This window comes from Hyphomicrobiales bacterium (assembly GCA_016125495.1).
Taxonomy (GTDB): domain Bacteria; phylum Pseudomonadota; class Alphaproteobacteria; order Rhizobiales; family RI-29; genus RI-29.
The window spans coordinates 1-57,671 of the sequence record WGLQ01000002.1 but is presented as its reverse complement, the minus strand read 5'-3'; the positions used below and the strand labels follow the sequence as shown (position 1 = coordinate 57,671).

Below are 57,671 nucleotides of genomic sequence, written 5' to 3'. Positions count from 1 at the left end.
AGCGGCGCGGCGATCTTCAAGGATGATCCTGCCTCCCAGAGTGCGGCGGCGTAACCCGGAACGCCGCCACCGAATTCGCGCATCCTCGCCCGGGCGAGCGAGAATGCGTCGCGCGTGACGATGTGCGATGGCCCGATCCACCATTCGAGCGCGCCATGGGTCAGCGCGAGGCGACCCTGGCCCGTATAGCGCGCAATCTTTGGAACCTGTTGGAGGCCTGGTGTCGCACCCAACCCATCGTCCAGCGCGCACCCACCGAACACGGCACCAGCCACGTCGAGAAGACCCAGCACGATCGCGAGGCTATCGGCGACCGGTTCCTCGTCGGGTCCGATCAACCACAGCAGCGTCCACGGTCGCGCCTCGGCCACCTCGAGCGCGCGCTCGATCCAGGTAGCACCGTCTTCCGCCACGCCATTGTTCGCCGACGTCGACAATTCGATCCGAGGCGGGGCGAGACCGGCGCCGAGGCAAGTTTCGGCGATGGCATCCAGCGCCACGTCCGCTGGCTCCTCTGCGCAGAGGACGAGAAGCCCGCCCGCTGTCCCCGTCGCGCCCGCTGACGATCGCCATTTCGGCATCGACTTGCCCCATCTGGATCGGCGGCGCCCCGTCATGAGGCCTCGGTCGCCTCGTACGCACGCACCATGTGCCCGCCGCCGAGATCGAGAAGGCTCGGCTGGCTGCCCCCCTCGCCGCCGAACGGATAGGGCCAGTTCTCCGGCTCGGTCAGCCCGGTATCCCTGATCGCTTCGAAATCGAGCAGACGGCCGAGGTCGGGCGTCGGCACCGATCCGAGCAGCGCTCGCGTGTAAGGATGGCGCGGTCTATTGAAGATGGCCTCGCGCGGGCCGACTTCCACGAGTTTGCCGCGGCTCATCACCGCGATGCGGTCCGCGATGTAATTGACCACCGCGAGGTCGTGCGAGATGAACAAGAAGGTGAGCGCAAGCCGTTCCTGCAAATCCTTGAGAAGATTGAGGACTTGCGCCTGCGTCGAGACATCGAGGGCGGACACGGGTTCGTCGCAGATGACCAGTTCCGGCCGCAGCATCAAGGCCCGCGCGATGCCGATGCGCTGGCGCTGACCGCCCGAAAAGCTGTGCGGGTAGCGGTTGAGGTATCGCGGATCGAGCCCGACCAGCCGCATGGCTTCCTGCACCATCTCGCGCCGCCACGCTTTGTCGCCGATCCCATGGATCTGCAGCGGCTCGCTGAGGATGTCGAAGGTCGTCATGCGCGGATTGAGCGAGCCGAACGGATCCTGGAACACGTACTGGATGCGCTTGCGGTAAGGCCGCATGGCGGAATCGTCGAGCCGCGCCATGTCGACTTGCCCGCCATCCTCGGCACGAAAGAGGATCTCCCCTTCGTCCGAACTGATGCCACCGAGGATCATCTTCGAGACGGTCGTTTTGCCGCAGCCGCTCTCGCCGACGAGGCCGAGGCACTCCCCGCGCTCGATGCTGAACGAGACCCGATCGACCGCCGTGTGTTGCTCGTCGGTGTTGCGCAGCAGGCCGCGCCGAGCGTTGCGGATCGTATAGCGCTTGACGAGCCCGCGCACCTCGAGGAGCGGCCCGGCGCCCGCGTGCTGGCCCGCTGTCTCGGCCTCTGTCCGCGCGCCGAGCATCTTGCCGATCTCGGGATTGATCTCCCTCAAGGGCTGGAGGCGCATCGTGCCACCCCCCTCGATGCGCGGCACCGCCCGCAGCAGCGCCTTGAGATAATCGTGCTGCGGGTCGCCGAGGATGTCGCCGATCGTGCCGGCCTCCATGACCTCGCCCTTGTAGACGACGACCACCTCTTCGGCGATGTTCGCCACCACGCCCATGTCGTGCGTGATGAGCAGGACCGCCATGCCGAGATCCCGCTGCAAATCTTTGATAAGTCCGAGTATTTGCGCCTGAACCGTGACGTCGAGCGCGGTCGTCGGCTCGTCGGCGATGAGGAGAGCCGGTCCGCAAACGAGCGCCATCGCGATCATCGCCCGCTGGCGCAAGCCGCCCGAGAGTTCGAACGGGTAGCTCCTGAAGGCCCGATCGGGATCGGGAAAGCGCACCAGCCGCAGCATCTCGAGGCACCGCGCCTCCACCTCACCGGATTTCAGATCCTGATGCAGCTCGAGCGCCTCAGCGATCTGATTGCCGACCGTGTGCAGCGGTGAAAGCGAGGTCATCGGCTCTTGGAAGATCATGGAGATGCGTCCGCCGCGCACCGCCCGATAGGCCTCCGAGTCCGGTGCCAGGGCCGCGAGATCACGCGCCGTCGCATAGCCCTTGTCGGCGAACAGGATGCGCCCGCCGACGATCCGTGCCGACCTTGGCAGGATGCCGAGGATCGCGCGCGCCGTCACGCTCTTGCCCGAACCGCTCTCGCCGACAATGGCCACGCACGAGCCGGGCCGCACGCGGAACGAGACGTCGCGCACCGCCTGCACCTCACCGGTAGGGCCCGCGAAGGTCACCGCGAGGTTCTCGACCTTGAGGAGTTCGCTCGCCATTGCCCGTTGCATCACGCCCCACTTCCCGTTTGCCCGAGCTTGCGAGCACCGAAGAGGTCCTGCGCCGAGCGCCAGACTACGGCCTCGTGCCCCGCCGTCAATTCGAGAAAGCGCTCGAGGAATGCCCAGCAACCTGCATCGTGGGCCAGATGATGGCTCATGATGCCCGTCGCCTCCTCCGCGTCGAGCGCCCCGGTGCGTCGTGCCGCCAGGTGCTCCACGACCGTTCCCAGCACCCGCCCCTCACCACGAAACACCCTGCCCGCGCGCCAGTCGATGATGTCGGCGTGCACGTTGGCGAGCTTGACGCCCGGCGCCGCCTCGGGCGCGGCCCGGGGGCCCGCCATCGACAATCCGATATAGTCCGCCCGCGCCAGCACGCCCGCGAGGCGATCATCGGCCCGGTTCCAAGGTGGCACGAAGACAGCGAGCGCATCCTGCAAGCGGTCGGCGATCAATCGGCCGCCCGCAACCAGGTCGTCGCGCAGGGCCTCCTCGCTCCGCGAGCCCCCGAATTCCGCGCCTCTGGTTCCTTGAGGCTCATGATTGACGTGGGCGAGACCATGCTGAACGTAGGTGACCATCGGCTCCGGCCGGAGTGGAACCGTGCCCCGTTCGCCATCCGACCGCGCCAGCCAGACCGGAACGACCGCGCACATCAGCGCCACCCGGTGCTGCGCCGCTAGCGCCGCCAGCCGAATGAATGCATCGTTCCTCTGATGTGCATCGTCGTCGCGCCACCAGAGGCTGGCGCGTCGCCCTGCCCGCCGCCAATGGTCGAGTTCCCGTTCGAGATCGGCCCAGCTCGTCCCCGAAGCCGCCATCAGCCGTCTCCCATGGCTTCGCCCCGGCGCTTTCGCCCGAGCAGTCGCGTGACGATCCGCACGCTCTCGTCGGCCCCTTCGAGCCGGATTGCGGCAACCCGCTCCGAGAGGCACACGCGATCCAGCCGCACGATCGCCTCGAGCGCCGCCACCGCCAGCCGCCGGCCATCGAGTTCGCTTTCGGGCAGCACCGCAAGCAGCCCGCGACGAGCGAACAGCTCGGCACGCTCGCGCTGTTCGCTCTCGGCGCCCGCCTCGAACGGCACCACCACGGCCGGGACGCCCGCGATCAGAATGTCCATCAACGTATTGTAGCCCGCCTGCGAGATCGAGAGCGAGGCCCGCGAGAGCAGCGCCCGGAAGTCCGGTCGCGCCCACTCGACGACGACCCCGTCGGGTGCCGATGCCCGCAATTGGGCGAACGCCGCCCCGCCGAGGTTCCGCCCGACCAGGAGACGCCATCGCCGGTCGTCCAGCAAGCCGCCGCGCCGTGCCTCGAGTGCGGCCCCGAGGAGTCCGAGGCCGACCGCTCCCCCACCGACCGAGACGACGACCTCCCCAGGGCCCTTGCAGCCGGTGTGAGCACCTTGCGTGTCCGCCGGGAAAACCTCCCCCGGCGCTTCCTCGACCACGTAGCCGGTGTAATGGAGACGATCGGCGATCCCATCGGCCGCCGGGAACGAATCCGTGAGCGCGATGATGCCGGGATCACCATGCACGAGAACGCCATCGTAACGCTTCCTGATGAGATCGACGATCCGCGCGGCCTTCTCGCCGTGCCCGGCGCTGCGCACCAGGACGTCGCGCACCGAGGAGAGCACGAGGGCACCGCGCGGCGCGGCATCGAACAGCGCGGTGATCTCGCCGCGAAAGCGCCGCCGCCCGAACGGATAATGCTCCGTGACGACCACGTCCGGCGCGAACCGTAGCGTCTCGGCCACCACCACCTCGCGCCGTCGTCTCTCGAACGCCTCGTCGATCGGCTTGCCGTCGTCATCGAGCACGGCGCTGAATGACACATCCGCCGCGTGCGCCGGCGCGAGTTGCACGAGGCGCCCGCCCCCGACATCCGTTCCCGCAACCAGCCGCCCACCCGAAAGCACGACCACTTCATAACCACTCCGGGCGAATGCCCGCGAGAGCGCCGCCGCCCGGCGCAGGTGCCCGACCCCGAGCAGGTGCTGCACATGGATGAGAATTCGGTTCGTCACCGTTTCTCTCCCCGCCGGTCCGGAACGACCTCCCGCAGCCAGCCATCGAGCTGCCGGCCGGCCGCCTCCAGGGAGTGCACCCTGAGCGCCCGCTCGCGGGCCGCCTCCCCGTCTCCCACCAATACGCCCGGTGCATCGAGATAGTCACGCACCGCCCGCGCGAATGCTCGGGCGTCGCGAATCGGGACCACGCGCGCCGTCACGCCGTCCTCGCAGACAGACCGCACATCGCCCGCATCCCCGACCACGGCGGCGAGGCCGGCCGCCTGCGCCTCGAGGATCGCCATGCCGATCGCCTCGTTGATGGCGGGCCATACGAAGAGATCGGCCGCGGAAAGATATTCGGCCAGTGCCTCGCGCCCGAGCGCGCCGAGGAACACCACCCTGCGCCCGTGCCGCACGAACATATCCTCCATTTCCCCTCGGGCGGCCCCGTCCCCGGCAACGAGGAGACGCCACGCCCGCTCCCCGAGCAGGTCGAGCGCCTCGGCAAGCAGCTGGTACGATGCCACCTTGTCGCCGGCGCGCATCATGGCGGCGGTGATCAGACGGGGTTCCTCTGCCGCGAGGCCGTGGCGGGCGGCGATGACGGCGCGATGCCGGGCCCGCTCGTCGGCCGCCCGTGCAAACGCATTGAGATCCGCCGGCACGGCCAGCAGCCGCATGCGTCCCGCATCGACACCCAAAGCCGCGATCGCGGGCGGGTCCCGCCGATTGAGCGAAACGACGAGCGCCGCCTGCAGAAGGGCCGCCGCCACCAGCCCATTGCCCTCGCGCCAAGGCCCCTCGCTCTGGCGCGGCGAGTGGGACGCTTCGATCACCACGTAGGGCAGCCCCAGTTCCCGGCAGACCAGGGGGCCGACATGATCGGGAGCCTTGTGGTAGAGGTGATAGGTCAGCCAGAGATCGGGCCGGCGAACTCCCGGTCCGCGATACCGCTCCACGAGGCCGCGCGCGAGCCGCTCACCCCGCTCGCGCAACGCCTCCTGCCGGGCGCGATCCCCCTTGCCATCGAAGGTCCGCAGTCGGCATGCCACGATCACCTCGTGGCCCACCGCCTGGAGGCTCGCAACGATCGCCCTCGCGATCGTCCGATCCCCCGAAGGAACGGGCCAGTCCGGAGCTTTGAGCGGGGCATGAAAGGCGATGCGCATCACCCGACCGCTGCCCCGACCTCGCGGGACTCCACCCCTTCGCGATCGCAAATGTGCGCCCGCAACCTGCGCGCCACCCGTTCGATCCCGGCCTCGTGCGTGAAATCCCGGCGCACCCGCCGGTGGCCTGCGGCCGCCAGTCGCTTCCTCTGGTCCTCATCGCGGATGAGTTCCCCGAGAGCCGCCGCGATCGCCTCGACGTCGCCGGGATCGACAAGCCTGCCGGTGACGCCATCCTCGATGAGCTCCGGGATCGCCGAGACACGGGTCGAGAGGCAGGCAACCCCCTGGCTCTGGGCCTCCATCAGCACGTTGGGCAGCCCGTCGCGATCGCCGTCGTCCGCGATCCGGCTCGTCAGGACGAAAATATCGGAGCGCCGATAAGCCTCCAGCACCTCTGCTTGCGCCTGCGCCCCGCGCCAGGTGATCCGCCCGTCGAGCCCGAGCGCGCTCGCTCGTGCCTCGAGCCGCTTGCGCAGATCTCCTCCTCCGATGTGCGTGAACCGCCAGTCGAGCCCGGCCGGCAGCCGCGCCAGCGCTTCGAGGAGGTCGTCATAGCCCTTCTTCGGCACCGCCCGGCCGACCGAGAGGATTTCGACGGTCCTTGGTCGCCTCGTCTCCGCCGCTTCCTCGGGACCTGCGCGCAGCCCGCCCCGATCGTCATTCATGGCTCTGTTTTCCTCCCCGTCGAGGCGCGCCAGGTCGATGCCGTGGTAGACGAGTTCGATCTTGTTCGCCGCCGCCGGTGCGAGCGATTTCAGATGCCCGACGTTCGCCGCCGTGCACGTCACGAGCCATTCGAGATCGTCGAGCTTCTCACTGATTTCCCAAGCCGGCGTCGTGTAGATGTCCTTGGCATGGGCCGAACAGCTCCATCCGATCCCGAGCGCGTCCGCCGCGTATCGCGCCACCGAGGCAGGCGTGTGGAGAAAATGAACATGGATGTGGCGGACATCCGCCGGCATCTCCGCCGCGAGCACCATGGCCTGGCCGAAGCGCCGGAACCGGTTTCGCGTCGGCTGCCGCCACAGATCGGCGAGCCATTTGGCACGGGCCCTGCGATAGCCCGGCCGCCGGCGCACCGCGAGCCAGGCGCGCAGCACCCGGAGCGGCTCGTCATGAATGTATTCCGGAAGATAATGAACCGGTGCGGTGATTTCACCGTGGATCGGATGCACCTTGCCGTCGTGCGGCCGGCGCAAGGCATGGATCGAAAAGTCGATCCCCCGATCCTCGAGCCCTTTGAGCTCTTGCGCGATGAACGTCTCCGAGAGCCTCGGATATCCCTTGAGGACGATCGCGAGACTCACCTTGCGGCCTCACTCGGCAGAGCCGCTGACGACGGCCAGTTGTGGCCCCATGTTGCCTCCCATCGCGGCCCACCGATCGACGATCGAGCGGATCATCGAAAAGCCATCGAGGAGGCCCGACCGCCCCGCGCTCGAAGGGCGTGGCTGATGGGGAAGCTGACGAATTCGCGCCGCCATGAGCATGGGATCGTAGGCATCGTATTCGCTCAGCATGCCGAGCAGACCGAGATCCTGCATCCGCTCCGCCCGTATCGTCTGCTCGAGGCGTGGCACCGAGCGCGGCACGATGAGGGCCGGCTTGTCGAAAGAAAGGATCTCGCAGACCGTGTTGTATCCGCCCATCGCCACGACGCCGATGGAACGGATCATGAGGTCCTCCATGTTGGGGACGAAATCGATGGCCTGAACCATCTCGAGCCGCCCGATGCGTGCAAGGAAATTCGCCTGCGCATCGCGATCCATGAACGGGCCCATCACGACGAGCGCGCGATGCGGCAGTGTCCGGTCGTGTTCGTAGGCCCTGAGCACGCTGTCGACCAGCGCCGTGCCATCGCCCCCGCCACCGGTCGTGACGAGGATGTAGGGTTCCTCGATCTCGACGCCATCGAAGTTGAGTGCCTCGCCCATGCCGCTGGCGGTACGCCGCAGATAGCCCGTGAACGTCATCCGCCGACGCACACTGTCCGGCACATCGATTCCCTCGAGCGGATCGGCAACGAGCTTCGAGCCGTAGACCCAGATATCGTCGTAATAGTCCCTGAGCGCCTGCATGGAGCCTTTTCGTTCCCACTCCTCGCGCAGCATCTCCTGGTCGTCGAGAATGTCACGCAGTCCGAGAACGAGGCGCGCCCCGCGCGACTTGAGCAGCGCCAGCGTCGGCATCACCTCCCCGCGCAGTCCCATCGGCTCCTTGTCGACGAGGAAGATATGTGGGTCGAACTCCTCGGCGGAACACCGAATGATGGTCTGGCGGATGGCGATGGCCGCCTCGATCGAGATGTCGAGGCCGTGCGACGTGTAGCCGCCGTTGCGCAATTTGACGACGCCAGGGAACCGCACGAAGTCGACGCGCGAGCGGAAATTGTAGCTGCCGATGATCGGCGAGCCCGTGAGAATCAGCACCGACAGATCGCGCCTGTGCTCGACCAGCGAGTGCGCGATCGCCCGGCAGCGCCGGAGGTGCCCGAGCCCGAAGGAATCGTGGCTGTAAATAAGAAGGCGCAACGACTCGTGCGAACCCATTTCGGCCCCCCACACAGCCGGAACGCCCTCGGGGTTCGGCTTGCCCCTCGAGATCGGAGCGACACCACGCTGCCGCCTACACCAGCATCACCCAAATCAAATAGTCGCTACGCCCGAGTGACCAGCGTATCGCTCGAGCCCGGCAATTCGTGCGAACGGCCGGCATCAACCGATCGTCCGGCAACCTCCGAACCACTATGAATCAACCACCATCGGGTTCAAGCATTTTTTCATAACACTTTTTTTACCGTGGACGGAACGCTTCGGTCGTCCGGCGCGGGCCGGCGCTAACGATTTGATTTAATTAAAATTTACTGCAATCGACATGGGCCGGGAACAACCATCGAAGCCGCGGGTGTCGCTGCCTCGCCGCCGCGCGCTCCTCACGGTGCGGCGAGTTCGGGTTGTCCTGCCGGCTCCTCGGGCACGGTCTCGAAATGCACGGTCGTGCGCTCGCCTTCGATGAGGACGATGCCGTACATGGGCCTGCCCGTCGGATAAGCGAGCCCATGCGTGCGCCGCTTCATGGCCATGATGTGGCTCGTTCCCGGCAGGCACGTGGCCGGAATGCCGTGCCAGATCGTCTGCACGGCGCGATGCACATGGCCCGTGAAGATGTGGCGGATGTTGTCGTGCGCCGAAAGCAGCTGGCCGAGCGCTAGCGCGTCCGTTTCGTCCAACCGGATCCGATCCATGAAGGTGTGGCCGATCGGAAATGGCGGGTGGTGCATGAAGATCCAGACCGGACGGCCGCGGACACTCTCGAGGCGCTCGGCGAGCCAGGCCCGGCGCAGCTCACAAAATGCCCCTTCCGAGGTCGGCCCCTTGTACGTATCGAGAAACAGCAGCACCCCCTCTTCGGTCTCACGCATACTCTGGAGGAAGCCGTTCGCGTCGCGCTCGACCTGCGGCAATGCAGCCGCCATCGCTTCTCGGTCGTCGTGGTTGCCCATCATCAATTGCACCGGCAGGGTGAACGCCGTGAGCCGGTCCGCCAGCCAGCGATAGGCATCGACCTCGCCGCGATCCGTGAGGTCACCCGCGATCACGCAGAGCGCCGCATCACCATGCCAGCGCTGCATATCGGCAAGGCAGAGTTCGACCCCGACGCGCGGATCGACGCCAGCCATCTCCGCACCCGGCGCAACGAGGTGCAGATCGGTCATCATCAGCAGCTTCATTCGCCCTCCCGCGATCGCCCGGCAGGAACGACGCGACGACCGCCGCCCGGGGCCCCGGTTCTTGCCACCAGACGTGCCGCCGCGCCAGCCCCGGCGGGATCGTTCCGATCCGGCCGGGCAAGCCTCACGGCTCGATGCGCCAGTCGAGCGGACGTTGACCCGATCCGAGAAAACGCATGCCTGTCGCGGACTTCTCAACGGCGACGCATGCCGTGCGCCCGCCGCCGGTGAACGAGAACGTCACACAAAGCTGATCGTTGCGCAGGGTCCAGCGACCGTTGTCGACCAATTGCGATCCGAAACTGTCTTGATGCATGAACCGCCCCTGCACGGCACCACCGGCAGCCAACCGCATCTCGAACCGGCGTGTCCCGAAGAACCCGCCACCGGAGATCATGCGCCCGCTGACCGCCTGGCGAAGGTCTTCGCCCGTGAGGGGCCCTGTAGGCACCTCCGGCTCGCTCGGCTGCGGCTGCGGCTGCGGCTGCGGCTCGGTCGTCGCCGCTCCCGGCACCGTCGGCGTAACAGGAGCGGCCGCTTCACCGCCGGGCTCGGTGGCGGTCGACGTGGCCGGCGTGGCCGCCGTCTGGCTCGGTGCGGCCGGAGGCGTCGATCCGCCAGCCGGTGTCGGAACCGGCGCGGGTATCGCTGGAACGGCTGGCAATGCCGAGGCGCCATCGGCGGCCGGCGCGGTGTCGGCAACTGGGCCGATCGGCTCGGCCTGCGGTGCCTCGACCTCGACGCCACGGCCCGGTGCCGGCGTGGACGCCGGCTCAGTCCGAGGCGACTGCTCGACGATCGCAACGGGCGTTGCTCCGGTCGGCGCACCTTCCGGAGCACGCACGTCCTGCGTCGGCGTCGCATCGGCCACCTCGGTCACGGTGGCCGCGGGCTGTGCCGGCTCCTTCGCCCGGTCCGGCCGTGGCGCGACGGTGGTGCTGTCGATCTGGCCGCCGGCTGCCCCGCCGACCCCATGTTTGGAGCCGCGTGCCGTGAACGCCTCCTCCATCGCGGACATCATCCGCTCGATTCGCATTTCGTTTGGAACCATGCCGACCCAGACCGCCGCGCCCGCCGTCACCATCGCCCCGACGAGCATGGCGATGCCCCAGCCGAGCGGTCCCGAGAGGGCTGGCCGTCGCTCCTCGACCCGGGTCGTGGACTGTGGCGCGTCGTCCTCGCTCTCGACGATCTCGCTCTGGCCGGCCAGCGCCTGCCAGTTCCCCCGCCTCAATTCCCCGAGCACGCCGGTAATGTCGCGCTCGCTGAGGATCGCATCCGCCACACCGAGGGCGGTACCGGGCGGACCGACGAACACCGCCCCGATGATGCGTCCGTTTTCCACCAGCAGGAGGCGCCGGGCATGTCCGGGTTCGTCGTCGTCGACGATCAACTCCTGTCCGAGTCGGGTGAGTTCGTGCTCGCCATAGGCGACCACATCGACACCATCCATCTTGAGCTGCATGACCGTGCGCGGCACATGGCTGCCCTCCCGCCGCTTGAGGAGGTCATCGGCTGCCAGCTGCGCATGCTGGGTCGCAACCGTCCACAGGCCGGACGGTCCGTCGCCGAATTCGGCGACGTCGCCGATTGCGTAGATGTCGGGATCGCTCGTGCGCATGGCGGTGTCGACGATCACGCCGCGCCCGGTCTGCAATCCCGCCGCCTCCGCGAGCGCGGTCTCCCCGCGCACGCCGATGCAGAACAGCACGATCTGTGCCTCGACGTGCCGACCGTCCGCGAGCGTCACGCCCTCGACGTTCTCTTCTCCGTCGATGCTCGCAACCTGCGAGCGCGTCAGGACATCGACGCCGAGGCCGCGCAGATAATGTTCGAGAAGAAGGCTACCCTCCGCATCGAGGTTGCGGTCCATGAGATGGACCGAGCGGTGCACGATGCTGACACCGAGCCCGAGCTGACGGAGCGCATCGGCCGCCTCGATGCCGAGCACGCCGCCACCGACGACCACGGCATGGCGGCAGGCGTGCGCCTGGCTCCAGGCGCGGATTTCGAACGCATCACGCGCCTCGCGCAGCACGAAGCAGCCGCCGAGGTCGACGCCCGGTGCCGGCGGCACCGCCGGCCTTCCGCCCGTGGCCAGGATGAGTTTGTCGTAAGCGAGCCGCTCACCCGTTCCGAGAACCACTTCCTTCGACTGGCGATCGATCGAGCGCGCGATGGTGTTGAGCCAGACGGTGACGTCGTTCTTTTTATCCCAACTCTCGGGCAGGAGGCCGAGGCCGTCGAGGCCGCCGCGCCCGTAGATCGCGCGCCCGATCGCCATCCGGTTGTAGAAATGATGGTTCTCGCGCGTGACGAGGTCGATGCGGCAGCTCGGGCTCGCCCGGCGAATCCGGTCGGCCGCGGTCACTCCCGCCACACCGTTGCCGATGATGACGACCCGCCCGACGCCCGCCATCGCCGCGAGGTCGACCGTGCGCGGCACCGGACCTGCCGCTGCAAGGCTCATCGGGTCCTTGGCGAGATCGATGGTGACGCTGCCCCGCGCCCGGCAGACGCAGGCGAGCCGCGCCCGCCCTTCGAGGCCCATCCGCCGCAACGTCTCGAGTTCGATGGCCGACGGCGGCGAAAGATTCTCCTCCCCTGCCTCGACGACGATCGGATCGGCGCCGCACATGCCGGTCCGGCAGCCGAAGTCTATTCTTATCCCGGACGATTCGAGGAGATCGAGGATGGGCCGGTTCGGATCGAGCGGAATGCGCTTGCCACTCGCCTTCTCGAGGATCGAGGGACCCGTCGGGGCACCCGCCGCTTGCCCCGAGACCCCGAGCCGCGGCTCCTCGCCCGCCTCCCGCGCCCAGTAGAGGCGCTCGAGGCGGTATCCGGCGAAGAGATTGCGCGCCGCGACCAGCACCACGAGCCCGATGACGCCATAGGCGAGCGCATCCGGCAGCGCGACATCGAACAATTCGCGCATGGATTCGAGCACCACCGGCGCCGCGAACCAATAGTAGAGGAAAATCGCAACGACGCCGTAGGCCGCGGCCACCTTGTAGACGCTCGTGCGCAGGACACTGGTCATCACGAAGAAGCTGCCGGCCGAGAGCAGCAGCCAGAACAACAGCTCCTGCACATAGCGGACGTAGCCGATTTCTTCCGGATTGCGCCCGAGCCAGAACGAGATGATCAGCCCCGGCAGCACACCGACGAAGAAGCGGCGGTGGCCCGCGTACCACGGGTCCTTGTCGTAGAGATCCTGGAAGAACGCCGAGCGCGGACTGAAATCGTAGCAGTTCTTCTGGCAGCCGACACAGGTCGGGCAATACCCGTTCTTCACCACGACGACAGGCGTGTGGCCGTAGACCTTCTGCAACGGTCCGAGCGGGCAGAACGTGCCGCACCAGCCGCTTCGCCCCTTGTAGACGAGGCCGCCGAGGAACGCGAGAACGAGCGCCCCGAGCACCATCGCAAGCAACGGTCCGGGCGAGTTGTAGAGCGTCACGTGCTTGAGGGCGACCAGCACGATGAACGCCAGGATGGCGTAGAGATAGGAGGATTCCTTCAGCCAGATCGGCAGTGTCCTGTTCGCCGACCAGCCGAGCTGCACAGGGATCTGGTTGGCGAACGCCATCGGACAGATCTGGCGCCAGAGACCCGGCACGACCGCGAGCACGATCGGCAGCGACGGGATGACGATCTTCCAGAATACGGTGACACCGATCTCCGGCGCGACCACGAGCGTGACCGCGAGCGCCAGGGCCGCCATGAGCGTCAGAACGCGCAGCATCAACCAGAAGGCTTTGGGCAGCCAGGACCGCATCTCGGTATAGGGCTTGAAGGGATCGTCCCCACCGATCAGCCGTGCCGTGCCGCCCCCCATGCGATTGTCCGATCCGTCCGCCACGATCGTCACTCCTCGCATTCCTCGGGTGCGGACTAGCGCCGCACCGTTGATTGGCTCTGGACCCAGCGCAGTCGAAGCGCAAGAATCCGCCCGAGTTCGAGAAGGATGCGACGACCGAGGTGCGGCTCCCAGGCCGCAAGCCGCTCGAACCCGTCCCGCGTCAGGCGCAGCATCCGGCCCGCCGAGGTCGCCCGAACCGTTGCGCTGCGTGGCATTCGGTCGAAAAACGCGATTTCACCGAACACTGTTCCAGTGGGCAATTGCGCGATCACCCGCCCGCCGCGCCGTTGCCCGGCCATGGACCATCCGCCGGCATCGCCATCGTCGACGAGGCCGAGCACCACTTCCGCGCTCCCCGCCTCGATGATGAAGATCGCCTCGTCGCGCTCGCCCTCACCGACCAACACTTCACCAGGTGCGAACACCTGCGCCTCGCCGTGCCGGCGGATGAGACGCCAGCCGGCCTCGTCGAGTCCCTCGAGGAAAATGTGCACGCCATCCTCGCTTCCCGTGCCGTGGCCCTTGGGCGTCGATCCGCCATTTTGCGTCTGGCTCATCGCTCAAACCTTCCGTCGTGATGCCCGCGCCGCCAGTTCACACCCGCCGCGCCAAGTCCGCGGTCATGGTGGCTCCAATCCTGATCCCACAGCCTGGCGAAGGCCTCACGACACCGTGATTGGATTTGCCAGGGCCGGATTTGCACCCGGCTGCGGATCACTTCTGCGCTCCGGTGCCGTGGCGAACGCGCAAACGACTTGGCGAGGTGGCAGTCGCGTGCTTCCCTTGCGTCGAACCCCGGAGCGGGCTCGACCTCACGCAGCAGCGCACGAGAGACCTCGGCCATGAACGCGCCCCATGCCAAAGCTGGCGTCGTCACATACAACCATTACATCGACGGCGCGTACGTCGCGCCCGCCGCAGGCGCCTGGTTCGACAGCCTGGACCCCTATTCGGGCGCCATCTGGGCCCGGATCGCACGCGGCACGGCCGAGGACGTCGAACGCGCCGCCAAGGTCGCCAAACGTGCCCTCGAAAGCGGCCCCTGGCCTTCCATGACGCCGAGCGCGCGCGGAAAGCTCATGCGCCGGCTCGGCGACCTCGTGGCCGCAAACGCCGAACGGCTCGCCGAAATCGAGGTCCGCGACAACGGAAAGCTGATGTCCGAGATGCTGGCCCAACTTCGCTACCATCCCGAGTGGTGGTACTACTATGGCGGTCTCGCCGACAAGATCGAGGGTACGGTCGTCCCGCTGGACAAGGCCGACCACTTCGCCTTCACCACCAACGAGCCCGTTGGCGTCGTCGGCGCTATCACGGCATGGAACTCGCCGCTGTTGTTCATTGCATGGAAGTGCGCCCCGGCGCTTGCCGCCGGCTGCACCGTCGTCGTCAAGCCCTCCGAGTTCACGTCCGCATCGACCCTGGAGTTCGCTGCCCTGACCAAGGAGGCCGGATTTCCGGACGGCGTCTTCAATGTCGTTGCCGGCTTCGGCCACGAGGCTGGAAAGGCGCTCGTCGAGCATCCCGACGTCGCCAAGATATCGTTCACCGGCTCCGACCGGACTGGCGCTGCCATCTACGAAGCGGCGGCCCGGTCGCTGAAGCGCGTCTCCCTCGAGCTCGGTGGCAAGTCGCCGAACATCGTCTTTGCCGACGCCGACCTCGATGCCGCCGCCGCCGGGGCGGTCTCCGGCATCTTTGCCGCCACCGGCCAGACTTGCGTCGCCGGCTCCCGGCTGCTCGTCCAGAACTCCGTGCGCGAAGCATTCACCGAAAAACTCCTCACCATCGCCCGCTCGGCCCGCATCGGCGACCCGCGTGATCCCGCGACCAACATCGGCCCGGTCACCACGCCGCCGCAGTACGCCAAGGTCCTCGAATACATTTCCATCGCCGAGGCGGAAGGCGCGCGCCGCCTGCTCGGTGGCCGCCCCGCAACGGGGCCCGGCATCACCGGCGGACAGTTCGTCGAGCCGACGATCTTCACCGACGTTCGCAACGACATGCGCATCGCCCAGGAAGAGGTTTTCGGACCGGTCCTTTCGATCATCGGCTTTTCCGACGAGGCCGATGCGGTGCGCATCGGCAACGACGTGGTCTACGGTCTCGCGGCCGGCGTATGGACCAAGGACATCGCCCGCGCGCACCGCATGGCCAAGGCCTTGAAGGCCGGCGTCGTCTGGATCAACACCTACCGCGCCATCAGCTACATGATGCCGTTCGGCGGCATCAAGCGCTCCGGGCTCGGGCGCGAGAACGGCATGGAGGCGATCCGCGAATTTCTTTCCACAAAATCCGTCTGGATCAACACCTCGGACGCTCCTGCCGCCAATCCATTCGTGATGCGCTGAGCAAGAAGCGAAAACGACACGATGAACATCTCCCAAGCCGCCGCGCGTTCCGGTCTGCCCGCCAAGACCATCCGCTACTACGAGCAGATCGGGCTCGTCGTGCCGCAGCGCCGCGCCAACGGCTACCGCGCCTATGGCAGCCGCGAGGTCGACCTTCTGGCATTCATCCACCGCGCCCGGGGCCTCGGCTTCGACATCGGCACCTGCCGCAAGCTCCTGGCCCTCTACGAGGACGGCGGGCGCGCGAGCGCGGACGTGAAATCCCTGGCCCGGGAGCATTTGTCCGACATCGAACGCAAGATGACGGAATTGCGCGCCATGGCGGACGCACTGACGCACCTCATCGAGAATTGTCACGGCGACGAGCGGCCCGACTGCCCGATCATCGCCGGCCTTGCAGGGGCCGAACCTATCGGCTGCATTTCCAAGGAGCACGACCCATGCGACTCATAGAGCGCGCGACGCTGATCGCCATGCTGATTCTCGCCGGCCAGTTTTTCGGTCTCTCCGCCACGGCGGGCGAGCGGATCGAAGTCTGGCGCCAGCCCGGGTGCGGCTGCTGCCTGAAGTGGGTCGACCATCTTCGCGCGGCCGGCTTCGAGGTCGTGGTCGACGAAGCGAGATCGATGTCCGCGGTCACCCTGCGCAAGAGCGTGCCGGAGCCGCTCCGCTCCTGCCACACCGCCAAGGTTGCCGGCTATCTCGTCGAGGGTCACGTCCCCGCACAGGACATCGCGCGCCTACTCGCCGAGCGCCCGCCAGTCGCCGGACTTGCGGTCCCGGGCATGCCGATCGGCTCCCCTGGAATGGAGGTGCCCGGCCAATCCGCGGAACCGTATGACGTGATCGCCTTCGGCGCCGATGGCCAGACGACGGTTTATTCTTCCCACACCGGTCAGTGAGTTCGGGATCGAAGGGTTGCTAGTCGTTGTCGATGTCGCCCGCCCCTGCGCCCCGCTGGCGTGAGTTCTCGTCCGCGGGCACCAAGGTGCGGGCGGCCAGCAGCGCCAGCCGTGCCCAGACCGCCTCCGCGACCTCGGCGCCGCCCCCCCGAACGGCCATCCCGGCGATCGCCTCGCTCATGGGACCATGGTGGCGCGACAGCGTCAGGCTCGCCCGCCCCGCCTCTTCGCCGTCGAGCAGCCGTGCAAGGGCCTCCCCCTTCGCGGGGCCGGCGGGTCCGACCACGATCCGCCCGAGCCCGGCCATCTCCACGGCCAGTGCAACGCCACTCTCCTCGGCCGCCACGCCGGCGAGACCCAGAACCAGCAGCGGCTCGTCGATCGGCGCCAGCACGACGCTCTCGGCCCGCGACCCGGCAAGGAGGAGATCGACGGCACTCGGCCCGTCGTGAGCGGCCCGCGCCCCGCGAAACGCCACCATCCTGCAGTGATCGGTGAACCTCCCCGGGCCCTGCACCTCGCCGATCGCCCGCGCCGCCGCACCGACCCCGTCGAGCCCGCTCCGCGTCAGCCACACCCCGGCCCGCGCCACATCCTCCGCCAGCCCGAGCGCGAGACCGGCCCCGCCCGCTGCCTTCGTCAAAACTCCTGCGATCTCGTTCAGCGATCGTCTCATTCCACTCCCTCATGAACGGGGAGCCACCAGTCGTCGGCCCGCTCGTCATCCACCTCGTCGGCGAGCGGCGCCCCCTGGAAGAGGGTGATGCGCGTCCACCGGTCCGACTTTGGATCGAATTTCGCCGCCCCGAAGAAGGCCAGCTTGCAGCGCAGGAGATCGATGGCCTCGCAGTCCTCCCCGATCAGGTTGTCGTGGATCTCGGCGTAAGGGTGCGTCGCGCTCGCTTGCACCCGGCGCGCCGCGTGGCGATGCTCGGGATGCTCCATGAGGAAAACCGCCAGAGTTGTGCCTGCGGGCGCGCCGTCGAGATCACGGGCGAGGGACTGAACCTGCCGCGCGATGTCGAGCCGCAACTCCCGTTCCGCCCCCGGTTCCTCGTGGCGGCGGCCGAGTCGGGGCTCGAGTTTCTCCTCCGACACGTACCAGAACCGTGCCGTCTCGCGGGCATCGCTGAAATCCGTCGTGAGCGCCCACGCGAATTGCTCGCCGATGAGGTCACGCAATGCTCCCAAACGCATCGCCGGATCGAGCCGCGGTCCCGCCCCACTCGCCATGCAATCCGCGAGATCGTCGACGAGGTCCCCGTTCGGCTCGAGCACGAGCGCGGCAACGAGCTCCTGCGTCTCCAGCGAACACCCCTCGGCCAGTCCGAGCAGCCGGTCGAATGCGAATGGCGCGGAAAAGAACGCTGCATCGACCCGCCGCGTGATGGTGGCGATCTCCTCGCGCGCAATTTCGATCCGTCGCATCTGGCGCGCATCCCCGACATTCCACTCCTCGAGATGTGCCCCGGCTCGTGCCAGGAGACCGCGGGTCGCCCGTGCCCGCTCCGTGTCGCAGGTCCGCACCCCGCGCACGCGCGAAAGCGCCGTTTCGCGCGCCATCATCCAATTGTTGATGAGTATGGGATGATTGACGAGAAATGGCGCCATGCCAAGACCGGTGGCATTCCCGATCCCGAGATGACGTTTGAGTCGGCGATCGAGCGTTACGGCGCGTTCCGGGCTGCGCATCCGCGCCACGTGCTCGACGAGGTCATGGGAAAAGCCACGGATCAGCCAGACCGTCAGCATCTCCCCCTGGAAGGGACCGGAAAGCTCCGGTCGCTCCACGATCCGCTCACGGTCCGCTATCCCGAACTTGCCATTGCCATAGACGGCTGTCGTGCGCATGAGATAGCCGGTGGACACGACCGCTTCCCTGTCCGGTTGCGTACCTTCAGCGAGCCTCGAGGCGACGTGCTCGAAGAGGCGGACGGATTTGTTCGCCCGGCTGAGGACGAGGTCACCCGCCTGGTAGCGCCCTGCTTCCTGGCGCGGCACCTGCGCTTCGAGCCGATCGAGATCGGCGCGCGCCGGTTCGCCGTCGACGAGCGCATAGCTCGTATCCCAGGCCTCCGCGATCACCCTGTCCGTCCGGCGCTCCGGCTCCAACGCCTGCGAGAATGCAACGAGGCTGTAGGTCCGCCCTCCGAGATCGAGCGAATAAACCGCCCTCCCATGGCCATCGCGATCGATCTCCCAGACCGGTCTGCGCACCCGCGCCCTGTCGCGCACCAGACGCCGCACCAGCGTACGCCCGAAGCTGAGGCGCGTTGGATAGGACGCCCCCATGCGCGCCAGACGCATCACCTCCCCGGGTGGGCGCAACCCCGCCGCCGGGCCGGGCATCGCCGGTGCGCGCGTCATGACCCGGTCCCTGCGAACGAAGCCTCGAAGAACCGCAGCCAGTTTCCTCCCATGATCGCCGCGACCTCCTCGACCGAGAAGCCGGCTCGCCTGAGCCCGTCGCCGATCCCTGCCAGATCGCGATTGTCGCCGAACCAGGCAGGCTGCGCCGGAAACACAGCCGGCGGGGCCGCTTCCCGTCCACTGTCGATCTGCCGCAGCCAGCGCCCGTTGCGCATCCAGGCAACGACCGAATCCGGCTGACCCTGACAGAGATCCGAACCGATCCCGAGGCGCTCGGTGCCGTAGCGCTCCGCCGCACGCGCAACCATGGAGCAAAATTCAGCCATCGTGCAGTCGGACCCGCGCGCCAAGTGATGTGGATAGAGCGAGAACCCGAGCATGCCGCCCGATTCCGCGAGCGCCCTCAAGACCGTATCGGACTTGTTCCGCACCGCCCCGTGCCACCAGTGCGGGTTCGCGTGCGTGATGGCGATCGGGCGCAAGGAAATCTCGATCGCCTCCAGCGTCGAGCGCTCTCCCGAATGGCTCATGTCGATGACCATCCCGACCCGGTTCATCTCCGCGATCACTTCACGCCCGAAGCGCGTCACTCCGGCGTCCGCGGCTTCGTAGCAGCCCGTCGCGAGCAGCGATTGGTTGTTGTAGGTGAGCTGCATGAAGCGCACGCCGAGCTGGTGCCAGATCTCCACCAGCCCTATATCTTCCTCGATCGGTGCTGGTGTCTGGAATCCGAAGAAGATGGCGGTCTTGCCCTCCGCCATGGCCCGCCGGACATCTCCACCCGTCCGCCCGTGAAAGATCAGGTCTTCGTAGCGCCTGAACCGGTCGTTCCAGGCTTCGACGTTCGCGACCGCCTCGCGGAACGTCTCGTGGTAGGCGATCGTTGCGTGCACGGCATGTACGCCGCCCTCGCGCATCTCGTGGAACACCGCCTCCGACCAGTTCGCGTACTGGAGGCAATCGATCAGCGGGCTGGTCATGTCGGGCACTCCTGCGCCGGCCCCGGGGAGGCAACTCCCCACCGCACTTCACTTGCGGGCCGCCTCGACCGCCTCGGCGATCACGCAGACCAGTTCGAACATGAGATTGGCCGCCGTCACCGACGTCACGCCAGTCGGATCGTAGCACGGGGCGACCTCGCAGATATCCGCCCCGATGACGTCGATACCGGAAAGCGCCCGCAGAATGACCTGGACGTCACGCGGCGTCAGACCACCGATTTCCGGAACCGCCGTGCCGGGACAGAACGAGGGATCGAGCCCGTCGATGTCTATGGTCACGTAGGTCGGCCCGCCTGCGAGCGTCCTTTTCATCCTCTCGATGAAAGCCGCCCGCCCCATCGCCTCGTAGTCGTCGATGGTGACGACCGTGAAGCCCGCATCGATGCCGAACTGGATGTCGTCCGGGCGAAACCGCGAGCCACGGAGCCCGACCTGCACGACCCGCGAGGGATCGATCAGTCCCTCTTCGAGACCGCGCCGCATGAAGGTCGCGTGGTTGATTTTCGTTCCGCACATCTCATCGAGCGTATCGGCGTGACTGTCGACTTGCAGTATGCCGACGGGTCCGCCCGCCGCGAGCGCCCGCAGGATCGGCGTCGGGATGGTGTGATCGCCGCCGATCGCCACTGGACGGATGTCGAGCGATTTCAACTCGGCAAAGAAGGCCTGGATCGCCTCGATCGAGCGATCCTTGTCGAGCGGGTTGACCGGCGCATCGCCGAGATCGGCGATGTTGCAGAGTTCATAGGGTTCCGTCCCACTGGTCGGATGCGCCATGCGGATCAGCCGGCTGGCGTGCCGAACCGCCCCCGGCGCCTCACGCGGCCCGCCGCGATAGTTGAGTCCGATGTCGAACGGCACGCCGACCAGTCCGATATCGATCTCCGAATTCATCTCGACGCGCCGCGTCCTGAGGAACGTCGCGACATCCGAGAATCGCGGCACGATGGACGCATCGACCGGACGGTACTTGGGATCGGCCATAATTTCTCCTCCGGCAGATGATCACGCGGCTCTGCGCGCCATGTAGGGCGCCGCCCGGGTCTCGAAATCGGTGAGCGTCAGATCGAGACGGCGCACCATTTCGTCGCACTCTTCCTCGGTGATGGTAAGGGGTGGTGCAACGATGAACCAGTCCCCGTTGCGCCCGTTCGCCGTGCGTCGCGTATAGATGATGAGCCCGTGCTCTAGTCCCGAAATGCGCACTTCCTCGGTGGGAGAGAATTCGACCGGAAATCTGCCTTTGCTCTCCTTGTCGGTCACGAGTTCGACGGCGAGCAGGAGCCCGGCACCACGCACGTCACCGACCGAAGGGTGACGCTCCGCGAGCGCTTCGAGACGCCGCTTGAGCGTGCGGCCACGCTCGCCCGCCGCCGAAACGAGATCCCCCCGCTCGTATTCGTCCAGCACCGCGAGCCCCGTCGCGCAGGCGATCGGGTTGGCGCAGTACGTGTGCGAGAGGTTGAACCCGGTCAACCCGGCGAGTTCGTCCACCATCTTCGCCGGCGCGAGCGTCGCGGACAGCGGTGCATAGCCCGAGCCCAGCCCCTTGGCGAGCACGACGATGTCGGCATGCCCCTTCGGCCAGGCATGGCTGGCCAGGAAATGCCCGGTCCGCCCCGTGCCGCAGAGAATTTCGTCGTAGACGAGGTAGATGTCGTGGCGCGAGCAAATCTCCCTGACCTTGTTGACGTAGTCCTCCATCAGCGGTTGTGCGCCCGTCGCCAGACCACCGACCGGCTCGGCGACGAAACACAGGACGTTGTCCGCCCCGAGTTCCTTGATCTTTTCCTCCAACGCGTTCGCACACGCCATCCGGTACGTTTCTTGCGTGTGGTTGGCGGGCACCCGGTACTGGAACGGCGCCGGAACATGCTCCGCCTTGATGCCGAAACCGTCCAGGAACGGGTCCATGGCCTCGTCGCCGCTGACCCCGAGAAGGGCCACCGTTCCGCCGTGGTAGGACGGTGAGAGGGAGATGATCTTGCGCTTTTGGGGCCGGCCTGTCGCGACCACGTACTGGCGCAGGAATTTTATCGCGATCTCCATCGATTCCGAGCCGCCCGAAGCGAGACAGACGCGCTCGTAGCCGGGCCCCGCGAGCTTTGCGATGCGCTCGGCGAGATCGATGTTCGGCTGGTGGCGGGCAACCCGTGTATAGGCGAAATCCATGGTCCGTGCCTGCCGCGCCATCGCTTCGGCGACGCGCGCGTTGCCGTGTCCGATGTTGCTGACGACCGGACCCGAGGAGACGTCGATGTACTCGCGGCCGCCGTCGTCCCACATGCGCACACCCTCGGCCTTGACGATGAGCGGCAGCGGCACACGGTTCGAACGGGATGAAAAGAGATCCTGCGGCCCGCCGATCGGATAGTCGGTCATGCATGCTCCCCGAAGTCGATTTCGCCTTGCGCTGCCGCGAGCAGCGCGTTCGCCAGCACTTCAGCCCCGGCCGCCACGTGCTCCGGCTCGGCGTGCTCGGCCTCGTTGTGGCTGATCCCGTCGCGGCAGGGAATGAAGATCATCGCCGTCGGCAGGAAGCGCGCGACGTTGCAGGCATCGTGTCCGGCCCCGGTATACATCCGCCTGTAGGGCTTGGCGGTGGCGCGCGCCGCAGCCTCGACCGCATCCGCGAGCGACCGGGAGAAGTCGAGGGGAGGAATGTAAATCCGCTCGGCGAGGGAAATCGAAAGGTGCATGCGCGCCGCGATCTCGCGCGCCGCCTCGCGCAATTCGCGGTCCATCTCGCTCAGAACGGCATCGAGCGGATGGCGCAGGTCCGCCGAGAACGCCACGCGCCCGGGTATCGTGTTGGGCGAGTTCGGGAAAACCTCGACGCGCCCGACCGTGCCGCAGCCCATCTCGTGCGACCGTGCGATCCGCTCGACCTCGAGGACGATCCGACTCGTGCCGACGAGCGCGTCGCGCCGCGCCGCCATCGGCGTCGGCCCCGCATGGGCCTCACGCCCGACGAGTTCGATGTCGTACCAGCGCTGACCCTGCGTGGCATCGACGACACCGATCCACTCACCGGCCGCTTCCAGAACCGGGCCCTGCTCGATGTGCGCCTCGAGATAGCAGAGCGGCCGGGCGCCGACCATCATCGGTGCGCTCCCCGCATAACCGATCTCCCCGAGCGCCTCCCCGATCGACCAGCCGCCGCGCGGCTCACGCATGGCGAGCGCCTCATCGAGCCCGATGAGCCCGGTCCACACCGCCGAGCCGATCATCGGCTTGAAGATGCAGCCCTCCTCGTTCGTCCAGTTGACGATGTCGATCGGATGGCGCGTTTCGATGCCGGCATCGTTCATCGCGCGAACGGCCTCGAGCGCCGCCAGCACACCGAACGGACCATCGAATTTGCCGCCGGTCGGCTGGCTGTCGAGGTGGCTTCCGGCCATCGCGGCAGGCGCCTCGATCAGGCGCCCCGGGCGACGGGCGAACATGTTGCCGAACGGATCGACCCGCACCGAGCAGCCCGCCTCAGTCGCCCAGCGCGCGAAGAGATCGCGCGCCTGGCGGTCGAGGTCGGAGAACGCGATGCGATTGACGCCACCCTTTGCGGTCGCCCCGATCCGCGCCATCTCCATGAGGCTTGCCCAGAGCCGCTCGCCGTCGATCCGCAACCCCATCGTCCATCCACCTTGCCGCCGCAATGCCCGATCGCCGGCCATGCTGGCGCGCATTGCCGGCCGCGGCAAGGTGCAATCTGATCTCCCGGCCAGTCCCGAACTCGGCGAGTGCAAGGCCGAGCGGATCGCTCGATGCCGGTCACCCGACCGCCAGGACCATGGCGATCGGTGTCACGTCATCGCCCCTTGGGACCACCGGATCAGAGGCCGCACTGCGCTGTGAACCCGGTGCCGTGGACGGTGGAGAAGGCTTTGGCGCAAAGCCCACTGCGCTTTTTTGCAGGCGCACGGGTTGTTGCGGCCGATCGCCTCGGCGTGGTTTGCGTCGCGGTTCGGGTCCGTGTGGGGGCACTGGCCTTCTTCGGCCGGTTCGGCGCGGTTGCCCGCGCAGCGCGGGGCGCCGTCGGCGTGTAGCACTTGCCGCGGCTGTTGCGCTTTTGACCGGAAGCGCAGGCCGCGACGGTCTGACGCTTCGGAGCGGCCTGCCGTGCCGCCCGCGAGGGCGTGCTCGTGCTCGGAGCCGCGGCCTCCTGGTCCGGCTCGCAGAGCCCCGTTTCGGCACCCGCCACCAGCTCGATCAACTCCTCGCTCGGCTCCACATCTCCGGCATCGTCATCCTCGATCTCCTCGAGAAAGCGCGTCATCGCCCGACGACCTTGCCGACCCCAGATCCCATCGGCACGGCCTTTGAGGCACCCGACCCGTTGCAGCTCGGTTTGCAGCCGCACCACGAGATCACGCTGGGCGTCGGCATCGAGCGCAGCCGCAGCCGGGATCTGACGGTCATTCTCGCCGCCCTGCGACGAGGCCGTGTCGGCCGCCGCCAACTGCGAACCACCCGGTTGCCCGGCTGCGGCTGCCCCGCCACTGGCGCTCGCATTCAGCGCCGCCAGCCGTTCACCGAGCTGCTTACGGCCCCGCTCGCAGGTCGCGACCTCGAGGAATGCCGTGATCTGCTCGCGCGTGCCCGAACTGGCGAGTTGTTCGGTGAGCGGCGCCTCGTCGGCGCAGAAGGCGTCGCGCCGCTTGATCTCGGCGAGCCGCGCCCGCAACGGATCGCGCTCGGGACAGTAGACGCAGGTCGCAAGATAACCGTCGATCTCGGCGACATCGTCGGTCGTCGCCAGCAGTGCCGCCCGGAGCCGTTCGCGCTGCTTGCGCCGCTCGGTGGTCAGCCACCTCGGCGTCGCCGCGAGTCCCTCGACGAGCACGTCGTCATCCGCGAGCCCGACGAAATCCGGCGTCTGCACCACCCCCGGCTGAACGCTCGCCAGCCGGCGCGCCATGCGGGCATCGACGAAGTCCCGCAATTCGCGCGCCGTGACCTGCCCGTCGCCATTGCCGGAATAGCTCGGATCATCCGCCTCGCCATGCATGCCGGCGACCAGCGCATCCGTGAACACGCTCATCCCGTGGTCGCCGTCCCAGACCGCGAACTGATCCCCTCTCGCGGCGGCCATGACGACGAGATCGCCCGAGACTTCCGTCAGATGCCGCGAGAGCACGACGGGCGCGCCATGCAACGGCGCGCTACGATCCTTGATCAGGTCGCCAACGTGGGAACGGCCGGAAAAGCAACTCTCGAGGAACACGGTTATGGTGCCTTCCGGCATCGCCTCGCGCTTGAGGCGGCGCAATTGGCCGAGGAACTGATCGAGCGCGAACCCCGTCTCCTCGAGCGCGCCGGGAACGGAATCGACGCCGAGCAGGTACGGCACCGAACTCTGACCGTCGGCGGCGGCCTCGCGCGAGCCATGCCCGGCGAAATAGACGAAGAGTTCGGCCTTGCTGCCGCGCACCAGCCCCGGGAGCCGCCCGAGGCCGCGTTCGCCGCCCATCAGCGCGCGCATCTCCCCGAGCGTGGCATTGTCGAGCCGGAGCACGTTGCGCCGTGCAACCCCGTGCACGTTGACGAGCATCTCGGTCACCGCATCGGCATCGCTCGCGGCGTATTTCACGTCGTCGGCGACGCGATAGTCGGAGTTGGCGATGACGATGGCGTATTTCTCCGCCGATGCGGGAGCGGTGGCGAACAGCGCGGCAGCGGAAACGAGGACAGGCAGGATCTTGCGAAGCATCTGCAGCATAGTCCTTCTCGGAACGGAGCGTGCGCAAGTCGATCGGAAGGACCACAGCTTATCACATCGCAGGCCTCTGCTCCAGCCTGCGCCGGCTATTCGAGCGTGTCGGCGCAACATCCCGACCACGTCGGATCGGATCGAACGGGAAGCGGCGGCGCCACGATCGCAACATTGCGCTCGGCGATGAGCCGCTCGATCACGTGCCTGAGGACGAGACGCGGAGCAGGAGCCATGATGACGTGCGCTGGCGGTGCTGGCGGCACCATCTCGATCCCCTTGGCGGGAAGGTCCGTCGCCTGACCGACCAGCATGGCGACGGCGAGATCTGAAACGCGAAGGGTCCTAGGCACGTGGTGTCCTCCCGTGGCAAGGCAATCGATAGGTGTTGCATCACCATTGGAAGCGCGAGACCGATCGGCGAGCCCTACCGTGGTCTCACACGGCCTTCGCCAAGAGGCGCGGGTCGCCGCCCGTCGCGACGTCGGCCACCACTTCGCCCGGACCCCCCTCGTCCAGTTCCAGCGCCTCGATGCGGGCCCCTCGCGATACGATCCGCCCAGCCGAGGTCGAGACCTTTTCCAGCGAGCGCTGCGCCTGACCGAACTGGCGCTCGAGATCGCTGATCCGCTCGGCGAGCCGCGCCACGTCCTCCAGCATTAGCGTCACCTCGCGCTGGATGGCACCAGCCGCCTCGCGCACCTTCACGTCCTTGAGGATCGCCTGCATGGTCTGAACCGCGAGCATGAGCATGTTGGGCGAGACGATGAAGACGTGCGCCCGGTGCGCCTTCTGGATGAGGTCGGGAAACTGCTCGTGCAGGTCCGCATAGGCCGCCTCCGACGGCACGAACATCAGTGCCGTCTCCTGGGTCTCGCCTGCGATGAGATACTTGCCGGCGATCTCCTCGATATGGCGGCCGACCGCCTGACGCACCGCCGCCGCGGCCCGCCGATCCTCCTCCGGCGTCGTCGCCTGCCGCAAGGCCTCGAACCCCTCGAGCGGGAACTTGGCATCGACCACGATCCCGGCGGCCGCGTTCGGCAGTCGGATGAGACAATCCGGCCGCTTGCCGTTGGAAAGCGTCGCCTGGAAACTGTAGGCGCTGGCCGGCAGCGCATCCTGAATGATGGTCTCCATACGCACTTGCCCGAAGGCGCCGCGTGCCTGCTTGTTGGCGAGCACGTTCTGCAGCGAGACCACGCGACCGGAGAGTTCGGCGAGGCTCTGCTGCGCCCGGTCGATCACGGCGAGACGTTCGGCGAGCTGCTCGAGATGGCTGCCGGTGCCTTCGCTCGAGGCCGTGAGGCCGGTTGCGAGCCGGCTCGTCGCCTCGCCGAGCTGGCGGTCCATTTCGGTGCGCGTTTCCTTGAGACTGCGAACCATTTCGCTCGTCACATGGTCGAGTCGGGCATCGAGGGTCGTTGCGAGGTCGGCCTGATGGCGGGCGCCGAGTTCGGCCATTGCCCCGATCCGACCGCGCAGTTCCACGATCTGCTCGGCGAGCGCCTGGTTGGTGCGCAGGAGTTGGGCCGAGAGTGCCCGTTCCTCCGCCTCGCGGCCAGCATGCCGGCGAGCGCGCGCCGAAAGGGCGAGCCCGGCCAGCAGGAGCGCCGCCAACAGCAGCAGGATCGCGGCCACCGGCCAGACCATGCCGGACGCCAGGAACGTCCCGAACGCCTGCCGGATCTCACCGAAATGCGCGCCGAACTCGCGCCCGAGGCGCTCGATGGTTTCGCTGTCCATCCCCCGCAGCTAGCAGATTCGCGAGCAGCCACCGAAACCCGATCGACGACGCCCGCCCGCGCGGCCCCCATCAGCGCCCGGCGCCGTGGCACTTGTCCACCAGACCACGATCGCCCTGCGGCAGGATCGCAACCGCCGTCGCCCCCGGCACGACGAACGCATCGAGCGCCGTCATCGTTTCATCCGAGATCGCGACGCACCCGGACGTCCCCGATTTCGGCGACCGCCAGAGATGGATGAAGATGCACGAGCCCCCGACCTGCTCCCGGCTCGTGGGAAAATCAACCAGATAGCCGCGGCGATAGAGCGGGATGGACCACATGCGCTCGCCCGTGACGCCCTTTCCGGCCATCGCCGTCGGAACGATCCGGTTGTAGTGGGCCGACGAGATGTCGTCGACGCAATAGCTCTGCTCGGCTCGAAGGCGCAGGTAGTTCGGCCCCGCCTCGTCGCCGAAGCCGAATCGCCGGTCGAGTGCGAAGACTCCGGCCGGTGCCCGTCCGTCACCTTCCCGCTTGACGGGCTCGCGCCGGGCCTCGGCGAACCGCCTCAACGGCCAGCTCCAGCCGAGCCCCTTTCGTCCGATCCGGGCGGGAAACGAGCGACCGACCCGCCGCCACGCGAGGCTCTCGGAATCTCGCTCCAGCAACTCGAGGCGGGCGGCCGATGTCGAGAAATGATCCACCGTCACCAGCACGAGCCGATTCATGGCAATGAGCCAGGATGGGCAGAGCGCCGTTGCGGCGTCGTCCCGCGTTTCGATGGTCGCATCCGGCGTCTGCACAGCCCCCGCCGCATGCGGCGTCCTGATGGGCACCGGCGGCCCTTCGGCCGGAGTCGTTCCGGCCAGCGCGATCGACGTCATCAGAGCCGCCCCGCCCGCCAACCCGACAAGCAAGTGGGCCCGCCCACGCCATTGCGATGCGGAGAGCCGTGTCCCCTGGGTCGTGCGCCCCTCGGACCACCTCAGTCGGCCAACTCCCTGCAGCATCTGATCCAGTTCCCATGCGCCCAGCCCAGCGTGCCGTCACGCAACTGCACCTGCAGCCAGGCCCCGCTCCGATCGATCACCGTGAAAGGCGTGCCCTCCGGCATCTTCATGATCCGTCGGCCGCTGGACGACGAGGGCCGGGTCCGCAGTGCCAGCCAGTCGTCCGGCGGATTGACGGGCCCGACGTAGTGGTAGCTACGGGTGCGTGGCGGCTGCGCAACCGGCGCACCGAAGCTCGAGCCGCCGCCCGAATTGCTTCCCGAACTGGCGCTTCCCCCGCCCGATCCCGAGCCACCCGAGCCGCCGCTGCTCGTCCCGCCCCCGGCATTCGCCAGCGCTGCGATGATGTCGTTGGCCGCCTGGACCTGGAGCGTGCAGCTCGGGTTTTCCCGCACGAAGGTCCGATAGCCGTCGACGGTTCCGCGTGCCCGGGCCTGCTGCCAAGCCCCATCGCAGGCTGCCCCGTCGAGCCGCGTCACCGCCGCCTGCGCTTCGCCCGCCTGCGGACAATCACCGAAGAAGCTCATGAAGAAGCGATAGCCCTCCGCGGTGTTGATGGCCGTTGCCTTCGACCAGCCGTCGAGGCAGCGCGGATCGACCGGCGCCACGATCGGCACGGCGACGTTGAACGGACGCACGCAGGTGTATTGCCCCGTGCCCGACGAGGGATCGTTGGCCCACATCACCACTTCGAGGCGCGTCTCCTGCGCCGTCACCTCCAGGGGCCGGAGCAGGATCGTCACCTCGGCATTGCGCGCCGCCTCGTCGAGCCGCGCCATCCGGATGACCGCATCGGTGTCGAACGCGCCTTGCGATCCGGCGATGGTCTGGAAGGCCGGCGCCACGGTGATGCGGTTGCGCGTGCCGCTGCCGAGCTTGTCGGAGAGCGTGTTGAGCATGCGCGAGCGCTCGATATCCGGCAATGTCACGCCGCCCGCCTCGACGCCGAGCACGTGCACGTGCCGCTGATATTTCGGCTCCTTGAAGCACTCCTGCGCGAACTGCAGACCGAGCACCCGGTTGATGACGTTCTCCGTCCAGTCGGCACGGGCTGCGATAGGATCCGCGAATTGCGCCGAAAGGACGCCGACGGCCAACACGACGCACCGCGCCGCGATCACCAGCCCCCGCGTTCGCAACCATGCAACAACGCTCACCAGCACCTCCGTTCGATGGTCATTCGCCTCGACGCGACTGTGCCCGCAGGCGGACCCACCCGGCAACGAGGCGCCAGCGCTCGTCGGCACTCTAGCCGTCGGCTTGCCAACCGGCAAACCGAAGCGCGCCCGGCTCAGGCCGTGCCTCACATGACGTGGCAGAGCCGCAAGGCGTCGAGCACCGCGACATGGATGTTGCGGCTCGCGACCGCATCCCCGATCCGGTGCAGCTCGAAGCCATCGTCACGCATGGCCGGTTGCGGCCGCGCCGCGATGAGGGCATCGAGATCCGTCACCCCATCGTTGCGCGATCCGGCACGCAGGCCCTCGAACACCTCCGAGACCGGCAACGTACCGCTTTCGACCACGACCCGATCCGCCTCGATGTCGATCGGCTTGTTCGTGAGGTCGCTGCGTAGATGCGCCACCAGCCGGTTGCCCCTGCGCTCGACGCCCTCGAGCCGCACCTCGCCGCGCCAGGCGATCTCGAGTTCGGTCAGCCGCCGCCGCCAGATCGCCCGCTCCGCATAACCCATCTCGGCCACCGGTTGCACATCGAAGCTGGCGATCGAAACCGCCTGGCCCGCCGCCTGGAGCCGTTCGGCAACGGTCGGCGCCACATGCCGGCCTGTACCATCGAAGATCAGCGTTTCGCCGCCCGGCGCCGGCGTCTCGGTCAGCGCCGTCCAGGCATCGTGGCAGTGCTCACCGCCCGGCAGCCAGCCGAGATCGGGCATGCCGCCGGTCGCGATCAGCACGATGTCCGGTGCCATGGCGACCACGTCGTCGGGCTCGGCGAAGGTATTGAGCCTGAGATCGACTCCGAGCCGCTGCAATTCCGCGACCCGCCAGTCGATGATGCCGATCACGTCCTTGCGCCAGCTCGCCTTGACCGCCAGCAGCACCTGACCGCCCGCCCGGTCGGCCGCTTCGAGCACCACCACCTCGTGGCCCCGCTCGCCCAGCACCCGCGCGGCCTCGAGCCCGGCCGGCCCCGCTCCGACGATCACCGCCTTGCGGCGTGGCCCGCTCGCGGGCGTGATGATGTGCGGCAGCTTCAACTCGCGCCCCGATGCGGCATTGTGCACGCACGAGGGTCGCGTCTCGCCCATGCAATAGGTCATGCCGATGCAGGGGCGCACGCGGTCCTCCTCGCCCCGCTCGAGCTTGCGCACGAGATAAGGGTCCGCGATGTGCGCACGCGTCATCGCCGCCATGTCGATCAACCCTTCGGTGATCGCGTATCGTGCGGTCGCGAGGTCGATGATCCGCGCGGCATGGAACACCGGCAACTTGACCTCGCGCCGGAACGCCCCGGCCTTCTTGAGCCACGGCGCGATCGGCGAAGCCATGCCCGGCATGTTGTCGACGGCGAGCGCGATCTCGGTATCCATGCGCCCGTAGATGGCATTGAAGAAATCGAGGAGGCCGCTCGCCTCGAAGCGGTGCGCCATCTCGAGGCACTCATCGAACGAGAGGCCCTCCTCGTAGCCTTCGTCGACCACGAAGCGCAGGCCGACGAGGAAATCGTCGCCGACCCGCCGGCGGATCTCCTCGTGCACCTCGAGCCCGAAGCGGCAGCGGTTCTCGAGCGAGCCGCCATAACCGTCCGTGCGCTTGTTGGTGAGCGGCGAAAGGAATTGGCCGATGAGGTGGCCGCCAGCCAGCGTCTCGATGCCGTCGAGCCCGCCCTCCTTGCAACGCCATGCCGCATCGCCGTAGGCCTTGACGACCCGGCGGATGTCGTGCGCGTCCATCTCGCGCGGAATGGCCCGGTGCGCCGTCTCGCGGATCGGCGACGGCGCGATCATCGCCAAGAGATTCTCTTTGTAGTTGTCGCCCCGTCGGCCGAGGTGCGTGATCTGCACCATGAGGGCGGCACCGTGCCGGTGCATCCGCTCGGAGAAGCGCTGGAAGTGGGCGATGCAGGCGTCCGTGCCGACGTTCAATTGCTGGAAGGTGTTGGGGCTGTCCGGCGCGACGTTCGAGGAGCCGCCGAACATCGAGAGCGCGATGCCGCCCTTGGCCTTTTCCTCATGGTAGGCTTGGTAGCGCTCGAGCGCGAGCCCGCCCTCCTCGAGGCCGCAGGCATGGCTCGTGCTCATGATGCGGTTCTTGAGCGTCAGATGCTTGATCCGCAGCGGCTGGAGCAGAGGGTCGCTCGCGCGTGCGCCGCCCTGGCCCGCACCCTTTCCGCCCACCGCCGAACCACTCACGCCTGTCGTCGCCATGTCACCGATGCTCCCGGCCGATGTGAAGGGCGCGAGAGTTGCCCGCCGCCCGCTGAATTGCAAGCAGCACTACCCCTCGGGGCGCCCTGCGAGCGATCCGATTTGCTCCGATCCGCCGTGCGCGGTTCGCATGACATATCACTCGGCGGCATGATCTCGGGCGACACATTGACGCTCCCCGACGGCTCGCCTATGTCCCGCCCATGAGCATCCGACCGATCGTGACATTTCCGGACCCCTCGCTTCGCAAGCCGAGCCTGGCCGTGGAGCGGGTCGACGACGACTTGCGTCGTCTCGTCAAGGACATGTTCGACACCATGTACGACGCGCCCGGCATCGGGCTCGCCGGCGTTCAGATTGGCGTCCCCCGCCGCATCCTGGTCGTCGATACGGCCCGCGAGCCGGAGGAAGAGAAGCGCCCCATCGCCATGATCAACCCCGAGATCGTCTGGCATGGCGATACGCCCCGCATGTACGAGGAGGGATGCCTCTCGATTCCGGAGATGTATGCCGAGGTCGAGCGCCCCGGTGCGGTGCGCGTCACATATCTCGACGTCGATGGCCAGCCCCGCGAGTTGCTGTGCGAGAACCTGCTCGCCACCGTCGTCCAGCACGAACTCGACCATCTCGACGGCATCCTCTTCATCGATCACCTCTCGCGTCTGAAGCGCGACCGGCTCGTGCGCCGCTTCCTCAAGGCGCAGAAGGACCGCGAAGCCACCGTCTGATGGCCGCAGGCAGTGGCCACGGGGCGTTGCCACTGTCGAAATGCCGGACCATTGGGCTGCGTTCGCATCGTTGAGGGAGGGGGAAATGCGCGTCGCCTTCATGGGCTCGCCGGCCTTTGCGGTCCCCTCGCTCGCCGCGATCCTGCAGGCCGGCCACGAGATCGTCGCCGTCTACAGCCAGCCGCCGCGCCCCGCCGGCCGGCGCGGTCTGGAGCGGCTGGCAACCGCCGTCCACGTCCACGCCGAATCCCACGCCCTTGCCGTGCGCACGCCGGCAAGCCTCAGAAGCGTCGAGGAATCCGAGGCCTTCGCTGCTCTCGACCTCGATGTGGCGGTCGTCGTCGCTTACGGCCTCATTCTGCCGCCTGCGATCCTCGCCGCCCCCCGCCACGGCTGCCTCAACCTCCATCCCTCCGCTCTGCCCCGCTGGCGTGGTGCAGCGCCCATCCAGCGTACCGTCATGGCGGGCGACGCCGAGACCGCGGTGGCGGTCATGCGCATGAACGCCGGCCTCGACACCGGTCCCGTCTGCCTCACCGAAACCCTCCCCGTTCCCCCGGACGCGACGGCCGGCGAGATGCACGACGTCCTCGCCGCGCACGGTGCCCGCCTGATGGTAGCCGCGCTCGAAGCGCTCGCCGATGGCCGCCTCGAGTGCACGCCCCAGCCCGATGCCGGCGTCACCTATGCGGAAAAGATATCGAAGGCCGAGGCGCGCATCGATTGGACCCGGTCCAACCGCCAACTCCACGATCAGGTTCGCGGCCTCTCGCCGTCACCCGGCGCCTGGTGCGAGATCGGCCTCGGCGCAGAGCAACTGCGCCTCAAGGTGCTGCGCAGCGAACTCGTCGCAGCGAGCGGTGCGTCGGCTCCGCCGGGCACGCTCCTCGATGATGACTTCACCATCGCTTGCGGGCAGGGTGCGCTGCGTCTCGTCTTGGTCCAGCGCGAGGGCCGCAAGGCCGCGCCCGGCGCCGAGGTCCTGCGCGGCCTCGCGCTCACCCGTGGCGATCGATTGCCTTGAGCGGATCCGACCGGGAGAACGACGCGGGATGCCGCGCTACAAGCTCACCATCGAATACGACGGCTCCCCGTTCTCCGGCTGGCAGATCCAGGAAAACGGCCCCTCGGTGCAGGGCGCCCTCGCCGAGGCGATCCGCCGCTTTGCCGGCGAGGAACGCATCCCGACGGGAGCCGGGCGCACCGATGCCGGCGTCCACGCCCTCGCCCAGGTTGCCCACGTCGACCTCGCACGCCCCTGGCCAGCCGACACCGTCCGCGACGCCTTGAACGCGCACCTTCGCCCGCACCCGATCGCCGTGCTCACCGCCAGCGTGGTCGGAGTGGAATTCGACGCCCGCTTTTCCGCCCTTGCCCGGCACTACCTCTACCGCATCGCCGTGCGCCGCGCCCCGCTCGCCCTCGACGTCGCCCGCGTCTGGCGCGTCCCGGTGCCGCTCGATGCCGCCGCCATGCACGAGGCGGCCCAGGTCCTCGTCGGTCGCCACGATTTCACGACCTTCCGCGCCAGCCAGTGTCAGGCCCTTTCGCCGGTCAAGACGCTCGACCGGCTCGACGTCGCGACCGTCGGAGCGGAAATCCACATTCGCGCCTCGGCGCGTTCGTTCATGCACAACCAGGTCCGCTCCATGGTCGGCAGCTTGCGCCAGGTCGGGGAGGGGAAATGGACCGCGGGCGATCTCGCTGCGGCGCTCGAGGCGCGCGACCGCGCGCGCTGCGGCCAGGTGGCGCCGCCCGAGGGGCTTTATCTCGCAGGCGTCGACTACTGACGGGAGCGCCCCGTCGCCCCGGTCAAGCCCCTGGGATGGTTAAGAAATATCGATCGAGAAACGCGGAATAGACGTCTCGCAGTTCCGCGATCCGCGCCACGGCCATGCGCTCGTCCACCTGATGCATGGTCTGGTTGATGAGCCCCATTTCGATCACCGGACAATAATCCTTGATGAAGCGCGCGTCCGACGTTCCACCGGCGGTCGAGAGCCGCGGCTTGCGCCCGGTCACCGCCTCGACCGCGCCTGCCATGCAGTCGACCAGAGGCCCCGGACTGGTGAGGAAGGATTCCGCCGAACCGGAAAAGGTGAGATCGTGCGAGACGTCTCGCCCCTCGAGCACTCGGCGGACGCGCTCGGCGAGGAGCACCCTGAGACTGGCCTGCGTGTGCAGATCGTTGAACCGTACGTTGAAGGTGGCGCGGATCCGCTCCGGGATGACGTTCTCCGTCGCGTTTCCGACATCGACCGTCGTCACCTCGAGGTTGGAGGGCTCGAAATGCGCGTTGCCGGCATCGAGCGGCGTTCCGGTGAGGGCGCCGAGCGCCGCGAGCATGGCGGGCACCGGATTGGCGGCGAGCCTCGGATAGGCGACGTGCCCTTGCCGGCCGGTGACGACCAGCCGGCCCGTGACGCTGCCGCGCCGCCCGATCTTGATTTCATCTCCGATCTCGCGCGGATTGGTCGGCTCGCCGACCACGGCGTGGTCCGGCACTTGCCCGTTCGCCGCCATCCATTCCAGCACCTTCACCGTACCATTGACTGCCGGCCCCTCCTCGTCACCCGTGATGAGAAAACTGATCGAACCGGTCCCGAGCCCGCCCTGTTGCCCCGTGCGCGCCAGCGCCGCCGCAACGAACGCGGCGATCGCCCCCTTCATGTCCGCGACGCCGCGCCCGTGCAGAACGCCATCCTCGATGACGCCCGCGAAGGGAGGATGACGCCAGCTGGCCGGATCGCCGGGCGGCACCACGTCCGTATGGCCGGCAAAGCAGATGTGTGGACCGCCAGTGCCGATGCGCGCGAAAAGGTTCTCGACGGCCGCCGTTCCCGGCGCCTCGAACCGCAACCGCCGGCAACGAAACCCCGCCGCGCCAAGGACCTTCTCGAGAAGAGAGATCGCCCCGCCCTCCTCGGGCGTCACACTCGCGCACCTGACGAGTTCGCGTGCCAATTCGACCGGATCGGGGGGCGTGACCATCACCGTGTCCTCCATTTCTTGCCGCGAATCCCCCGGCCGCCCGCGCGCTATTCCTGGAGCGGATCGGGACCATACGGGTTTCGCCCTTCGGTTCCCTTGAGGAACCCGTTCTCCACGAGCAGCCAGAGCGAATAGGCCGTGATCCCGGCCCAGACGGCGATCTCCCCGGCACCCATGCTCGCCGGATCGTCGAAGAAGCCGAAATGGGCAAGTGTGGCGCTCGCGATGCTGACGAGAACGAACGTCTGCGCCACCCAGGGCGCATGCCCCCGGTCATTGAGCCGCTTCTTGGTCAGCGCCGTTTCCGGCCAGACGAGGAGCAGGGAAAGAATGGAGGAGAATGCATTTCGCGTTCCCGGCTCGTTGCCGAGAATATCGTTGCCGACCGATTGCACGACCGAGATCGCGACCAGCGAGGGCACGAGCAGCATCAGGATGCCGAGCCACCAGGTGGAACGTGAAATCCGCCCATCGAAGGAGGTATAGAGCTCGACGATGTTCATACCCGACCTTCGCCCTGGTCAAATTTCATACGCCCGCACCGGCCGCCCGGCTCAGTCCGCGACGACGCCATGCGGGGCGACCTCGAGATCGAACGCCGCCGCCCAGAGTGCCTTGGTGTAGGGATCGCGAGGATTGTCGAAGACCTCGACGGCCGGCCCCTCCTCGACCACCTTTCCGTGGCGCAAGACGATGACGTAGTTCGACAGCGCGCGGACCACCTTGAGATCGTGCGAGATGAAGAGATAGGCGAGCCCGCGCTTCTTCTGGAGGTCGCGCAGCAGCTCGACGATCTGAGCCTGCACGCTCATGTCGAGCGCGCTCGTCGGTTCGTCCAGCATGATGAATTTCGGCTCCAGCACCATGGCCCGCGCGATCGCGATGCGCTGACGCTGGCCGCCGGCGGCTTCGTGCGGATAGCGGTCCTGCATCGCCGCCTCGAGCCCGACCTCCTCCAGCGCCGCCCCGACCCGCGCGCGCCGCTCGTCGTAGTCGAGCTCGGGCCGCTGGATCTCGAGCCCCTCCTCGATGATCTGTCCGACCGAGAGCCGCGGCGAGAGCGAGCCGTAGGGGTCCTGGAACACCACCTGCATTTCACGCCGGAGGGGCCTCATCTCCGCCGAGCGGAAGCGGTCGATCCGCTTTCCCATGTAGGCGATTTCCCCCGTCGAGGAGATGAGCCGGAGGATTGCGAGACCGATCGTCGTCTTGCCCGATCCCGACTCCCCGACCACGCCGACCGTCTGGCCGGCCCGGAGCCGGAGGGAAACGCCGTCGACCGCCTTCACATGATCGACGGTGCGCTGCAGGAAGCCACGCTTGATCGGGAACCACACCTTGAGGTCACGGGTCTCGACCACCACGGGGGCGGTTTCGTCCGCGACCGGCGGCTCGCCTTTCGGCTCCGCATTGAGGAGATGGCGGGTGTAGGCGTGCTGTGGGGCATCGAACACCCGGCGCGTCGGACCTTCCTCGACGATCCGGCCTGCCTCCATGACATAGACGCGATCTGCGATCTTTCGCACGATCGCGAGATCGTGGGTGATGAGCAGCATCGCCATGCCGGCTTGCCGCTGGAGGTCCTTCAGCAGCTCGAGGATCTGCGCCTGGATGGTGACGTCGAGCGCCGTCGTCGGCTCGTCGGCGATGAGCAGTTCCGGCGCGTTGGCGAGGGCCATTGCGATCATCACGCGCTGGCGTTGCCCGCCCGAGAGCTGGTGCGGATAGGAACCGAGACGCTTTTCCGGCTCGCGGATGCCGACCCGGTGGAGCAGGTCGAGGACACGCATGCGCGCCTCGTCCCCGCCGATCCCGGAATGAATCTCGATCATCTCGCGGATCTGCTTTTCCACCGTGTGGAGCGGATTGAGCGAGGTCATCGGCTCCTGGAAGATCATCGAGACCGTATCGCCCCGCATGCGCCGCAAGTCGTCCTCCGGCGCCGTCAGCATGTCGCGCCCCTTGACCAGGATGCGCCCGGAAGGGTGCGAGGCCGCGGGATAGGGCAGCAGGCGCATGATCGAGAGAGCCGAGACCGTCTTGCCGGACCCCGATTCCCCGACGATCGCCACCGTCTCACCGGGGTCGATGTGGAAGGAAACGTTGCGCACGGCGTCGTGCACGCTGTCGCCGGAGCGAAAGCGAACCGAAAGGTCACGGACATCGACGAGTGGGGCGGTGGTCATGATCTCGGCGCTTCTCCCGCACCCGGCCGCAATGCGTCACGGCCATGACCTCGACGTTGGGGGCGCATCATCACCTACTTGAAGCTTTTTCTCGGATCGAGCGCATCGCGAACCGCTTCTCCGGTGAACACCAGCAGGCTCAGCATCGTCGCGATCGTCACGAACGCCGTTGCCACCAGCCACCAGGCATGCAGGTTGGTCTTGCCCTGCTGCAGCAGCTCGCCGAGCGAGGCCGACCCCGGCGGCAGACCGAGGCCGAGGAAATCGAGTGCCGTCAGCGTCACCAGCGAGCCCGAAAGGATGAACGGCATCATCGTGATCGTCGCCACCATCGCGTTCGGCAACAGGTGACGCACCATGATCTTCCAATTCGGCAGACCGAGCGCGCGCGCCGCCCGGACGTAGTCGAAGTTGCGCACCCTGAGGAACTCCGCGCGCACGAGCCCGGTCAGCCGCGTCCAGGAAAACAGCAACAGGATGCCGAGCAGCACCCAGAATCCGGCCGGGAGGATCGCGACGATGATGAGCAGGATGTAGAGCACCGGCAGCGACGTCCAGAACTCGATGAAGCGCTGGAAAATGAGGTCGATGATGCCGCCGAAATAGCCCTGGATCGCCCCGGCGAGGATGCCGATGATCGAGGAAAAGAACGTCAGCAGGAGGCCGAAGAGCGCCGAGAGCCGGAACCCGTAGATGACGCGGGCCAGCACGTCGCGGCCCTGGTCGTCGGTCCCGAGCCAGTTCCAGTTCCAGATCGTGCAGTTGGCGTCCTCGACCCCGGCCGCGTAGGGCGAGCAGCGCTCCTCGCGCGTCATCGTCCAGGAGGGCGGCGACGGGGCCGGCTTCGGCAGCTCGAGGTTCACGGTGCGGTAGGAATAGCGGATCGGCGGCCAGAGGATCCAGCCGTTGGCATTGATCTCGTCGAGCACGTACTGGTCGCGGTAGTCGGTCTGCGGCAGGAACCCGCCGAATTTCTCCTCCGGATAGTCGATCAGCACCGGGGATAGCAGTTCGCCCTTGTAGCCCATCAGCAGCGGCCGATCGTTTGCGATGAACTCGGCAAAGAGTGAAATCGTAAAGAGCAGCAGGAAAAGCCAAAGGCTCCAGTAGCCGCGGCCGTTGGCCCGGAAGTTGGCGAGCCGGCGCTCGGCGATCGGCGAAAGAGACATGCCGAACCACCGCCGACGGCGGTAGGGACCACCGGCCGCGGCGGTTGGCGTCGCCTGCCCTGACCGGCCACGGTTCGCGTCGCCGTCGCGGTTCGCTTCGGCCACGGGCGCGCCCGCGGCCAGAGGCGTCGCACCCTGCACGCCGTGCTTCTCGCCCGCGCGCTGGCGCCCGCGCTCGCGATGGCGTGCCCGCTTGCCCGACTTGCGCCAATCGTCCGCCATCGCTCAGACCTCCCTCGTCTCGAAGTCGATGCGCGGATCGACGATCGTGTAGGTGAGGTCGGTGATGAGATGTACGATGAGACCGAACAGCGAAAAGATGTAGAGTGTGCCGAGCACCACTGGGTAGTCCCGGTTGATCAGTGACTTGAACCCGAGCAGGCCGAGCCCGTCGAGTGAGAAGATGGTCTCGATGAGGAGGGCGCCCTCGAAGAATGCCGCAAGGAACGCCCCGGGAAACCCTGCGATGATGATGAGCATCGCGTTGCGAAAGACGTGCCCGTAGAGCACCTGGCGCTCGGTGAGCCCCTTGGCCCGCGCCGTGATGACATACTGCTTGGAGATTTCGTCGAGGAACGAATTCTTGGTCAGGAACGCCATGGTCGTGAACGCCCCGACCCCCATGGCGGTCAACGGCAACACGAGATGCCAGAAATAGTCCGCCACCTTCTCGAGGAGGCTCATTTCACTCCAGTTGTCCGAGGTGAGGCCACGCAGTGGAAAGAGGTCGAGGAACGAGCCGCCGGCAAAGAATACGATCAACAGAACCGCGAGCACGAAGCTCGGGATCGCGAACCCGATGACCAGAACCGCACTGGTCCACACGTCGAACGCCTCGCCATCCTTGACCGCTTTGCGGATGCCGAGCGGCACGGCGACCAGATAGGTGAGCAACGTCAGCCACAACCCGAGCGAGATCGAAACCGGCAATTTCTCCTTGATGAGTTCGAGCACGGAGACGCTGCGGTAGTAGCTCTCGCCGAAATCGAAGCGGATGTAGTCCCAGAGCATCTTGAAGAAGCGCTCGTGCGCCGGCTTGTCGAAGCCGAACTGGCGCTCGATCTCCTTGATGAACTCGGGATCCAGACCCTGGGCGCCACGATACTTCGAGGTGACGGAGGCATCGCTGCCAGCCCCTGGCTGCACGCCTCCCGTCGCCCCGAAGTCGCCACCCGTCGAGCCACCGATACGCGCCGTCGCCGAGACGTCCGAGCCCGTGATCCTGGCGATCATCTGCTCGACCGGTCCCCCGGGCAGGAATTGCACGATCACGAACGTCACCAGCATGATCCCGAACAACGTCGGGATCATCAGCAACAGGCGCTTGATGATGTAGCTCGTCATCGTCGCTTGTCGTCCGCCCTTGAACCCTGGCCCGATCGCCGCCGTCCGCTCGTCCCGTTCAACCGCCGCCTGCGAGCCGCTTGGCCTTGGCCTCGTCGTACCACCACGTCTCGATCACACCGCGATCGTAGAGCGGCTTCGTTTCCGGCCAGGAGAAGCGGTCCCAGAATACGATGTTGTGCGCCGACTTGTACCACTGGGGCACCCAGTAGTGCCCCGCCCGGAGCACTCTGTCGAGTGCGCGCACGGCAACCACCAGTTCCTCGCGCGTCTTGGCCGCCAGCGCCCGCTCGATCAGCGCATCGACCACCGGGCTCGCGATGCCGGAGGTATTGAAGCTGCCCGGATTGCCCGCCGCCTCGGAGCCGAACATGTTGAACAGCTCCGGCCCCGGCGTCAGGCTCATGACGAAGCGCCGCGTCGTGATGTCGAAATCATAGCTTTTCAGCCGGCGCTCGTACTGCGCCGGATCGACGAGCCGGATCGTGGCATCGATACCGAGCAATTTGAGGTTCTTGACATAGGGCGCGACGATCCGCTCGAAGGCCGGCGAGAACAGCAGGAACTCGATCGTGAACGGCTGTCCGGCGGCGTTGACCCGCTGCCCTCCCGCTGTCGACCAGCCCGCCGCCTTCAGTAGCCGATCGGCTTCGCGCAGCGCTTTGCGGTCTTGACCCGACCCATCGGAAACCGGCGGCAGATAGGCCGGGCCGAACACCTCGGCCGGCAGTTCGCCACGGAACGGCTCGAGAAGCGCCAACTCACCGGCCGAAGGCGGTCCTTCGGCCATCATGTCCGAGTTCTGGAAAAAGCTCTCGGTTCGCTTGTAGAGGCCGTAGAATAGCTGCCGGTTGGTCCACTCGAAGTCGAAGGCGAGATCGAGCGCCTGGCGCACACGAATGTCGGCGAACTTCTCGCGCCTGAGGTTGATGAAGAAGCCCTGCGTTCCGGCCGGCCGCTCATCCGGGATCGTCAGCAGCTTGAGCCGACCCTCGCGCACCTGCGCGATGTCGTAGGCGGTCGCCCAATCGCGGGAGGTGAACTCCTCGCGCAGATCGAAGACGCCGGCCTTGAGCGCCTCGAGTTCGGCCGTGCGGTCCTTGAAATACTCGAAGCGCAATTCGTCGAAGTTGTAGCGCCCCGCATTGACCGCCAGCCCCCACCCCCAGTAGTCCGCACGCCGTCCATAGGTGACGAACTGGCCCTGGCGGAAGGCTGTGATCGCATAGGGTCCGGAGCCGAGGGGCGGCACGAGGAAACTCTCCTCGAAAGCCTGCTTCTCGTACCAGTGGCGCGGCAGGATCGGCAATCCGGCGACCAGCAGCGGCAGATCGCGCGTGCCCGCCCCTTGGAAGCGAAAGCGCACCGTGTGCGGCGCGACCGCCTCGGCGGCGACCACGTCCCGCAGCGCCAGCCGGTAGCGCGGATCGCCCTTTGCTTTGAGCGCCTCGAGCGTGAAGACGACATCGTCCGCCTCGACCGGCTCGCCATCCGCAAAGCGCGCCTCGGGGCGCATTTCGAACGTGACCGACGAGCGATCCTCGGCGACCTCGGCACTGCGCGCAACGAGCCCATAGACCGCGTCCGGTTCATCGAAGGCCCGCGTCATCAGGCTGTCGTAGACCAGCCCGAGCCCTTCGGCGGAATCGCCCTTCGTGATGAAGAGGTTGAAGCTGTCGAACGTGATCCGCCCGCCGGTCCCGATCATGGTCAGCCGGCCGCCCTTGGGCGCCTGCGGGTTCACGTACTCGAAATTCTTGAAGTCGGCTGGATACTTCAGCTCGCCGAACGCCGACAGGCCATGGCTCGACGAACCGCCCATGGCCGGCTGGATGGGGCTGGTGGCAACCACCGCCGCGAGCGAAAATGCGCCTGCGAGCGCCCTCGCCGTTCGCCCCAGCCTCATTGCCGCGTCCTTCCGATGGCGGCGGCCTTTGCGGCGTCGTACCACCACGTCCGCAGCACCGAGATCGCTCGACTCGGCCGCTTTTCCGGGTAGGAAAAGATATCCCAGCGGGCGATCCACACCTCCGGATTGTACCACTGCGGCACCAGATAGTGGTTCCAGAGCAGCACCCTGTCGAGCGCCCGTGTCGCCGCGACGAGGTCCTCGCGGTTGGTCGCGAAGATGACCCTGTCGATGAGCTTGTCGATTGCCGGGTTTCGGATTCCGATCAGATTCCGGCTGCCGTCCTTGCCGGCCGCCTCCGTCCCCCAGAACTCCCGCTGCTCGTTGCCCGGACTCTCGGACTGCGCAAACCCCGCGACCACGATGTCATAATCGAAAGTCTCGACGCGCCGCTGATACTGCGCCGAATCGATCACCCTGACCGAGGCATCGATGCCGAGCCGAGTCAGATTCTTGATGTAGGGCAGCACGATCCGCTCGAAGAGCGGCTGCACCAGCACGAATTCGGCCTTGAGCGCAAGGCCACTCTCGCCATGCACCAGCTTGCCGCCCTTGGCCACGTAACCCGCGTCCTTGAGCAGTTGCGAGGCCGCTCGAAGGTTCTCACGCAGTCGCGATGGCTCGTCGTTGATCGGATTGGCGTAGGGGGTCGTGAAAACCTCGGGCGGCACCTCGGTCCGCACCTCCTCGAGGAAAGCGAGTTCACGCCCCTCCGGCAACCCACGCGCCGCCAGCTCCGAATTCTCGAAGTAGGAGTTCACACGCCTGTAGAGCCCATGGAAGAGGTTCTTGTTCGACCACTCGAAATCGAACGCGAGATTGAACGCCTGGCGCACGCGCGCGTCCTGGAACTGCGGGCGCCGGAGGTTGAGCACGAACCCCTGCATGCGCGCGACACGGATTTCCTCGAATGCCTGGCGCAGGATCCGCCCGTCCTTGGCGGCGGCGAAATCGTAGCCCGTCGCCCAGTTCTTCGAACTCGTCTCCTGGTGGAAGTCGGTCTGGCCTGCCTTGAAGGCCTCGAAGGCGATCGTCTCGTCGCGGAAGAACTCGAAGCTGACCTCCGCGAAATTCCACTGACCGATCGAGACCGGCAGGTCCTTGGCCCAATAGTCGGCGACCCGCTCGAAGGTGATGGAACGGCCCGGCTTGATCTCCTTGACCCGGTAAGGGCCGGAGCCCAATGGGATTTCCAGCGAGGAGCGCGCGAGGTCGCGCTGTGTGCCGTCGGCGGCCGTGCCCGTCCAGAAGTGCTTCGGCAGCACCACGAGCTGGCCCATGATCTGCGGCAGCTCGCGATTGCCCTTCACGTCGAAACGGAAGGTGACCTCGTTCGGTCCGCTCTCCTCGGCCGCCACCACGTTCTTGTAGTAGGCGGCGTACGACGGGTTGATCTCCTTGACCTTCTCGAGGCTGAAGATGACGTCGGCGACGGTGACGGGCTTGCCGTCGTGGAAACGCGCCGCGGGATTGAGCCGGAACGTGACGGACGAGAAGTCCGCCGGATGCGAGACCGCCTCGGCGATGAGCCCGTATTCGGTCGATGCCTCGTCGGGGCTCTCGATCATGAGGGAATCGTAGATCAGCCCCATGCCGGTCGCCACCTCGCCCTTGATCGAGAACGAGTTGAGCGAATCGAACGAGCCGATCGACTGCATCCGGATGTGCCCGGCCTTCGGAGCGTCGGGATTGACCCAGTCGAACCGCGTGAACCCCGGGCCCATCGCCGGCTCGCCGATGAGCGAGAGTGCGTGGCGCCAGGTCCTGGCTTCTTCGGCGTGTGCTCTTGGCGTCGTGACGGCCAGCATGGCGCACACCAGCGCGGCACCACCCATCACCTTTGCCAACGATGCGACCCGATCGCAAACTGCTCGTGACATGACTGGCTGCTCTCCCGCATTCACGCCGCGCGCGGGTGCCCCGAGCGCCGGCCCGGCATGATGGCCGACAGCACCGGGCCACGCCAAGTTAAATGCATGTCATGACGTAATCTGGCCGATGCCGCGCGGTCGGGCACGGTCCCACAGGGCGCCGTGGACCATGCCCGCCGACAAGAACGCCGCCACGGCATGAATTGCCGCGGCAGCCTCCCGCATGATCCGTCCAGAGGGAACCAGTCGACCTCCAGCGCGCTATTGCGCCGGCAGCGCGGGCGGGTTTTCGGTGTTGGCCTTGAGGTAGGCGATCAGGTCGGCACGCTCGTCCGGCTTCTTGATGCCGGCGAATGCCATCTTGGTGCCCTTCATGTAGCCCTTTGGATTGGCGAGGAAGGCGTCGAGCGCCTCGTAATCCCAGGCGCCGCCGTGCTCCTTCATGGGCCCCGAATAGGCGAATCCGTCGACAGCGCCGATGCCGCGCCCGACGATGTTGTGCAGATTGGGGCCGACACGGTTCGCGCCACCGGCCTCGACGCCGTGGCACGCCGTGCACTTCTTGAAGACCTTCTCACCCGCCGCCACGTCGGCCGTCGCGAGCCGCGCCCCGATCGGTGGCACGGCCTCGGCGGCACCGGCGTCCCCCCCGGCGCTCGGCGTCGCGCTCGCGATTTCGACTTCGTAGCCGGACTTCTCGGGCGGTCCGCTGTGATTCATCTCGTGCATCAGTGTCCGCGTGCCGAAGATCACGATGAGCGCGGCCAGAACGGCCCCTGCGATCTTGTTGAACTCGAAAGAATCCATTGCTCGACCATCTCCCGTCGTGGCGCGGGCCCGAGCCGCGACCGGCTTCGCCCGAGGACCGCCGACCGATTACAGAGATTGCTCGTGGCTTGCAACCGCAGCGTCCGCCATTTACCAGCTTGCTGGTCGTTTTCAGCCGTAGAGAAACATGTCGAGCATCCTCGTCGTCGTTCCCGCGCGCCTCGCCGCCACGCGCTTGCCGGAAAAGCCGCTCGCCGACATCGCCGGGCAGCCGATGATCGTGCACGTTTGGCGCCGGGCCATCGAGAGCGGGGTCGGGCGTGTGCTGGTTGCCACGGACGACGAGCGCATTGCAGCCGCGGTGCGGAGCGCCGGCGGCGAGGCGGTGATGACGCGCGCCGACCATCCATCCGGTTCCGACCGCATCGCCGAGGCGGTGGCGCTGGTGGCGAGCACCGGTTCGCCGCCCGACATCGTCGTCAACCTCCAGGGCGACCTGCCGACCCTCGATCCAGCCCTCGTCGACGCGGTCGTCGCCCCGCTCTCCGACCCGGCCGTCGACATCGCCACCCTCGCTGCCGTGATCACCCGCCCGGAGGAGCGCGAGAACCCGAATGTCGTCAAGGTCGTCGGCTCGCCCGTCTCCGGTTCGCCGGCCCGCATGCGCGCCCTCTACTTCACCCGCGCCACGGCGCCGCACGGCGAGGGCCCGCTCTACCATCACATCGGCATCTATGCGTATCGCCGGCGCAGCCTCGAGCGCTTCGTGGCACTCCCCCCCTCGTCCTTGGAGCGGCGCGAACGCCTCGAGCAGTTGCGCGCCATAGAGGACGGCATGCGGATCGACGTCGCCGTGGTCGACACCGTGCCGCTCGGCGTCGACACGCCCGACGAACTCGAACGCGCCCGCCAAGCGCTTTCATGACCGACAGACCTCGGCCGTGCGGATCCACCAGCCGGCGCAACGATACCATGAGCCCGGTGAGCAGAACCGAGCCCCAACGCGAGCGAGCGAGCGACATGCCCAACAGGAAGCCAGCGCGGATCTCTTACCAGGGCGAACCCGGCGCCAACTCCCACCTCGCCTGTCGGGCCGCCTTCGACGATCTCGAGCCGGTCGCCTCCCCGACCTTCGAGGACGCCATCCAGGCGGTGAAGTCGGGCTCGGTTCGTTATGCCATGATCCCGATCGAGAATTCGGTGGCCGGCCGTGTCGCCGATATCCATCACATCCTGCCGGATGCCGGTGTCTATATCGTCGGTGAGCACTTCGAGCGCGTCCGCCACCTGCTACTCGCACCGCGCGGCGCCACCCTCTCGGGCCTCAAGACCGCGCACAGCCATACCCAGGCGCTCGGCCAGTGCCGCCGCACCCTGCGTGACTTGGGGCTGCACCCGGTCCCCGAGGCCGATACCGCCGGTGCCGCTCGCATGATCGCCGAGCGGGGCGATCCGACGCGCAGCGCCATCGCCTCCAGCCTGGCCGCGGAGATCTATGACCTCGAGGTTCTGCGCACCGACCTCGAGGACGAGGCGCATAACACCACCCGCTTCGTCATCCTCGCCGCCGATCCCGACGACGCCGAGCCCGGCACCGGCCCGGTGGTCACCACCTTCGTCTTTCGCGTCCGCAACGTGCCGGCCGCTTTGTATAAAGCCCTCGGCGGCTTTGCGACCAACGGCGTCAACATGACGAAGCTCGAATCCTACCAGCTCGAGGGCCGCTTCTACGCCGCCATGTTCTATGCCGATATCGAGGGCCATCCGCGCGACCGCGCCGTCCAGCTCGCCCTCGAGGAACTGTCGTTCTTCTCCACCGAAGTGCGCATCCTCGGCACCTACGCCGCCCACCCCGAGCGGCTCCGCCTCAAGGCCGATCCGATCGCCTGAGGAGCCCTTTTACGTATCGTCGTGCGGCCAGCCACCCCGTTGCGACAGCCGCGAGCGGTTCCATGGCCGTTCGCGGCCGAGAAAATCGTGCAGCGTCTTGCCGGGTTCGTTGGCGAAACGCTCCTCCGTGGCCTCGAAACTGCTGATTCGGTCGAGGCGGAACGTGCGGAAATCGTTTCGTAATTCGCACCATGCGGCCATCATCCAGACGGGACCGAAAAAGGCGAGCGAGAGCGGGCGCACCGTTCGCCCCGAAGCGTCCCCGACCACATCGACATAGGCGAATCGGACTTTGAATCGCTCGCGGACCGCCCGCCGCAGCGTCGCGAGATCGAAAGTGATCGGCTCCATCGCATGCTCGCTCGGCGCCAGCAGCGCGGTTCGGGACATATAATCCCGCAGCCGCTCCGGAATGACCGCCTCGACCTTCGCGATCACGTCGCCGGCCGCCGTCGCCAGCTCTCCATCGCCCCACGACTGAACGATCCGGGCACCGAGTACCAGCGCCTCGATTTCGACCTCCCGGAACATGAGCGGCGGCAGATCGTAGCCGTCCCTGAGGACATACCCGACCCCCGCCTCGCCCTCGATCGGCACCCCGCTCGCCACGAGATCGGCGATGTCGCGATAAATCGTCCGCTCGGAGACCTCGAGCGCCTCGGAGAGGTCGCGCGCGCGTGTCAGCTTCTGACGGCGCAGGTGCTGGATGATCTCGAACAGCCTGTCGGCCCGCCGCATATCCACGCCCCACTTGTCCACAAGCCACCGCAAGCGATGTCGATCCGCCCCGTTTCAGTCGGCCGCTTAGCATAGGCCTCCTGACAACACGTTGTCAGGAGGTCGTGAACGTCCTGACATCGGGCTGGCAGCAGGGGTTGGCTACAAGACCCCTATCGCAACGCCTAGCAACGATCGAGGCCATCCCAGGAGTTGGGTCATGAGCATGAGCAAGAGCATCCAGAATCCATCCACACACGGCCGGCCGACGGCCTTGCGCGGCGCACTCGAGGCCGCTGTCACCGCACTGGCCGCGATCCTGGAAAGTCCCACCCGTCTCGCGAGGATCGTCGCTCGCCGCCGCCAGGTTTCACGACTGCTCGAGTACGACGATCGCATGCTGCTCGACATGGGTGTGACCCGCGGCGACGTCCATGACGTTCTCTCGGGTCCCTGGTCGCAGGACACCATGAGCCGGCTGGCGACGATCCGCAAGGATCGCATGGAGGCCGAGCTCGCCGCCCGGCGTTCGCGCTACCAAGGCAATTTCTGACACCTTGCGCGGGCATCACCACGAACGCGACAGGGCCCGGCCATTGGCCGGGCCCCCCGCTGTTCTCCGCATCTCGCAGCTCGGGCGTGCCCTATTGCATCCGCATCACCCGCACGACCGCGGGCCCGAGGATGACCACGAACAGCACCGGCAGGAAGAAGACGATCATCGGAACCGTCAGCTTCGGCGGCAGCGCGGCAGCCTTCTTTTCGGCCTCCGACATGCGCATGTCGCGGTTTTCCTTGGCCATCACGCGAAGTGCCTGACCGACCGGCGTACCGTAGCGCTCGGCTTGGATGAGACTGGTCGCCGTCGCCTTGATCTGCGCGAGACCGGTGCGCTTGCCGAGGTTTTCGTAGGCCTGCCGCCGCTCGGAGAGATAGGACAGTTCCGCCGTCGTGAGGCTGAGCTCCTCGGCCAGTTCCAGCGACTGGCTCGCCACCTCCTGGCTGACCTTGCCGAACGCCGCCTCCACCGACATGCCAGCCTGTACGCAGATCAGCAGCAGGTCGAGCGCATCCGGAAAGGCATTCGCGATCGAGGTCTGGCGGCGCGAGATTATGTTCGAGAGGAAAAGGTTGGGGAGGTAGTAGCCGATATAGGCTCCCGCCAGGGCGATGCCGATTTTCATGATCGGCATCATGTCCTTGCCCGCCTTGGCGAACACCAGGTAGACCAGAACGACGCAGAAGACGATGACCGGCGTCGTCAGCCGGAAGAACATGAACGCCACGACCGGTGACTGGCCACGAAAGCCCGCCATCTTGAGCCGCTCGCGCACATCCTCGGTATCGAGGTAGTTGCGCAGATTGAAGCGGTCCACGATCTGCTGCATGTAGTCCTTCGGCTTGTGGCGCAGCGCCCCTCGGTTCTGCAGCGCCGCGAGCTCCTGAAGCCGCTGGGCGCGCATTTGCTCGCGCTGCGTCGCCATGACCTTCATGCGCGAACTCATCCTGTCGCGCGAGATCGCCGGGAGCGCGATCGTCATCACCGTCGCGAAAGTGGCGATCGCGATCAGGATCATGAACAGGATCTGCGGATCCAGGATGAACGTCAGAATCTGTTGCATCGCTCTGTCCTCCGTGCGGCGAGCCCGCCACCGCACCTGCCCACTGCTCGCGGTTGCGCGTCAGTACTTGAAGTTGATCATCTTGCGCATCACGAGGATGCCCAAGGTCATCCAGACGCCGCCACCCGCCAGCAGCATGTGACCCGTTTTGTCATTCCACAACAGCGAGATGTAGTCCGGCGCGGAGAAGTACGTCATGCCCATCACGGTGAACGGCAGTGCGGCGAGGATCATGGCCGACGCATTGGCCTCCGCCGAAAGCGCCTTCACCTTGGCCTTGAGCATCTTACGCGCGCGCAGAACGCCCGAGAGGTTGCCGAGCGCCTCGGCGAGGTTACCGCCCGCCGACTGCTGAATGGCCACCACGATGGCAAAGAAATTCACCTCCGGAAGCGGCATGCGGCGCATCATGCGCTCGAAGCAGTCGGCGAGCGGAACGCCGACGCGCTGCTGCTCGATGAGTTCGCGGAACTCCGAGCGGATCGGCTCCGGCGATTCACGCGCGATGATCTCGAGACACTCGTTGAGCGGCAGACCGGATTTCACGCCGCGCACAACCACGTCGATCGTGTTGGCGAACTCGTTGAGGAATTTATTCTGCCGCCGCTTCATGAGGTGCCCGAGCAGCCAGCGCGGCAAGCCGAGCCCAGCAACGAACGCGATCGCCGCGCAGATGACAGGCTGCAGCCCGCCGAGGAACGCGCCGATGCCAGCCGCCGCTCCGAGACCGAGACTGAACATGTAGAACTGTTGCACGGAAATCGAGAGTCCCGCGCGCACGATGCGCGTGCGCAGAGGAACCGAGTTCTTCTGCTTCTGCTTGCGCTCGAGCTCCTGTAGCGTCTGCTGCACGTTCTTGCGTCGTGCGCTGTGCTCTTCCTCCCGGCTGGCGCGCGCCCCGCGCGCCTTCGTGCGTCGCGCCGCCACGCTGCGCACGCGCTTTTCCGCCTGCTTCTCGCCGGACAGATAGGGCAGGATCAGCACGTAGACGATCATGCCCACGCTGAGCGCGGCAAGGCCGATTACGGCGATCTGCACGACGGTATCGTTGAACATCTCAGTCTCCCATCGGACGGCCGTAGCTGTCCTGGATCTCGGCCGAGGCAAGCGCCTCCGCGAGCCTCGTCTCCTCGCCGTAGTAGGCCGCGCGTTCCCAGAAGCGAGGCCGCGCGATGCCCGTCGAGCGGTGCCTGGTGATCAGCTTTCCGTTGTCGTCCTCACCGATGATGTCGAGGACGATGATGTTCTGCAGCGTAACGACATCACCTTCCATGCCGAGCACTTCGGTGACGTGCGTTATCTTCCTCGAACCGTCTCGGAGGCGCGACGCCTGCACGATGATGTCCACCGAGCCGGTGATCATTTCGCGGATGGTCTTGGTGGGGAGCGAATAGCCACCCATCATGATCATCGATTCCATACGGCTGATGGCCTCGCGCGGGCTGTTCGAGTGCAGCGTTCCCATCGAGCCGTCGTGGCCCGTGTTCATCGCCTGCAGCAGGTCGAATGCCTCCGGTCCGCGCACCTCGCCCACGATGATCCGCTCGGGACGCATACGCAGGCAGTTCTTGACCAGGTCGCGCATCGTGATCTCGCCCTCGCCCTCGAGGTTCGGGGGCCGCGTCTCGAGGCGAACCACGTGGGGCTGCTGGAGCTGCAGTTCCGCCGAGTCCTCGCAGGTGATGATGCGCTCCGTGGTCTCGATGTAGGCCGTGAGGCAGTTGAGCAGCGTCGTCTTTCCCGAGCCCGTGCCGCCTGAAATGATGACGTTGCAGCGGCACTTGCCGATGATCTCCAGGATTGTTTTCCCCTCCGGGGAGATCGAGCCGAACTTGACCAGCTGGTCGAGCTTGAGGCGGTCCTTCTTGAACTTACGGATGGTGAGCGCGGGTCCGTCGATGGCGAGCGGCGGCGCGATCACGTTGACGCGCGAGCCGTCCGGCAGACGCGCGTCGCAGATCGGGCTCGATTCGTCGACCCGGCGGCCGACCTGGCTGACGATGCGCTGGCAGATGTTCATGAGCTGCGCGTTGTCGGCGAACCGCACGCTCGTCTGCAGCATCTTGCCGTCGACCTCGATGTAGGTCGTGTTCGCACCGTTCACCATGATGTCGGCGATGTCGTCACGCGCGAGCAGCGGCTCGAGCGGACCATAACCGAGCACGTCGTTGCAGATGTCCTCGAGCAGTTCCTCCTGCTCGGCGATCGACATGACGACGTTCTTGACCTGGATGATCTCGGCGACGATGTCGCGGATCTCCTCGCGCGCCGCATCGGCGTCGAGCTTTGCGAGCTGCGTGAGGTCGATGGTGTCGATCAGCGCGTTGAAGACCGTCGTCTTGACGTCGTAATACTCCTCCGAATGGCGCCGCTTCGGCGGCTCCTTCTGAGGCTCTACGGCCGGGCGCGCCTCGGCCGGCTTTTGCGCGGCGCCCTGGCCCGCCTGGGGTCGTGTGCCGGCCGACGCGCCGGGCTTGGCGCCCGGCTGCGTCTGCGGCTTGCTCGCAGCCGGAGCCGTCTGCACCTGGGGAGGTGCCACCCGGGGCGGTTGACCGGATTCCGAGCCGGAACCTGAACGCTTGCCGAACATTTTTCAAAGCTCCTTACTTGCGCAGCTTCAGCTTCTGCAGCAGCGGCGACAGCACGGAAGACTTCTCCGGCTTGCGCATTTCCGTCCTGTGGCAGAGCACGAGCGCGAGCTGGCGGAACTGCTCGGCCGCCTTTGCGCGATCGTTGAGTTCGGCCACCATCTGCCCGTTGTTCGCCGCCTGCCCGAACGTCTCGCCGTCGAAATCCACCACGAACTTCGGCTGCAGCCCGACGGCCTCGGCGAAGTCCTTGACCGGGATTTCGGGCCGCTTGGGCAGCCCCACCTGGTTGATGACCAGGTGCGGTGGAATATCGTTGTTGCGGTGCTCCTTGAGCAAGTCGACGATGTTCTTTGCGTTGCGCAGACACGCCAGGTCCGGCGTCGCAACGATGACCACCTCGTCGGCCTGCAGCAGCTGCTGACGCGTCCATGGCGTCCAGATGTGCGGAATGTCGAGCGCCAGATAAGGCACGTTCTGGCGAACGACGTCGATCACCCACTCGAACGACTCCGGAGGGATATCGTAGTTTCGGTCGAGCACACCCGGCGCGGCAAAGAGACTGAGATAGTCCGTTACCTTGGAGAGGAGACGGTCGAGCAGCACCTCGTCGAGCCGGTCGGGAGAGGAAAGCGCATCGGCTATCCCCTGGACCGGGTCCTGGTTGAAATCGAGGCCGGCCGTTCCGAAGGGCAGATCGAGGTCCGCGATGACGACATCCGCCTTGATGATCTCCGAAAGCGTCCATGCGACGTTGTGGCAGATCGTGCTGGCCCCGACGCCGCCCTTGGCGCCGACGAAGGCGAGGACGTGGCCGACCGGATCGGCATCCGGATTGTTGTAGAGGTTGGAGATGCTCTCCATGATCTGCAGCGGCCGGATCGGCGCGATCACGTACTCGCTGACGCCCCGGCGCACCAGTTCGCGATAGAGCAGCACGTCGTTGACGTGGCCGATGACGATGACTTTCGTCTCCGCATCGCAGTACTCGGCCATCCGGTCGAGCTCGGCGAGCATACCCTTGCGCTCCTGGCCGCACTCGACGATGACGAGGTTCGGCGTCGACGCCTCCTGATAGTGCGCGATGGCGCCGGCGATGCCGCCCATGTGGATGGCGACGTGCGCCTTGGAGAGGCGGCGGTCCTGGGCCGCGACCTCGATCACCTGGGCGGTCTCGGGATACTCGCAGAAGATCTGGATCGAGATCCGCGGCACCGGGCGGGCCCGCTCGACGCTGCGCGTGTCCGGCTCGCTGACCGGCATCGACATCCGGCCGACCAGAGCGTTGTCGCTCGGGATCTCGCCCGGATATTCATCCATGACGTCGTCGGCGTAGGCGACGGCGTCCTGATCGTCGTAACCGGCGTCGTCCATGACGTGGTCCTCGTTGCCGAACTGCGGCTCGATATCGTCGAAATCCTCGATCGACTTCTTCCTCGAGGGGTGCATGATGTTGCTCATCAGTTGCTCGCCACTTCGCTGATGTTGCCGGACTTCTCGTCCTCCGAACGCTCGGCGCCCGTCGGCTGTCCCGCGATCCACTTGCCCCACTGCGTATAGCCGCGCTCGCCCGGCCTCGGGTCCATCGTGCGTGGCCCGAGCAGGTCGCGCGGGTTGGCCACCATGGCGGCGAGGTTGCGCTGCTGGGCGCAGCCGTAGTTGTGGTAGTGTTCGTTGCGTGAGGTTTCCCCGAGGTTACCCGGCCAACGACCGCACTCGGGAGCTTTTGCCACGGTTTGGATGAAGGAAATCTTCACGGGCGCGCCGGGATGGTTCGGTGCGCCGTAAGGCTCCATGTAGATCGCGCTGGCGTCGATGCCGGTCTGCTGCGCGAGACGCTTGATCTCCCCGGCGGCGTACATGCCGGAGGTCTCGTTGAGGCTGCCGCTCGGCGCCGAGATCGTGAGGCCGCCGCGCCCCTCGGCCCGGTAGCCGGAGAGGAACCCGCGCACCTCGGCGAGCTGGGCGGGCGTGAGGCCGGAGGAGCCGCGCGCCACGTCCACCTCGAGGAACACCGGCGCATCGGTGACGATGATCGGGTGCTTCATGGCCGGGTCCGGCACGGTGTAGCCGAGGACGTAGGTGTCCGGCTTGTATTCGGGCTTGCAACCGGCGACCCCGAGCGCGACGAGGGAGATCGCGAGCACGCTTGCCGTCGCACGCAGATTGCGGCTCTGGCGGATGGAAACGAACGGAGACATCGCAGTTTTCCTTGTGTTCGCGAGCGAGGTTATTCGACGATCCAGCCGACGCTGTCCTTGGTGCTGCCGCCGACCTGGACGGCGACGTCGTGTCCGTACATCCGGTTCATCTCCCCGAGGAAGATGGCCTTGAGGTCGGAGGCCGGCATCCAGTTGTCGTCCGGGCGCGAAAGCTCATCGCGAGCGACCGGTTTGACCATGTAGGGCGTGAGGATGATCACCAACTCGGTTTCTTTCTTCTGATAATCGCGGCTGCGAAAGAGGGCGCCGAGGATCGGCAGGTTGGTGATGCCAGGCAGCGCGTCGTAGTTCTGGCGCGTGTCGTCCGAGATGAGGCCGGCGAGGACGAGCGAGCCGCCGCTCGACATTTCCACGGTCGTGTTCGCGCGGTTCACTTTGAGGCCCGGCGCACCCAAGACTTCAACGGTAGAATCAAGTTCCGAAACTTCAGTCGCGACTTTCACACTAATCCGCTCCTCGCTCATAACCATCGGCGTGAACGACAGACCGACGCCAAAGGGCTTGAACTGGAGCGTCGCATTTCCCTCATTGTCGAGGACGCGGATTGGAAATTCGCCGCCAGCAAGAAACGTCGCCGTCTCGCCGGAAATCGCGACCAGCGTCGGCTCTGCCAGCGTCCGGGCGAGACCGTGGCGCTCGAAGGCTTCCAGCGTCTTGGTCAGGCAGTTCGCGGTTCCCGCAAAGCCGAGGTTGTTCGGCAGGATCGCATTGCCGGTGCCGAGTCCGCCGATCGTGCCGGGTACGCCGACGCCGCCGGGCGCAAAGCAGTCCGCACGGTCCGCGCTCGGCCCCCAGGTGCCGGTGAGGAGGCTGTTGGCCCCGAAGGCACTGGTCAGCGGAAAGGCGTTCTGCGTGCCGCCGATCGTCGCGTAGTCACCGATATTGACGTTCGACCAGTTGACGCCGAGCCGCTTGATCGCCGTGCGCTTCATCTCCGCGACCGTCACCTTGACGAGCACCTGCTCGCGGCTCTGCACGGTCAGCATGTTGATGACCTTGGCCGCATGGCGCTCGTTGGCGTCGGCGGCCGGCGAGACGATGAAGCGCGCCGCGATGTCGTTGGCGCGGTTGGAGTCGACCGGCCGCGGCACCGAGCCCGTCAGGATAACGGTCTCGTTCATCATCTCGACGGAGACATTCGCGCCGGGAATGAGCCGGTTGATGATGTCCGCGAGCTGGTTGGTGTCGCGCTCGATCGACACCTCGAGGGTCATGATGCGTTCGCCGTTGGAGTCGAAGAAGAACGCGTTCGCCTGGCCGCGTTTGCGGGCGATGAGGGAGACGCGGCTCGAGGTGTGCACGACGGCATCGAGGATCTCGGGGTCCGAGACGACCACGTCGCGCAGCTCGCGGGGAAATTCCACCATCAGCGACTTGTTGATGCCGATGCGGGCGACGCGGTGCGTCGGCAGGGCATCCTCGTAGGCGATCCGCAGAACGGAGGTGTGCTGCGTTGCAGGGTCCGCGAAGGCTGCCGTCGGCTCACCCGTCAGCGCGGCGAGAGGAACGAGGCAGATCGCTGCGGCGGCCGTTGCCGCGCGGAGGGCTTTCATGAGCGTGTGCATGGCACAAACCTTTCGACGAGCGAAGGAACAGGACTCTGGAACCGTTACTTCACGCCATAGGCGCGCGAGGATACGCCATACCGGAGAACGCGGACGGAAGAGCCGCGGTCGTCTTTGTTGAGCACTGCCGAGCCGTCATCGCCCTCGCCCTGGCCGGGGCGGCTGTCGGTGAGGCTGCGCAGTGAAAGGGAAATATCCCCCATGAGATTGGCGAGCGCGAGCGTCTCGGCCTGGGTCGGCGTCAGCTCGAGCGTCGCGGTGTCGCCCTTGGCGGTCTTCTCGTCGCCCTTGGCGTCGATGGCGCTGCCGATCGCGAGCACGCGGATGTTGCGAAAGAGCGTATCGGAGACGTGCTGTTCGCGGCGCCCACCGGCCGAGCGGATCTTGCGGGTGAGGATCACGTCGACGCGGTCGTTCGGGAGGATGAAATTGCCGGCCGCGTTCTGTGCCGTGATCGAGGTCGATACCGCCCGCATGCCGGCCGGCAGAATGGCCGCCATCACGCCGCCATCGCTCGCCTTGATGAGCTTTTGCTCCTTGATCGGCTCGCCGGCGAGGAACTGGGCACGGGCGATCGCGCCCGAAAGGTCGGTGATGGCGCCCGGCTTCTGGTGCTTCTGGATGTACGTGGCCGTGGCGGCATCGCGCGGCCAGTCGATCCAGCCGATGTCACCGGCCTTCAAGGTGTCGCCGAGTTGGATGTCACGCTTGGCCACGAGAACCTGGACGGTGTCGAAGTCGGTCTTGACGACCGTCCGCACCTCCGGCTTCTTGCCCATATAGCCCTTTGCGAGCAGCGCGGCGCCGCCGGCAGCCAGGAGCGCTATTCCAAAGACGATCAGCCGAGCGCGTTTCATGACCCGCGTGTCCTTCCCATCGACATGATTCGATCGAGTTTCAGGAAGGACGGTGCCCGATAATCCTCAACGCCGGGTTAACCGCCGTCCCGGTTCGGGAAACTTCTTGCGAGTCATCGACTTGTGTCAGCAGGTCGCGGGCGCCGCAAGTCCGGCGCCCAACCCGGGCCGGCCCCTTTCAGAGCACGAACGCCTTGATCCACGGCACTTGCGGATAGACCAGCAGTGCCCCGCCCGCGATCGCGATCCCGTAGGGCACGCCCGTCTCGCACGCGTGCAGGCGCCCGATCCACTTGACGGCGAGCGCACGATCGGGAAGTGGCAGACGACGGAAGGCCAGAAGCACGAGCGTCAGAACCCCGCCGCAGATCGCCGTCAGTACGATGAACTGACCGAGCATCGCGGGTCCGATCCAGAGGCTTGCCGCCGCGATGATCTTGGCGTCTCCGCCGCCCATCCAGCCCCGCGCGAACATGAAGATGCCGATGCCGAGGACGCCGAGGAAGGTGGCCGTGTGAACGGCGATGTCGGCGATGCCGAGGCCGGCGAACGGCGCGATGACGAAAAAGGCGACCACCAGGACTATGGAGATCCGGTTCGGTATCGTCATCGTGAAGAGGTCCATCGTTCCCGCGAACGCCATGACGCCGGGAAAGACGGTCGCGCAGACAAGTTCCATCATTGAAGCCACCCCAGTTTTCGCTCACCCTGCCCGCCGACGACGGGACCATTTTTTTGTCTTGGATCGCACACTAGACGACCGCCGTAAAATCCCGGCTAAACGGATGCTTCGCATTGTAGGGTTTGCATCGATTGGTGCTCCCTTCTGTCCGCGCCGAGTCCGAAACGCAGGACAGCCGCCATGCGGGGCGGCATGGCGGCTGTCCTCGAGCACGCGTCGTTCCAAGGGATGGGCGGGGAGCGGAAGCGGCACGCCGCTCGTGCGCTCGCGGCGGCTGCACACCGCCGGCGAGCTGCAGCATCAGGCGCCGGTGAGGCCGTTCTTGACCGACGTGAAGGTGTTCTCGATCTCGGTGCCGACCTCGCCGAGGATCGTGATGATCGCAACACCGATGAGAGCGGCGATGAGCCCGTACTCGATGGCGGTCGCACCGGACTGATCCTTCTGGAAGCGTACAAACAAAGACGTCATGATCTTTTCCCTGTTCAAACGGCACAACGGAGTTCAACGCATCCGCCCGCGGCCGGTTTTCTGACATCTGACGGCTTCGACTGCGCCGCCGCCGATGGATTCGAATATAGATCGAATAGCGCGAATTTTGAATCGAATTCGAAATGAATGAAGCATGAATACGAAGCAATGCCAAATGGATCGTAAACATGGCTCGATCGCCCCGCCGGACCCCGCAAACGCAAGAGCCACCCGCCGGGGCATCCCCCGGGGGTGGCTCGCGATCGGGCCGGCGCCAGGTGGCGCCACGCCTATCCGATCATTAGGCGCCCGTCAGGCCGTTCTTGACCGACGTGAAGGTGT

General features: G+C 66.8%; 49 protein-coding genes (1 of these 49 running past the window's edge). 9 read left to right on the top strand and 40 right to left on the bottom strand.

Features of this window, described 5'->3' with window-relative positions; all coding sequences use genetic code 11:
- From GC150_00825 to GC150_00780, 10 genes are all read right to left on the bottom strand, one after another.
- A protein-coding gene (locus tag GC150_00825; protein ID MBI1383442.1) for an FkbM family methyltransferase crosses the window boundary here: on the bottom strand, window positions 1-617 show its 5' portion. 772 nt of this gene lie to the left of the window's left edge; 617 of the gene's 1,389 nt are visible here — the first part of the coding sequence; its start codon is at window positions 615-617; its stop codon lies off the left edge, out of view.
- Window positions 614-2,503, bottom strand: a complete 1,890-nt coding sequence (locus GC150_00820; protein ID MBI1383441.1) for a dipeptide ABC transporter ATP-binding protein — start codon at window positions 2,501-2,503, stop codon at window positions 614-616. The genes GC150_00825 and GC150_00820 overlap by 4 nt, the downstream gene beginning before the upstream one ends.
- An 11-nt stretch (window positions 2,504-2,514) precedes the next feature.
- Window positions 2,515-3,327, bottom strand: coding sequence for a hypothetical protein (locus tag GC150_00815; GenBank protein MBI1383440.1), 813 nt, complete (start codon window positions 3,325-3,327; stop codon window positions 2,515-2,517).
- Complete coding sequence (locus GC150_00810) at window positions 3,327-4,661, bottom strand: glycosyl transferase (protein ID MBI1383439.1); 1,335 nt, start codon at window positions 4,659-4,661, stop codon at window positions 3,327-3,329. The genes GC150_00815 and GC150_00810 overlap by 1 nt, the downstream gene beginning before the upstream one ends.
- Entirely contained in the window at window positions 4,535-5,692 is a 1,158-nt protein-coding gene (locus GC150_00805; GenBank protein MBI1383438.1) for a glycosyltransferase, read from the bottom strand. Before GC150_00805 ends, GC150_00810 begins: the two co-directional genes overlap by 127 nt.
- Window positions 5,692-7,002, bottom strand: coding sequence for a glycosyltransferase (locus GC150_00800; protein ID MBI1383437.1), 1,311 nt, complete (start codon window positions 7,000-7,002; stop codon window positions 5,692-5,694). Before GC150_00800 ends, GC150_00805 begins: the two co-directional genes overlap by 1 nt.
- 9 nt (window positions 7,003-7,011) lie before the next feature.
- On the bottom strand, window positions 7,012-8,244 hold the full coding sequence (locus tag GC150_00795) for a hypothetical protein (GenBank protein MBI1383436.1): 1,233 nt from the start codon (window positions 8,242-8,244) through the stop codon (window positions 7,012-7,014).
- Window positions 8,245-8,627: 383 nt separating this feature from the next.
- On the bottom strand, window positions 8,628-9,425 hold the full coding sequence (locus tag GC150_00790; GenBank protein ID MBI1383435.1) for a phosphodiesterase: 798 nt from the start codon (window positions 9,423-9,425) through the stop codon (window positions 8,628-8,630).
- Between the two features lie 124 nt (window positions 9,426-9,549).
- The gene (locus tag GC150_00785) at window positions 9,550-13,308 is read right to left on the bottom strand and encodes a 2Fe-2S iron-sulfur cluster binding domain-containing protein (protein ID MBI1383434.1); all 3,759 of its coding nucleotides are present in this window, start codon (window positions 13,306-13,308) and stop codon (window positions 9,550-9,552) included.
- Window positions 13,309-13,322: 14 nt separating this feature from the next.
- Window positions 13,323-13,847 (bottom strand): cyclic nucleotide-binding domain-containing protein, encoded by a 525-nt coding sequence (locus GC150_00780; GenBank protein MBI1383433.1) that lies wholly within the window; start codon window positions 13,845-13,847, stop codon window positions 13,323-13,325.
- Window positions 13,848-14,132: 285 nt separating this feature from the next.
- On the opposite strand from GC150_00780, the gene GC150_00775 reads away from it, so the two are divergent.
- From GC150_00775 to GC150_00765, 3 genes are read left to right on the top strand one after another with little or no spacing between them, the layout of a single operon-like run.
- Window positions 14,133-15,641 (top strand): aldehyde dehydrogenase family protein, encoded by a 1,509-nt coding sequence (locus tag GC150_00775; protein MBI1383432.1) that lies wholly within the window; start codon window positions 14,133-14,135, stop codon window positions 15,639-15,641.
- 21 nt (window positions 15,642-15,662) lie between these two features.
- Entirely contained in the window at window positions 15,663-16,094 is a 432-nt protein-coding gene (gene cueR, locus GC150_00770; GenBank protein ID MBI1383431.1) for a Cu(I)-responsive transcriptional regulator, read from the top strand.
- Entirely contained in the window at window positions 16,082-16,543 is a 462-nt protein-coding gene (locus tag GC150_00765) for a DUF411 domain-containing protein (GenBank protein MBI1383430.1), read from the top strand. The genes cueR and GC150_00765 overlap by 13 nt, the downstream gene beginning before the upstream one ends.
- Before the next feature lie 19 nt (window positions 16,544-16,562).
- Here GC150_00765 and GC150_00760 read toward each other — a convergent pair whose 3' ends face one another.
- The 12 genes from GC150_00760 to GC150_00705 all read right to left on the bottom strand — a co-directional run bounded on the left by GC150_00760 (window position 16,563) and on the right by GC150_00705 (window position 31,749).
- A complete protein-coding gene (locus GC150_00760) occupies window positions 16,563-17,219 on the bottom strand; it encodes a DUF3726 domain-containing protein (protein MBI1383429.1) in 657 nt (218 codons plus the stop codon).
- On the bottom strand, window positions 17,216-18,892 hold the full coding sequence (locus GC150_00755) for a hypothetical protein (GenBank protein MBI1383428.1): 1,677 nt from the start codon (window positions 18,890-18,892) through the stop codon (window positions 17,216-17,218). Before GC150_00755 ends, GC150_00760 begins: the two co-directional genes overlap by 4 nt.
- A gap of 14 nt (window positions 18,893-18,906) precedes the next feature.
- On the bottom strand, window positions 18,907-19,893 hold the full coding sequence (locus GC150_00750) for a membrane dipeptidase (GenBank protein ID MBI1383427.1): 987 nt from the start codon (window positions 19,891-19,893) through the stop codon (window positions 18,907-18,909).
- A 48-nt stretch (window positions 19,894-19,941) separates the two neighbouring features.
- Complete coding sequence (locus GC150_00745; GenBank protein ID MBI1383426.1) at window positions 19,942-20,901, bottom strand: agmatinase; 960 nt, start codon at window positions 20,899-20,901, stop codon at window positions 19,942-19,944.
- Window positions 20,902-20,919: 18 nt separating this feature from the next.
- Window positions 20,920-22,296 carry an aminotransferase class III-fold pyridoxal phosphate-dependent enzyme gene (locus tag GC150_00740; GenBank protein MBI1383425.1) on the bottom strand — a complete coding sequence of 459 codons (1,377 nt, stop codon included), beginning with the start codon at window positions 22,294-22,296 and terminating at the stop codon, window positions 20,920-20,922.
- The gene (locus GC150_00735; GenBank protein ID MBI1383424.1) at window positions 22,293-23,600 is read right to left on the bottom strand and encodes a hydantoinase/carbamoylase family amidase; all 1,308 of its coding nucleotides are present in this window, start codon (window positions 23,598-23,600) and stop codon (window positions 22,293-22,295) included. The genes GC150_00740 and GC150_00735 overlap by 4 nt, the downstream gene beginning before the upstream one ends.
- Before the next feature lie 146 nt (window positions 23,601-23,746).
- Window positions 23,747-25,744 carry a hypothetical protein gene (locus GC150_00730; GenBank protein MBI1383423.1) on the bottom strand — a complete coding sequence of 666 codons (1,998 nt, stop codon included), beginning with the start codon at window positions 25,742-25,744 and terminating at the stop codon, window positions 23,747-23,749.
- A complete protein-coding gene (locus GC150_00725) occupies window positions 25,720-25,977 on the bottom strand; it encodes a hypothetical protein (protein ID MBI1383422.1) in 258 nt (85 codons plus the stop codon). The genes GC150_00730 and GC150_00725 overlap by 25 nt, the downstream gene beginning before the upstream one ends.
- A gap of 85 nt (window positions 25,978-26,062) precedes the next feature.
- Window positions 26,063-27,370, bottom strand: coding sequence for a DNA recombination protein RmuC (gene rmuC / locus GC150_00720; protein MBI1383421.1), 1,308 nt, complete (start codon window positions 27,368-27,370; stop codon window positions 26,063-26,065).
- A gap of 70 nt (window positions 27,371-27,440) precedes the next feature.
- Window positions 27,441-28,235, bottom strand: a complete 795-nt coding sequence (locus GC150_00715; protein MBI1383420.1) for a hypothetical protein — start codon at window positions 28,233-28,235, stop codon at window positions 27,441-27,443.
- Window positions 28,236-28,336: 101 nt separating this feature from the next.
- Entirely contained in the window at window positions 28,337-29,518 is a 1,182-nt protein-coding gene (locus tag GC150_00710) for an SH3 domain-containing protein (protein ID MBI1383419.1), read from the bottom strand.
- A gap of 146 nt (window positions 29,519-29,664) precedes the next feature.
- Complete coding sequence (locus GC150_00705) at window positions 29,665-31,749, bottom strand: NAD(P)-binding protein (GenBank protein ID MBI1383418.1); 2,085 nt, start codon at window positions 31,747-31,749, stop codon at window positions 29,665-29,667.
- A gap of 203 nt (window positions 31,750-31,952) precedes the next feature.
- On the opposite strand from GC150_00705, the gene GC150_00700 reads away from it, so the two are divergent.
- The 3 genes from GC150_00700 (at window position 31,953) to truA (ending at window position 34,267) form a co-directional block, all read left to right on the top strand.
- Window positions 31,953-32,477 carry a peptide deformylase gene (locus GC150_00700; protein ID MBI1383417.1) on the top strand — a complete coding sequence of 175 codons (525 nt, stop codon included), beginning with the start codon at window positions 31,953-31,955 and terminating at the stop codon, window positions 32,475-32,477.
- An 85-nt stretch (window positions 32,478-32,562) separates the two neighbouring features.
- Window positions 32,563-33,501 carry a methionyl-tRNA formyltransferase gene (locus tag GC150_00695; GenBank protein ID MBI1383416.1) on the top strand — a complete coding sequence of 313 codons (939 nt, stop codon included), beginning with the start codon at window positions 32,563-32,565 and terminating at the stop codon, window positions 33,499-33,501.
- Between the two features lie 28 nt (window positions 33,502-33,529).
- Complete coding sequence (truA, locus tag GC150_00690; protein ID MBI1383415.1) at window positions 33,530-34,267, top strand: tRNA pseudouridine(38-40) synthase TruA; 738 nt, start codon at window positions 33,530-33,532, stop codon at window positions 34,265-34,267.
- Between the two features lie 22 nt (window positions 34,268-34,289).
- Here the strand turns inward: truA and dapE are convergent, their stop codons facing one another.
- From dapE to GC150_00650, 8 genes are all read right to left on the bottom strand, one after another.
- Window positions 34,290-35,468, bottom strand: coding sequence for a succinyl-diaminopimelate desuccinylase (dapE, locus tag GC150_00685; GenBank protein MBI1383414.1), 1,179 nt, complete (start codon window positions 35,466-35,468; stop codon window positions 34,290-34,292).
- Between the two features lie 47 nt (window positions 35,469-35,515).
- Window positions 35,516-35,971, bottom strand: a complete 456-nt coding sequence (locus GC150_00680; protein ID MBI1383413.1) for a DUF805 domain-containing protein — start codon at window positions 35,969-35,971, stop codon at window positions 35,516-35,518.
- Window positions 35,972-36,022: 51 nt separating this feature from the next.
- On the bottom strand, window positions 36,023-37,654 hold the full coding sequence (locus GC150_00675) for a dipeptide ABC transporter ATP-binding protein (GenBank protein ID MBI1383412.1): 1,632 nt from the start codon (window positions 37,652-37,654) through the stop codon (window positions 36,023-36,025).
- Between the two features lie 74 nt (window positions 37,655-37,728).
- Complete coding sequence (locus GC150_00670; GenBank protein MBI1383411.1) at window positions 37,729-38,823, bottom strand: ABC transporter permease subunit; 1,095 nt, start codon at window positions 38,821-38,823, stop codon at window positions 37,729-37,731.
- 225 nt (window positions 38,824-39,048) lie between these two features.
- A complete protein-coding gene (yejB, locus tag GC150_00665) occupies window positions 39,049-40,167 on the bottom strand; it encodes a microcin C ABC transporter permease YejB (GenBank protein MBI1383410.1) in 1,119 nt (372 codons plus the stop codon).
- Window positions 40,168-40,225: 58 nt separating this feature from the next.
- Complete coding sequence (locus tag GC150_00660) at window positions 40,226-42,073, bottom strand: ABC transporter substrate-binding protein (protein MBI1383409.1); 1,848 nt, start codon at window positions 42,071-42,073, stop codon at window positions 40,226-40,228.
- On the bottom strand, window positions 42,070-43,956 hold the full coding sequence (locus GC150_00655; GenBank protein ID MBI1383408.1) for an ABC transporter substrate-binding protein: 1,887 nt from the start codon (window positions 43,954-43,956) through the stop codon (window positions 42,070-42,072). The genes GC150_00660 and GC150_00655 overlap by 4 nt, the downstream gene beginning before the upstream one ends.
- A 252-nt stretch (window positions 43,957-44,208) precedes the next feature.
- Window positions 44,209-44,754, bottom strand: a complete 546-nt coding sequence (locus GC150_00650; protein MBI1383407.1) for a c-type cytochrome — start codon at window positions 44,752-44,754, stop codon at window positions 44,209-44,211.
- Between the two features lie 148 nt (window positions 44,755-44,902).
- Between GC150_00650 and GC150_00645 the strand changes: the two genes are divergently transcribed.
- Window positions 44,903-45,640 (top strand): 3-deoxy-manno-octulosonate cytidylyltransferase, encoded by a 738-nt coding sequence (locus GC150_00645; GenBank protein MBI1383406.1) that lies wholly within the window; start codon window positions 44,903-44,905, stop codon window positions 45,638-45,640.
- 95 nt (window positions 45,641-45,735) lie between these two features.
- Complete coding sequence (locus GC150_00640; protein MBI1383405.1) at window positions 45,736-46,605, top strand: prephenate dehydratase; 870 nt, start codon at window positions 45,736-45,738, stop codon at window positions 46,603-46,605.
- A 9-nt stretch (window positions 46,606-46,614) separates the two neighbouring features.
- Here GC150_00640 and GC150_00635 read toward each other — a convergent pair whose 3' ends face one another.
- A complete protein-coding gene (locus GC150_00635) occupies window positions 46,615-47,343 on the bottom strand; it encodes a WYL domain-containing protein (protein MBI1383404.1) in 729 nt (242 codons plus the stop codon).
- 199 nt (window positions 47,344-47,542) lie between these two features.
- Between GC150_00635 and GC150_00630 the strand changes: the two genes are divergently transcribed.
- Entirely contained in the window at window positions 47,543-47,875 is a 333-nt protein-coding gene (locus GC150_00630; protein MBI1383403.1) for a DUF1127 domain-containing protein, read from the top strand.
- 91 nt (window positions 47,876-47,966) lie between these two features.
- Here GC150_00630 and GC150_00625 read toward each other — a convergent pair whose 3' ends face one another.
- The 9 genes from GC150_00625 to GC150_00585 form a co-directional block, all read right to left on the bottom strand.
- On the bottom strand, window positions 47,967-48,944 hold the full coding sequence (locus GC150_00625; protein MBI1383402.1) for a type II secretion system F family protein: 978 nt from the start codon (window positions 48,942-48,944) through the stop codon (window positions 47,967-47,969).
- Window positions 48,945-49,004: 60 nt separating this feature from the next.
- Complete coding sequence (locus GC150_00620) at window positions 49,005-50,000, bottom strand: hypothetical protein (protein MBI1383401.1); 996 nt, start codon at window positions 49,998-50,000, stop codon at window positions 49,005-49,007.
- A gap of 1 nt (window position 50,001) precedes the next feature.
- Window positions 50,002-51,534, bottom strand: coding sequence for a CpaF family protein (locus GC150_00615; GenBank protein MBI1383400.1), 1,533 nt, complete (start codon window positions 51,532-51,534; stop codon window positions 50,002-50,004).
- A gap of 13 nt (window positions 51,535-51,547) precedes the next feature.
- Window positions 51,548-52,801, bottom strand: a complete 1,254-nt coding sequence (locus GC150_00610) for a CtpF protein (protein ID MBI1383399.1) — start codon at window positions 52,799-52,801, stop codon at window positions 51,548-51,550.
- Window positions 52,802-52,992: 191 nt separating this feature from the next.
- On the bottom strand, window positions 52,993-53,733 hold the full coding sequence (locus GC150_00605; GenBank protein MBI1383398.1) for a pilus assembly protein CpaD: 741 nt from the start codon (window positions 53,731-53,733) through the stop codon (window positions 52,993-52,995).
- Window positions 53,734-53,762: 29 nt separating this feature from the next.
- On the bottom strand, window positions 53,763-55,319 hold the full coding sequence (locus GC150_00600) for a type II and III secretion system protein family protein (protein ID MBI1383397.1): 1,557 nt from the start codon (window positions 55,317-55,319) through the stop codon (window positions 53,763-53,765).
- 44 nt (window positions 55,320-55,363) lie between these two features.
- Window positions 55,364-56,176 (bottom strand): Flp pilus assembly protein CpaB, encoded by an 813-nt coding sequence (gene cpaB, locus GC150_00595; protein MBI1383396.1) that lies wholly within the window; start codon window positions 56,174-56,176, stop codon window positions 55,364-55,366.
- Window positions 56,177-56,354: 178 nt separating this feature from the next.
- A complete protein-coding gene (locus tag GC150_00590; protein ID MBI1383395.1) occupies window positions 56,355-56,858 on the bottom strand; it encodes a peptidase in 504 nt (167 codons plus the stop codon).
- A gap of 300 nt (window positions 56,859-57,158) precedes the next feature.
- Complete coding sequence (locus tag GC150_00585; GenBank protein ID MBI1383394.1) at window positions 57,159-57,329, bottom strand: Flp family type IVb pilin; 171 nt, start codon at window positions 57,327-57,329, stop codon at window positions 57,159-57,161.
- Between the last annotated feature and the right edge of the window lie 342 nt (window positions 57,330-57,671).

What these genes read in the sequence shown, in the direction of transcription:
- GC150_00820 (MBI1383441.1), bottom strand. Translation starts at nt 2,503, where the DNA reads ATGGCGAGCGAACTCCTCAAGGTCGAGAACCTCGCGGTGACCTTCGCG.
- GC150_00815 (MBI1383440.1), bottom strand. Translation starts at nt 3,327, where the DNA reads ATGGCGGCTTCGGGGACGAGCTGGGCCGATCTCGAACGGGAACTCGAC.
- GC150_00805 (MBI1383438.1), bottom strand. Translation starts at nt 5,692, where the DNA reads ATGCGCATCGCCTTTCATGCCCCGCTCAAAGCTCCGGACTGGCCCGTT.
- GC150_00795 (MBI1383436.1), bottom strand. Translation starts at nt 8,244, where the DNA reads ATGGGTTCGCACGAGTCGTTGCGCCTTCTTATTTACAGCCACGATTCC.
- GC150_00790 (MBI1383435.1), bottom strand. Translation starts at nt 9,425, where the DNA reads ATGAAGCTGCTGATGATGACCGATCTGCACCTCGTTGCGCCGGGTGCG.
- GC150_00785 (MBI1383434.1), bottom strand. Translation starts at nt 13,308, where the DNA reads ATGCGAGGAGTGACGATCGTGGCGGACGGATCGGACAATCGCATGGGG.
- GC150_00780 (MBI1383433.1), bottom strand. Translation starts at nt 13,847, where the DNA reads ATGAGCCAGACGCAAAATGGCGGATCGACGCCCAAGGGCCACGGCACG.
- GC150_00775 (MBI1383432.1), top strand. Translation starts at nt 14,133, where the DNA reads ATGAACGCGCCCCATGCCAAAGCTGGCGTCGTCACATACAACCATTAC.
- cueR (MBI1383431.1), top strand. Translation starts at nt 15,663, where the DNA reads ATGAACATCTCCCAAGCCGCCGCGCGTTCCGGTCTGCCCGCCAAGACC.
- GC150_00765 (MBI1383430.1), top strand. Translation starts at nt 16,082, where the DNA reads ATGCGACTCATAGAGCGCGCGACGCTGATCGCCATGCTGATTCTCGCC.
- GC150_00760 (MBI1383429.1), bottom strand. Translation starts at nt 17,219, where the DNA reads ATGAGACGATCGCTGAACGAGATCGCAGGAGTTTTGACGAAGGCAGCG.
- GC150_00755 (MBI1383428.1), bottom strand. Translation starts at nt 18,892, where the DNA reads ATGCCCGGCCCGGCGGCGGGGTTGCGCCCACCCGGGGAGGTGATGCGT.
- GC150_00750 (MBI1383427.1), bottom strand. Translation starts at nt 19,893, where the DNA reads ATGACCAGCCCGCTGATCGATTGCCTCCAGTACGCGAACTGGTCGGAG.
- GC150_00740 (MBI1383425.1), bottom strand. Translation starts at nt 22,296, where the DNA reads ATGACCGACTATCCGATCGGCGGGCCGCAGGATCTCTTTTCATCCCGT.
- GC150_00735 (MBI1383424.1), bottom strand. Translation starts at nt 23,600, where the DNA reads ATGCGCGCCAGCATGGCCGGCGATCGGGCATTGCGGCGGCAAGGTGGA.
- GC150_00730 (MBI1383423.1), bottom strand. Translation starts at nt 25,744, where the DNA reads ATGTTGCGCCGACACGCTCGAATAGCCGGCGCAGGCTGGAGCAGAGGC.
- rmuC (MBI1383421.1), bottom strand. Translation starts at nt 27,370, where the DNA reads ATGGACAGCGAAACCATCGAGCGCCTCGGGCGCGAGTTCGGCGCGCAT.
- GC150_00715 (MBI1383420.1), bottom strand. Translation starts at nt 28,235, where the DNA reads ATGACGTCGATCGCGCTGGCCGGAACGACTCCGGCCGAAGGGCCGCCG.
- GC150_00705 (MBI1383418.1), bottom strand. Translation starts at nt 31,749, where the DNA reads ATGGCGACGACAGGCGTGAGTGGTTCGGCGGTGGGCGGAAAGGGTGCG.
- GC150_00700 (MBI1383417.1), top strand. Translation starts at nt 31,953, where the DNA reads ATGAGCATCCGACCGATCGTGACATTTCCGGACCCCTCGCTTCGCAAG.
- GC150_00695 (MBI1383416.1), top strand. Translation starts at nt 32,563, where the DNA reads ATGCGCGTCGCCTTCATGGGCTCGCCGGCCTTTGCGGTCCCCTCGCTC.
- truA (MBI1383415.1), top strand. Translation starts at nt 33,530, where the DNA reads ATGCCGCGCTACAAGCTCACCATCGAATACGACGGCTCCCCGTTCTCC.
- dapE (MBI1383414.1), bottom strand. Translation starts at nt 35,468, where the DNA reads ATGGTCACGCCCCCCGATCCGGTCGAATTGGCACGCGAACTCGTCAGG.
- GC150_00680 (MBI1383413.1), bottom strand. Translation starts at nt 35,971, where the DNA reads ATGAACATCGTCGAGCTCTATACCTCCTTCGATGGGCGGATTTCACGT.
- GC150_00675 (MBI1383412.1), bottom strand. Translation starts at nt 37,654, where the DNA reads ATGACCACCGCCCCACTCGTCGATGTCCGTGACCTTTCGGTTCGCTTT.
- GC150_00670 (MBI1383411.1), bottom strand. Translation starts at nt 38,823, where the DNA reads ATGTCTCTTTCGCCGATCGCCGAGCGCCGGCTCGCCAACTTCCGGGCC.
- yejB (MBI1383410.1), bottom strand. Translation starts at nt 40,167, where the DNA reads ATGACGAGCTACATCATCAAGCGCCTGTTGCTGATGATCCCGACGTTG.
- GC150_00660 (MBI1383409.1), bottom strand. Translation starts at nt 42,073, where the DNA reads ATGAGGCTGGGGCGAACGGCGAGGGCGCTCGCAGGCGCATTTTCGCTC.
- GC150_00655 (MBI1383408.1), bottom strand. Translation starts at nt 43,956, where the DNA reads ATGTCACGAGCAGTTTGCGATCGGGTCGCATCGTTGGCAAAGGTGATG.
- GC150_00650 (MBI1383407.1), bottom strand. Translation starts at nt 44,754, where the DNA reads ATGGATTCTTTCGAGTTCAACAAGATCGCAGGGGCCGTTCTGGCCGCG.
- GC150_00645 (MBI1383406.1), top strand. Translation starts at nt 44,903, where the DNA reads ATGTCGAGCATCCTCGTCGTCGTTCCCGCGCGCCTCGCCGCCACGCGC.
- GC150_00640 (MBI1383405.1), top strand. Translation starts at nt 45,736, where the DNA reads ATGCCCAACAGGAAGCCAGCGCGGATCTCTTACCAGGGCGAACCCGGC.
- GC150_00635 (MBI1383404.1), bottom strand. Translation starts at nt 47,343, where the DNA reads ATGCGGCGGGCCGACAGGCTGTTCGAGATCATCCAGCACCTGCGCCGT.
- GC150_00630 (MBI1383403.1), top strand. Translation starts at nt 47,543, where the DNA reads ATGAGCATGAGCAAGAGCATCCAGAATCCATCCACACACGGCCGGCCG.
- GC150_00625 (MBI1383402.1), bottom strand. Translation starts at nt 48,944, where the DNA reads ATGCAACAGATTCTGACGTTCATCCTGGATCCGCAGATCCTGTTCATG.
- GC150_00620 (MBI1383401.1), bottom strand. Translation starts at nt 50,000, where the DNA reads ATGTTCAACGATACCGTCGTGCAGATCGCCGTAATCGGCCTTGCCGCG.
- GC150_00615 (MBI1383400.1), bottom strand. Translation starts at nt 51,534, where the DNA reads ATGTTCGGCAAGCGTTCAGGTTCCGGCTCGGAATCCGGTCAACCGCCC.
- GC150_00610 (MBI1383399.1), bottom strand. Translation starts at nt 52,801, where the DNA reads ATGTCGATGCCGGTCAGCGAGCCGGACACGCGCAGCGTCGAGCGGGCC.
- GC150_00605 (MBI1383398.1), bottom strand. Translation starts at nt 53,733, where the DNA reads ATGTCTCCGTTCGTTTCCATCCGCCAGAGCCGCAATCTGCGTGCGACG.
- GC150_00600 (MBI1383397.1), bottom strand. Translation starts at nt 55,319, where the DNA reads ATGCACACGCTCATGAAAGCCCTCCGCGCGGCAACGGCCGCCGCAGCG.
- cpaB (MBI1383396.1), bottom strand. Translation starts at nt 56,176, where the DNA reads ATGAAACGCGCTCGGCTGATCGTCTTTGGAATAGCGCTCCTGGCTGCC.
- GC150_00590 (MBI1383395.1), bottom strand. Translation starts at nt 56,858, where the DNA reads ATGATGGAACTTGTCTGCGCGACCGTCTTTCCCGGCGTCATGGCGTTC.
- GC150_00585 (MBI1383394.1), bottom strand. Translation starts at nt 57,329, where the DNA reads ATGACGTCTTTGTTTGTACGCTTCCAGAAGGATCAGTCCGGTGCGACC.